The sequence below is a fragment of the Pseudomonas sp. PA-7-1E genome, assembly GCF_021605325.1.
Classification (GTDB): domain Bacteria; phylum Pseudomonadota; class Gammaproteobacteria; order Pseudomonadales; family Pseudomonadaceae; genus Aquipseudomonas; species Aquipseudomonas fluorescens_BV.
This window is the reverse complement of record NZ_WKFA01000014.1, coordinates 57,672-114,627: the sequence shown is the minus strand read 5'-3', so window position 1 is coordinate 114,627 and position 56,956 is coordinate 57,672. Positions and strand designations below refer to the sequence as shown.

55 protein-coding genes and 1 tRNA gene are annotated in these 56,956 nt (G+C 57.1%); 21 read left to right on the top strand and 35 right to left on the bottom strand.

What is annotated here, in order from left to right; all coding sequences use genetic code 11:
- Positions 1–120: 120 nt before the first annotated feature.
- The 8 genes from GIW79_RS12210 to GIW79_RS12175 form a co-directional block, all read right to left on the bottom strand.
- Positions 121–435, bottom strand: coding sequence for a RebB family R body protein (locus GIW79_RS12210; RefSeq protein ID WP_003187551.1), 315 nt, complete (start codon positions 433–435; stop codon positions 121–123).
- A 50-nt stretch (positions 436–485) separates the two neighbouring features.
- Entirely contained in the window at positions 486–800 is a 315-nt protein-coding gene (locus GIW79_RS12205; RefSeq protein ID WP_003187550.1) for a RebB family R body protein, read from the bottom strand.
- A gap of 80 nt (positions 801–880) precedes the next feature.
- The gene (locus GIW79_RS12200; protein WP_057978433.1) at positions 881–1,204 is read right to left on the bottom strand and encodes a hypothetical protein; all 324 of its coding nucleotides are present in this window, start codon (positions 1,202–1,204) and stop codon (positions 881–883) included.
- A 40-nt stretch (positions 1,205–1,244) separates the two neighbouring features.
- Positions 1,245–1,871, bottom strand: coding sequence for a hypothetical protein (locus GIW79_RS12195; RefSeq protein ID WP_034125445.1), 627 nt, complete (start codon positions 1,869–1,871; stop codon positions 1,245–1,247).
- An 82-nt stretch (positions 1,872–1,953) separates the two neighbouring features.
- The gene (locus GIW79_RS12190; protein WP_057978429.1) at positions 1,954–2,526 is read right to left on the bottom strand and encodes a hypothetical protein; all 573 of its coding nucleotides are present in this window, start codon (positions 2,524–2,526) and stop codon (positions 1,954–1,956) included.
- A gap of 18 nt (positions 2,527–2,544) precedes the next feature.
- A complete protein-coding gene (locus tag GIW79_RS12185; RefSeq protein ID WP_003187543.1) occupies positions 2,545–2,772 on the bottom strand; it encodes a RebB family R body protein in 228 nt (75 codons plus the stop codon).
- Positions 2,773–2,875: 103 nt separating this feature from the next.
- A complete protein-coding gene (locus tag GIW79_RS12180; RefSeq protein WP_175550956.1) occupies positions 2,876–3,418 on the bottom strand; it encodes an RNA polymerase sigma factor in 543 nt (180 codons plus the stop codon).
- An 87-nt stretch (positions 3,419–3,505) separates the two neighbouring features.
- Positions 3,506–4,222: a Crp/Fnr family transcriptional regulator gene (locus tag GIW79_RS12175; RefSeq protein WP_158068757.1), complete on the bottom strand. Its 717-nt coding sequence runs from the start codon at positions 4,220–4,222 to the stop codon at positions 3,506–3,508.
- Between the two features lie 195 nt (positions 4,223–4,417).
- Between GIW79_RS12175 and GIW79_RS12170 the strand changes: the two genes are divergently transcribed.
- The 17 genes from GIW79_RS12170 to GIW79_RS12090 all read left to right on the top strand — a co-directional run bounded on the left by GIW79_RS12170 (position 4,418) and on the right by GIW79_RS12090 (position 18,157).
- Positions 4,418–4,494: transfer RNA gene (locus GIW79_RS12170), tRNA-Arg, on the top strand.
- A gap of 168 nt (positions 4,495–4,662) precedes the next feature.
- A complete protein-coding gene (locus GIW79_RS12165; protein ID WP_169863850.1) occupies positions 4,663–5,898 on the top strand; it encodes a tyrosine-type recombinase/integrase in 1,236 nt (411 codons plus the stop codon).
- Between the two features lie 7 nt (positions 5,899–5,905).
- On the top strand, positions 5,906–6,796 hold the full coding sequence (locus tag GIW79_RS12160; RefSeq protein WP_236455238.1) for a hypothetical protein: 891 nt from the start codon (positions 5,906–5,908) through the stop codon (positions 6,794–6,796).
- A 96-nt stretch (positions 6,797–6,892) separates the two neighbouring features.
- A complete protein-coding gene (locus tag GIW79_RS12155; RefSeq protein WP_236455236.1) occupies positions 6,893–7,111 on the top strand; it encodes a helix-turn-helix domain-containing protein in 219 nt (72 codons plus the stop codon).
- Positions 7,111–7,587, top strand: coding sequence for an ogr/Delta-like zinc finger family protein (locus GIW79_RS29605; RefSeq protein ID WP_307848874.1), 477 nt, complete (start codon positions 7,111–7,113; stop codon positions 7,585–7,587). The genes GIW79_RS12155 and GIW79_RS29605 overlap by 1 nt, the downstream gene beginning before the upstream one ends.
- Positions 7,588–7,634: 47 nt before the next feature.
- Positions 7,635–7,826: a helix-turn-helix transcriptional regulator gene (locus GIW79_RS12145; RefSeq protein WP_065933459.1), complete on the top strand. Its 192-nt coding sequence runs from the start codon at positions 7,635–7,637 to the stop codon at positions 7,824–7,826.
- On the top strand, positions 7,823–8,122 hold the full coding sequence (locus GIW79_RS12140; RefSeq protein ID WP_169863856.1) for a helix-turn-helix transcriptional regulator: 300 nt from the start codon (positions 7,823–7,825) through the stop codon (positions 8,120–8,122). The genes GIW79_RS12145 and GIW79_RS12140 overlap by 4 nt, the downstream gene beginning before the upstream one ends.
- Entirely contained in the window at positions 8,119–8,376 is a 258-nt protein-coding gene (locus tag GIW79_RS12135) for a hypothetical protein (RefSeq protein ID WP_169863858.1), read from the top strand. The genes GIW79_RS12140 and GIW79_RS12135 overlap by 4 nt, the downstream gene beginning before the upstream one ends.
- Positions 8,377–8,839: 463 nt before the next feature.
- Positions 8,840–9,022, top strand: a complete 183-nt coding sequence (locus GIW79_RS12130) for a hypothetical protein (RefSeq protein ID WP_236455242.1) — start codon at positions 8,840–8,842, stop codon at positions 9,020–9,022.
- Positions 9,015–9,284, top strand: coding sequence for a DUF3077 domain-containing protein (locus tag GIW79_RS12125; RefSeq protein WP_236455234.1), 270 nt, complete (start codon positions 9,015–9,017; stop codon positions 9,282–9,284). Before GIW79_RS12130 ends, GIW79_RS12125 begins: the two co-directional genes overlap by 8 nt.
- Complete coding sequence (locus GIW79_RS12120) at positions 9,277–9,555, top strand: hypothetical protein (protein WP_169863860.1); 279 nt, start codon at positions 9,277–9,279, stop codon at positions 9,553–9,555. The genes GIW79_RS12125 and GIW79_RS12120 overlap by 8 nt, the downstream gene beginning before the upstream one ends.
- Positions 9,548–10,030, top strand: a complete 483-nt coding sequence (locus GIW79_RS12115; protein WP_236455232.1) for a LasR-specific antiactivator QslA — start codon at positions 9,548–9,550, stop codon at positions 10,028–10,030. The genes GIW79_RS12120 and GIW79_RS12115 overlap by 8 nt, the downstream gene beginning before the upstream one ends.
- Positions 10,023–11,039, top strand: a complete 1,017-nt coding sequence (locus tag GIW79_RS12110; RefSeq protein ID WP_236455230.1) for a toprim domain-containing protein — start codon at positions 10,023–10,025, stop codon at positions 11,037–11,039. Before GIW79_RS12115 ends, GIW79_RS12110 begins: the two co-directional genes overlap by 8 nt.
- On the top strand, positions 11,036–12,826 hold the full coding sequence (locus GIW79_RS12105) for a DUF927 domain-containing protein (protein ID WP_236455228.1): 1,791 nt from the start codon (positions 11,036–11,038) through the stop codon (positions 12,824–12,826). Before GIW79_RS12110 ends, GIW79_RS12105 begins: the two co-directional genes overlap by 4 nt.
- Positions 12,827–13,259: 433 nt before the next feature.
- Positions 13,260–14,036 (top strand): hypothetical protein, encoded by a 777-nt coding sequence (locus tag GIW79_RS12100; RefSeq protein ID WP_215517997.1) that lies wholly within the window; start codon positions 13,260–13,262, stop codon positions 14,034–14,036.
- A gap of 474 nt (positions 14,037–14,510) precedes the next feature.
- Positions 14,511–16,277: an ATP-dependent nuclease gene (locus GIW79_RS12095; protein ID WP_236455225.1), complete on the top strand. Its 1,767-nt coding sequence runs from the start codon at positions 14,511–14,513 to the stop codon at positions 16,275–16,277.
- Positions 16,274–18,157, top strand: coding sequence for an ATP-dependent helicase (locus GIW79_RS12090; protein WP_215517999.1), 1,884 nt, complete (start codon positions 16,274–16,276; stop codon positions 18,155–18,157). The genes GIW79_RS12095 and GIW79_RS12090 overlap by 4 nt, the downstream gene beginning before the upstream one ends.
- 408 nt (positions 18,158–18,565) lie before the next feature.
- Here GIW79_RS12090 and GIW79_RS12085 read toward each other — a convergent pair whose 3' ends face one another.
- Positions 18,566–19,741, bottom strand: coding sequence for a sensor histidine kinase (locus GIW79_RS12085; protein WP_072434685.1), 1,176 nt, complete (start codon positions 19,739–19,741; stop codon positions 18,566–18,568).
- Positions 19,742–19,746: 5 nt separating this feature from the next.
- Positions 19,747–20,436, bottom strand: coding sequence for a response regulator (locus tag GIW79_RS12080; protein WP_003187519.1), 690 nt, complete (start codon positions 20,434–20,436; stop codon positions 19,747–19,749).
- Between the two features lie 218 nt (positions 20,437–20,654).
- Here GIW79_RS12080 and GIW79_RS12075 point away from each other — a divergent pair, with 218 nt between their 5' ends.
- Positions 20,655–21,467 (top strand): MipA/OmpV family protein, encoded by an 813-nt coding sequence (locus tag GIW79_RS12075; RefSeq protein WP_054896826.1) that lies wholly within the window; start codon positions 20,655–20,657, stop codon positions 21,465–21,467.
- A gap of 113 nt (positions 21,468–21,580) precedes the next feature.
- Positions 21,581–22,801 carry an alginate lyase family protein gene (locus tag GIW79_RS12070; RefSeq protein WP_236455223.1) on the top strand — a complete coding sequence of 407 codons (1,221 nt, stop codon included), beginning with the start codon at positions 21,581–21,583 and terminating at the stop codon, positions 22,799–22,801.
- Between the two features lie 252 nt (positions 22,802–23,053).
- On the opposite strand, the gene GIW79_RS12065 is transcribed toward GIW79_RS12070, so the two are convergent.
- The gene (locus tag GIW79_RS12065; RefSeq protein ID WP_236477371.1) at positions 23,054–23,953 is read right to left on the bottom strand and encodes a LysR family transcriptional regulator; all 900 of its coding nucleotides are present in this window, start codon (positions 23,951–23,953) and stop codon (positions 23,054–23,056) included.
- A gap of 116 nt (positions 23,954–24,069) precedes the next feature.
- Between GIW79_RS12065 and GIW79_RS12060 the strand changes: the two genes are divergently transcribed.
- Positions 24,070–25,101, top strand: a complete 1,032-nt coding sequence (locus GIW79_RS12060) for an SDR family oxidoreductase (RefSeq protein ID WP_236456077.1) — start codon at positions 24,070–24,072, stop codon at positions 25,099–25,101.
- Positions 25,102–25,149: 48 nt separating this feature from the next.
- On the opposite strand, the gene GIW79_RS12055 is transcribed toward GIW79_RS12060, so the two are convergent.
- The 7 genes from GIW79_RS12055 to GIW79_RS12025 form a co-directional block, all read right to left on the bottom strand.
- Positions 25,150–25,737 carry a hypothetical protein gene (locus GIW79_RS12055; protein ID WP_054920378.1) on the bottom strand — a complete coding sequence of 196 codons (588 nt, stop codon included), beginning with the start codon at positions 25,735–25,737 and terminating at the stop codon, positions 25,150–25,152.
- Positions 25,734–26,306 (bottom strand): RNA polymerase sigma factor, encoded by a 573-nt coding sequence (locus tag GIW79_RS12050; protein ID WP_020302195.1) that lies wholly within the window; start codon positions 26,304–26,306, stop codon positions 25,734–25,736. The genes GIW79_RS12055 and GIW79_RS12050 overlap by 4 nt, the downstream gene beginning before the upstream one ends.
- Before the next feature lie 194 nt (positions 26,307–26,500).
- Positions 26,501–28,129 carry a vWA domain-containing protein gene (locus GIW79_RS12045; RefSeq protein ID WP_236456068.1) on the bottom strand — a complete coding sequence of 543 codons (1,629 nt, stop codon included), beginning with the start codon at positions 28,127–28,129 and terminating at the stop codon, positions 26,501–26,503.
- A 201-nt stretch (positions 28,130–28,330) separates the two neighbouring features.
- Positions 28,331–28,981, bottom strand: a complete 651-nt coding sequence (locus GIW79_RS12040; protein ID WP_005783625.1) for a DUF799 domain-containing protein — start codon at positions 28,979–28,981, stop codon at positions 28,331–28,333.
- A complete protein-coding gene (locus tag GIW79_RS12035) occupies positions 28,978–29,340 on the bottom strand; it encodes a DUF4810 domain-containing protein (RefSeq protein ID WP_005783622.1) in 363 nt (120 codons plus the stop codon). The genes GIW79_RS12040 and GIW79_RS12035 overlap by 4 nt, the downstream gene beginning before the upstream one ends.
- A 29-nt stretch (positions 29,341–29,369) precedes the next feature.
- On the bottom strand, positions 29,370–30,050 hold the full coding sequence (locus tag GIW79_RS12030; RefSeq protein WP_054920387.1) for a CsgG/HfaB family protein: 681 nt from the start codon (positions 30,048–30,050) through the stop codon (positions 29,370–29,372).
- 374 nt (positions 30,051–30,424) lie between these two features.
- The gene (locus GIW79_RS12025) at positions 30,425–31,117 is read right to left on the bottom strand and encodes a hypothetical protein (RefSeq protein WP_054920389.1); all 693 of its coding nucleotides are present in this window, start codon (positions 31,115–31,117) and stop codon (positions 30,425–30,427) included.
- Positions 31,118–31,371: 254 nt separating this feature from the next.
- Between GIW79_RS12025 and GIW79_RS12020 the strand changes: the two genes are divergently transcribed.
- Positions 31,372–31,629 carry a hypothetical protein gene (locus tag GIW79_RS12020; RefSeq protein ID WP_005783616.1) on the top strand — a complete coding sequence of 86 codons (258 nt, stop codon included), beginning with the start codon at positions 31,372–31,374 and terminating at the stop codon, positions 31,627–31,629.
- Between the two features lie 38 nt (positions 31,630–31,667).
- Here GIW79_RS12020 and GIW79_RS12015 read toward each other — a convergent pair whose 3' ends face one another.
- The 17 genes from GIW79_RS12015 to GIW79_RS11935 all read right to left on the bottom strand — a co-directional run bounded on the left by GIW79_RS12015 (position 31,668) and on the right by GIW79_RS11935 (position 56,924).
- Positions 31,668–31,925, bottom strand: coding sequence for a hypothetical protein (locus tag GIW79_RS12015; protein WP_236477370.1), 258 nt, complete (start codon positions 31,923–31,925; stop codon positions 31,668–31,670).
- Positions 31,926–31,960: 35 nt separating this feature from the next.
- Entirely contained in the window at positions 31,961–32,353 is a 393-nt protein-coding gene (locus GIW79_RS12010) for an SMI1/KNR4 family protein (protein ID WP_106117644.1), read from the bottom strand.
- A 210-nt stretch (positions 32,354–32,563) separates the two neighbouring features.
- Positions 32,564–32,935: a hypothetical protein gene (locus GIW79_RS12005; RefSeq protein WP_236456066.1), complete on the bottom strand. Its 372-nt coding sequence runs from the start codon at positions 32,933–32,935 to the stop codon at positions 32,564–32,566.
- Positions 32,936–33,798: 863 nt separating this feature from the next.
- Entirely contained in the window at positions 33,799–33,945 is a 147-nt protein-coding gene (locus tag GIW79_RS12000; RefSeq protein WP_157255537.1) for a hypothetical protein, read from the bottom strand.
- Between the two features lie 171 nt (positions 33,946–34,116).
- Positions 34,117–34,812, bottom strand: coding sequence for a hypothetical protein (locus GIW79_RS11995; RefSeq protein ID WP_236456064.1), 696 nt, complete (start codon positions 34,810–34,812; stop codon positions 34,117–34,119).
- Between the two features lie 18 nt (positions 34,813–34,830).
- A complete protein-coding gene (locus GIW79_RS11990; protein ID WP_127880565.1) occupies positions 34,831–35,310 on the bottom strand; it encodes a hypothetical protein in 480 nt (159 codons plus the stop codon).
- A gap of 402 nt (positions 35,311–35,712) precedes the next feature.
- Positions 35,713–36,381 (bottom strand): hypothetical protein, encoded by a 669-nt coding sequence (locus tag GIW79_RS11985; protein WP_233453529.1) that lies wholly within the window; start codon positions 36,379–36,381, stop codon positions 35,713–35,715.
- A 129-nt stretch (positions 36,382–36,510) separates the two neighbouring features.
- Positions 36,511–36,867, bottom strand: coding sequence for a hypothetical protein (locus GIW79_RS11980; RefSeq protein WP_034134579.1), 357 nt, complete (start codon positions 36,865–36,867; stop codon positions 36,511–36,513).
- A 398-nt stretch (positions 36,868–37,265) separates the two neighbouring features.
- Positions 37,266–37,697 carry a hypothetical protein gene (locus tag GIW79_RS11975; protein WP_003187491.1) on the bottom strand — a complete coding sequence of 144 codons (432 nt, stop codon included), beginning with the start codon at positions 37,695–37,697 and terminating at the stop codon, positions 37,266–37,268.
- A complete protein-coding gene (locus tag GIW79_RS11970; RefSeq protein WP_236454111.1) occupies positions 37,697–45,703 on the bottom strand; it encodes a two-partner secretion domain-containing protein in 8,007 nt (2,668 codons plus the stop codon). The genes GIW79_RS11975 and GIW79_RS11970 overlap by 1 nt, the downstream gene beginning before the upstream one ends.
- Positions 45,704–45,733: 30 nt before the next feature.
- A complete protein-coding gene (locus GIW79_RS11965) occupies positions 45,734–47,455 on the bottom strand; it encodes a ShlB/FhaC/HecB family hemolysin secretion/activation protein (protein ID WP_236454116.1) in 1,722 nt (573 codons plus the stop codon).
- Between the two features lie 455 nt (positions 47,456–47,910).
- Positions 47,911–48,387 (bottom strand): poly-beta-1,6-N-acetyl-D-glucosamine biosynthesis protein PgaD, encoded by a 477-nt coding sequence (gene pgaD, locus GIW79_RS11960; protein ID WP_034125431.1) that lies wholly within the window; start codon positions 48,385–48,387, stop codon positions 47,911–47,913.
- A gap of 2 nt (positions 48,388–48,389) precedes the next feature.
- Positions 48,390–49,730, bottom strand: a complete 1,341-nt coding sequence (gene pgaC, locus GIW79_RS11955) for a poly-beta-1,6-N-acetyl-D-glucosamine synthase (RefSeq protein WP_054896841.1) — start codon at positions 49,728–49,730, stop codon at positions 48,390–48,392.
- Between the two features lie 2 nt (positions 49,731–49,732).
- Positions 49,733–51,730 (bottom strand): poly-beta-1,6-N-acetyl-D-glucosamine N-deacetylase PgaB, encoded by a 1,998-nt coding sequence (gene pgaB / locus GIW79_RS11950; protein ID WP_236454119.1) that lies wholly within the window; start codon positions 51,728–51,730, stop codon positions 49,733–49,735.
- Between the two features lie 12 nt (positions 51,731–51,742).
- Positions 51,743–54,223 carry a poly-beta-1,6 N-acetyl-D-glucosamine export porin PgaA gene (gene pgaA / locus GIW79_RS11945; RefSeq protein WP_089042756.1) on the bottom strand — a complete coding sequence of 827 codons (2,481 nt, stop codon included), beginning with the start codon at positions 54,221–54,223 and terminating at the stop codon, positions 51,743–51,745.
- Positions 54,224–54,542: 319 nt separating this feature from the next.
- Positions 54,543–56,039, bottom strand: coding sequence for a YdgA family protein (locus GIW79_RS11940; RefSeq protein ID WP_236454123.1), 1,497 nt, complete (start codon positions 56,037–56,039; stop codon positions 54,543–54,545).
- 252 nt (positions 56,040–56,291) lie between these two features.
- Positions 56,292–56,924, bottom strand: a complete 633-nt coding sequence (locus GIW79_RS11935; RefSeq protein WP_236454126.1) for an NADH:ubiquinone oxidoreductase subunit N — start codon at positions 56,922–56,924, stop codon at positions 56,292–56,294.
- Positions 56,925–56,956 lie beyond the last annotated feature (32 nt).

The window sequence follows — 56,956 nt, the reverse complement described above, 5'->3', positions numbered from 1 at the left end:
AATAGGATGTTCGAAAAAAAGAACGAATATGGCGCATCCGGTTCATCTTTCGGATCAAACGCACACACGACAACAGCCCCGGAGCCTGGTGGGCGCCGGGGCTGCTGGGGGCTCTGCAGCTTAAGGTTGGAACGACTTGAGCACGGCCAACAGGCTGGTCAAATTGTCGGCCACGCCGCCCTGGGCGACTTTTTCGGTGGCGGCGGCGCCAGCGGTGGTGTCGACGCTGTAGATCTGCATCACGCCCTGGTTGGTGGCCGCCTGAGCCAGGGTGTTTTGTTGCTGTTGGGCCGAGACCGAGTTCTGGAACAGAATGGCCGTGGCCTGGCCCATGGACTGGTAGATGGTGCTCATGGCCATCGCGGGTGATTCGGCAACCACCTTGACGTTGGTCTGAGTGACGGCATCGGTGATTTGCGGGCTGACTGTACTCATGGTTGAAACTCCTGGGTTGAGAAAGAACAACATCCGTTATTGCTCAGTGCTTAAGGCTGGAACGACTTGAGCACGGTCAACAGGCTGGTGAGGTTATCCGACACGCCGCCCTGGGCGACTTTCTCGGTAGCCGCCGCACCTGCGGTGGTATCGACGCTGTAGATCTGCATCACGCCCTGGTTGGTGGCCGCCTGGGCCAGGGTGTTTTGCTGCTGCTGGGCCGACACGGCGTTCTGGAACAGAATCGCCGTGGCCTGCGCCATGGATTGATAGATAGTGCTCATCGCCATCGCAGGCGATTCGGCCACCACTTTGACGTTGGTCTGGGTGACCGCGTCGGTAATTTGCTCGTTGACTAATGGCATGATCAATTTCCTTATTTAGTACACGGTGCATTCCGTGTTCATCAATGAACGTTGCGGAACAGGCGCTGTGAAACGCAGGGTCAAGGTTTTGCAGTGGGGCCCAGCGCCGCTTCAATCTGGGCGATCAACCCCTGGATCAGTGCCTGCACTTCCTTGCGTTGCGCATCCTGGTCGGGAGCTGCGCCGTCCAACACCTGGCGCAGCGCCGCTTCACGTTGCAGGGCAGCGGTCTTGAGCGCTTGTTCGTTGGCCTTCGATTGCGCAAGCACTTCGGTAGCGCGCTTGAGGGTTTCGTCGACGGTGGCCTGGGGCGTTCCGGCGAAGATCTGCGGGTTGCGCAGCATCGCTTCGAGCCGCTGGCGGTCATCGGCAGACAGGACCGAGGGTGTGGAAGGGGGTGCCATGTCGATCTCCTTGGGTTTTACGTCGCCTGCAAAAGGGCCGCTAAAGCCGCACCTCTCTGCCGTCTTCCCAGAAACCGGCAAAGAAAAAACGCGGCGACGCAGCACAGAACGTCGCGAGCTCTGCCGGTGTCATCGCTGAGGGTTGCCGATTGAAGATGGCCGGCGGTGGCGGAACCAGATTGGCCGCGTTGTAGAGGTTGCCGACCTCATAAGCGTTGGCCGCGAATTGTGAGCAAAAGGAACCGCTGCCTATCGCTATCGACTCATTGATCCGAGCCTGCAGGGTGTCGTTGGCCTTCCAGTTCTTGAATGCAGAAAGCATCGCGTTCCACGCGCTATAACTGCCGTCGATTTCATCGCCGAGCTTGTCGAAATAAAACTGCTTGGCCGCCAGCGCCGCCGCAAACCCCAGCTCAGTGTCACGGCAGGAAAACACCATGGCGGTGCGAGGGGGTTTTTCCAGGCTCACGTCAGTCAACGCCAGGCCAGTGCCGACGCTTTCGATCACCATGGTCTTGCTCACCGCAATTGCCGGGTGGACCACATTCAGATACGTCGTGTCCTGTGAGAACACCTTGGCTTTGACCAACTGACCGGCTTTGATGAAAGCCCGCGTCGTACTGTCATCTTCTTGCTTCACCGAAAAAATAAGATCTCCAACGTCCATGATGTCGCTCCTCACTCAAGAAAAGTTGCTTTCAAGTTGCTGTTGCACCGCCCCAGCAGAACGCCGAAGCGCTGTGCTCGGTTCAGGCCGCTGGCGCGGCCCGGTTGGCCAAGGTGTCGGCGTACTTGGCGATGCTCTGGTCGATCTTGTCGATGGCCACGCTGGCGGCTTCGGCTTCCATCGCACCGGCAGCGGCAGCCACGGCGGCAGCGGCGCCTACCAGCAGGTCGGTGGCCAAGGCGCCCAAGGCGTCTTCGGCAGCGGCCGGCAGGTTGTCCTTGACGATGTTCTCGGTCATTTGCTGGAGCAGCACGGCCTGGGCCGCCAGGGCGATCTTGCTGACCCCATCGAAGTACCCCGCCGCCGCTTGCGCCACCAGCCCGGCCGCCTGGCTGATCATCATGTCGGCCGGCACCGCGATCTGCGCCGGCGCATAGGCAAAGTTCTGCGCGTTGGTGAACTGCACCGCCTGCACGATCTGGCTATTGAGCGCCGCCGTGCTGTCGGATGACGGCGTGCTCACCTGGTTGAGCAGGTGCTCGTTCATGCGCGCCATGATCGAGCGCGAGGCCGGTGCGGCGGGCGCCGACGCAGGTGGGTCGGCGGCGGGCGTTGCTTGGGAGGCGGCGGGTTTCTTTCTGCTGAACCACGACATAATCAATCTCCCGAGGGCTCAGCCCTTCTCGCCAATCTGCATGATCAGCGCCACGGCCTTGGAGATCACCGCGTTGGAAATCTGATTCATCGCCTGCTGGCTGTTGACCGCGTTCTGCAACGACAGGCCCGCCGCGCTGCTGGCCACCTGGTACAGGGACGCGATGGCCTGGGCTGGCGCCTCGGCCACCACCTTGACGTTGGTTTGAGTGACCGCGTCGGTGATCTGGCTGTTGACCTCTGTCATACATCTCTCCTTGATGGCATTCACCCAGGTTTGGGTGTGGATAGCGGCGGCGTGCTGCGCTCATACCACTAGAACGCCCCACGCCAACATGTGTGAATCACCTTCAGCGCAAGGCACTGCGCAGCAGTTGCACACGCTTGCGCACCAGCGGCAGCTTCACGTGCAGCTCGGCGGCAATTTGCGGGTAAGGCAGGTCGTCGACAAAACGCATCTCGAACAAGCGCTGCTGCAACAGCGGTAACCGTGCAACATGCGCCTCGATCTGCTCCAGGCGCTCATAACATTCCACCCGCTCCAGCACCGAAGCGCAGGGCGCGGCGAGCGCGGCCAGGTGATCGTGCTCAAGGTCCACCGAATCATCGAACAGCCGCCCCTCGCGCTTGCTGCGCCGCAGGCTGTCGAGAAACACATGATCGAGCACCAGAAACAGAAACCCCTGAGGGTCGCGAATGCGCTCCGGCGAACGCCGAAAAAACAGCAGGGCCTTGATCGCCGTGGCCGACAACCACTCCTGGCCCTGATCCAGATTGCCCTTGGCCCGCCGCAACGCCCGGCGCCTGAGCTCGCCGTGCACAGCGCGCCAACTCGCTTCGAACAAACGGTCATCGGCGGCCCATTGATCCTTGAACTGAACAGTCATCCCCATCGCCAGCACTCCTGTGCATCCTTGATGAAGGGCCAGTCTGCGAGGGCTCGACGGGGGTACGCTGTTACCTGGGGAACACCGCCACAACTAATTCAGCGCAAAAGCCTTGCGCCGTAACTGCTCAACATCGTTGATCACCATGCGCTCCAGATCGCCGCTGATCACCCCACTGCGCCGCCACACTTGCAGCTGTACATTCAGCTTGGGCCGGCTGGTATTCAGCATCGACGCCAACACCCCTTGGCTTGCGGGCAACGACACACTGGGCAAGGCCAACGCCAGGTCGATCTCACCCAGATTGGCCAACAGAAACCGCGCCAACCGCGACTCCAGCCGATGCAGGCACACCAACTCCAGCAACTCGATGGCGTGCAGTAACCTCAGCATCATCAGCATCAACAGGCGCCGCAGAAACACCGGCTCCTCAAACAACACAGCAAAATGCCGGCTACCCAACTGCAACAAACGCGTGGGCCCGCTGGCAAAGGTAGAAGACTCGCGCCCATGATCCTTGATCAACGCCGTCTCCCCCACCACCTGCCCGGCCCCGGTACTGCCGATAATCTGCTCGCGCCCATCGGGCCCATGCACCACCGAATAAATCCGCCCCTCCACCACCAGCGCAATGAATTCGAGGGTGTCGTCCTTGAAATACAACAGCTCACGATCATCCAGCGTGCGCTCCACCATATGGGTGGCAACGTAGCGCAAGAGATGCTCCGGCATACCTCGAAACAAATCGGAGCGAGCCAGCAGGGTTTGTCTGAGCGGGAGATCGAGCATCACGGTTCCTTTGGAATGCATGCGTTCACCTGAGGAATTGCGGCGTGGAAGCGGTGTAAAGCCACAAGAGCAAAGCAAACAAAGGGACGTGCGGCGCGGGGAGTTGTGAATGAGGGTGGCGATTAGCCATTTTTTGTCGGAAATGGACGACAGGGGGCGGGGCAAATGCCGGAATGGACGCATCAGGTCGACATGGGTATGATGTCGCCCGCACAAGCATCCGTAGCTCAGCTGGATAGAGTACTGCCCTCCGAAGGCAGGGGTCGTGGGTTCGAATCCCGCCGGGTGCACCAAAATGATGTTTCTGGTTGTCTCCTGATGACTACGAAACGCCCCGCAAAGCCCGCCCTGTGCGGGCTTTGTTGTTTCTGCTTGTCTACCTTTATCTTCCCTCATACTGTAGCTCTGTGTATCCCACGGTGTATCCTCAGGCATCTCTAGAACCGAGGGGATACAAGGGCGTGAAACGGTCAGAAATCAAACGCAGACCACTCAGTGACACCGCGCTGGCAAGCATCGAACCCGAGACCGGGGAATATCGCGAGCTCGATGGTAATGGCCTGTATCTGCGCGTGAAGCCAGACGGTCAGAAGTCCTGGCAGCTTCGATACAAAAACCAAGCAGCCAAATGGAGCTGGCTTGGCCTTGGCGGCTACCCCGAAGTCAGTGGCGCACTGGCCAGGAAAAAGGCAGCCGAGTATCGCAAGGAGATCGCCAACGGCGGCGACCCCATTGCTGCACGCAAGGCCCGTAAGGCAGCCGAACTCGAAGCAGCAACAAACACTTTCGAGATACTCGCTCGCGAATGGATCGAAATTCGCACTCCAGGCTGGGAAACCAGTACAGCAAAACGCACGGTCGGCGCTCTACAACTCCACGTCTTCCCTGTGTTCGGCAAAAGACCATATGCAGAGATAACCCCAAAGCAATGGATGGATTTTCTACAAACGCTTGAGCGAAAGGGCATCCTTGAGCAAATGAGCCGCGTTCGCCGCTCCTGCAAGGAAATTTACGATCTGGCGAGGGTGACAGGCAGAGCCATTCACAACCCGCTGGAAGGCCTTAGTCGTTTCCTGCAATCCAAGCCAGCCGAGAACTACGCCCACGTCACAGCGAAAGAGCTTCCTGAGCTACTACGCGCCATTCGGACCTACCCCCATGCTTTAGATCTGCGCCTTGGCCTGCACCTATTAACGCTGACTGGCGTCCGTCCGAGTGAGCTACGCGAGGCGCCCTGGTCGGAGTTTGACTTGGACAACGCACTTTGGAGCATTCCGGCTGCTCGCATGAAAAAGCGCCGCGACCACCTAGTACCGCTGTCAAAGCAGGCAGTTAAAGCGCTTCGAGAGCTACACACGCTAAATGGTCGTTACCCGCTGCTCTTTCCCGGACGCAGTGACCGAAAAAAACCGCGCAGCAATATGGCATTCAATATGGCGTTACGGCGACTGGGCTACGAGGGGCGCCAAACGGCCCACGGTTTCCGACATGTCGCCTCGACCATGCTGCGCGAAAACAACTTCCCGCGTGAACATGTAGAGGCTCAGCTAGCGCACGTTGAGGGCGGTGTCTCAGGGGTTTACAACAAAGCGATCTACCTGGAGCAACGCCGGCAAATGATGCAGTGGTATGCCGACCAGTTGGACACGCTCGAAAAGGGCAATGTCGTCTCAATAAAACTCCAAGCAACGAGCTAAATAATCGATGGCTGACTATCTACTCAAAGAATGGCTCACACTGGATGAAGCTGCTTGCTGGTTATCCGATCAAACGGGACAGACTTACACAGAGATCAGTATCCAGAGGGCGCTAAACACCTTTCGCCTACCTGCTCATTATTGGCCAACCGACAATGCAGAGATTGGCCTCTTTGCTCTGACCTTGAGACCTGGAAAGAGCGACTGGCGAACCTCTGGATTAACACCCCTGCCAGAATCCCCACTCCACCTGGATACAGACCAATGCTCACTGTCGTACGTGGTCGACGGCCCAGTTCCGCTACCAAATTACGAATTGTTCAGCGAAAACCAAGCACGCCACTTTTCCCGACCAATTGGGATATTCACACCTACAGGTGACGGCGAGTTGAACGGTTGCTATCGCATTGACGAAAACGAACGACCCGCCTGTATCACTACGGGGAGCTCTCAAGTGCTCATTCACTTAGCTGACCTTCAGGAGTTCAAGGAGGGATTACCGCTGCCACCTCAACGCCCTTCGCACAACCTGTACATAGAAACCAGCAGGCTAGCCGGAACAAACAGGACCATTATCAGAAGTCGAAGCTCGGTTAACTGGTTTAGCTATCCCGATGCGATCAAGCAGGCTGATATCTCAGATGAAAAAGGGACCTTGCCAGTCCTGCGGGCTCTCGGATTCGCCACACACGTCATTGCTGAAATAGGCGCCCACATAGACGCGAAAGAAACCATAGCCAGCAATCGCAAAAGCTTCATGCGCGGCGGAAAACCCAACGTATCCGCTATCGCGAGAACCCTAACAAAAGTGGCAAGTGACCTCCGACACACAGGACACGGCACGACGGGAGAAGGCTTTCAGAAGTTATTGAGCGCAGCACTTCGGGAGGTCGAATAACGGATTTACGAATTACGAATTCGGAAAATCCTCAATCGTAAAAACCTCGATGCCAATCTTCACCCCGTAGTCGCAGACAGTCCTACGGAGATGAAGATGCATACACACCGCACCACAGCGCAGAGCGCTGACCTCATGACACCAGAGCATGCCGCTCGCGCCCTGAGCGTTTCCATTCGCACGCTAGCGGCCTGGCGCAGTATAGGCCGCCACGCCCTCCCCTATGTGAAGGTCGGCCGCCTCGTGCGCTACAGGGAAAGCGATATCGCCGACTGGCTGCAGGCCAATCTTCATTGCGGGAAGGGGGTGGATTGATGGCCGCTTCAACTGCTAACCCGCAACCTGCCAGCAGCGAGAGCGATTGTGAGCGCGCCTCTTACAATCTACAGAGATTCAAGTCTTGGGCGGGATCAATGATGCTTGGGCCATCCAGATTCGGAGGCCTGTTGCCCGTGAGCGCCATCCCTAAAGTACGTCCACAAGTCCAAGCGAAACGCCGCTGCCCTGACTGCGGTGCGGCGTTGATTAAGCGCAGCTCCAACAGCGAGCACGCACTTATGTCCAAAACCCTGCTTGTATGCAAGAACGCAGTTTGTGGCGCCACTTTCACCGGCATCGACGAAATAACGCATCGTCTAAGCCCGCCCAGTCGACCGAATCCAGAGATACAACTGCCATATGCCCCGAGCGCAATTCGTCGCGGTGTACTCAAAGAGCTGGGCCTACTTACACACGACACACAATTATCGACCCTAAGCCACTCACAAAACAAAAGCGAGGTACGGCCGTGAGCAAGCAACTAGATAGGAGAGATAGCACGGTCGTCGCACTGGTGCGCATGCCTGAGCTACAGATGCTTACTGGCCTAGCGCGGCCCACTGTCTACAAAATGATCCATCGCGATCCTACGTTTCCTCGGCCGGTAAAGCTGAACGACAGCGGCGCCCGAAACGCACCTGTGGCGTTTGTGTTGAGCGAGGTTCAAGCCTGGATAAACGGGCGTATTGAGGCACGGGGGCAACGAGCATGAGCAAGGCGATGACAAAGCCATTCCAACCTGTGAAACGTTTGGATCTGGGAAACCGCCTGCTGCGTCGTCGCGACGTGGAGCAGAAGACAGGCAAGAGCAGAGCCGCAATCTATGCCGATATCCGGTCCGGCACCTTCCCGGAACCTATTCCAATTGGCATCAACAGCGTGGCCTGGCTGGAGGCTGAGATCGATCAGTGGATTGCTGACCGTCTGGAGGAACGTAGCCAAACACGAGAGAAAAAAGCGATGCGGGGGACGCATTCGGCTCAATTACTTTCGGAGATTCACTCATGACCACAATCACATTATCTGTCGACGGGCATTCGATCCGTTTTCCCCTAGACGACTTACGCAGCCTGGAGACGGTTCTCCTGAACGCAGCACGTCGCCCTGGTCAGGAGGCATTTTGCGCGACCGCCAGTGGACGCATGACAGCCATCCTCGAACTCAATACCGCCAAGTCCGGCATGACCAGTACAGCGAGCCCAAGCGGGCAACATCACTTCAATGAAAGTGGTAGCGGTGCGATTCAACTAACCGACTGCTAACCCCTAACTGCACTGAGTATTCAAGCTGCTGCCTAGCTTAACGCCGGGTGGTCTGGAGTTTTTCATGCCTAAAAAAAGACAAAACCCCGGCAAGCGCGCCAACGCTGCCAGGGCCACATACCACACCACACACAGGTCGAAGTTTATCACCACGAGCAACGGGATGAGCATTTTCCGCAGCCAGATCAACTTGCAATCTTCATGTGGTCGGGCCTATAGTTTGACCGTCGCTGCCAATTCAGCGACCGGGCTTGGTAACCCGATCAGCAAAAGGCGCAACAGCGCCCCCATTATGATTGCAGGCGCTTTTTTTGTGCCCGCAGTTACGTGTTATGGCGGCTGTGCGTGGGAGACCTTCGGGTCTGCCGGGTTCCTTTTGCCCCGGTTTACCAACCTGCGTACAGCTGCCACCCATTCGCTTGGTAACGAACGTGGCAGCTCCTCAGCAAAAGGAGCTCTACCCATGCACGCCCTCAATCCGTCCGCACGTTCTACCCGCGCCGCCGCGCATAAGGCCATGGCCTTCGCAGCCCTTCGCGCAAACTCCAGTCTTTCCACTCGCCTCAAACGCTACAACCACCATATGCACCTCGCCCACCTTGCCGTCTCAGAGCAAGCGATGGTTATGGAGGTGCGCCATGCTTAAGACCACCGTCAAAACCTTCAGCCACATTCCTCTCTCACGGTTACCGCTCTTCGCTGTTCAGCCTGATGTGCCTGTAACCGATGCCCTCGATCGCACCTACTGCCTGCTTGATCTTGCCCAGGAGATGGCCGAGCAAGCGGCTCTCACTGAAAACAGCCAACAGCTTTGTCATGTGATCGTCTACTTGATCGACATGGCGAAAGCCACTGTTGACGCTTGCTCAGAGGGCATTCTGACCTCTGTGGGGGTGAGTCATGAATAAGCTCATTCCGCTCACAACAAACCCCAGCCAAACCCCTGTGCTGCTGATTGATACAAGCGCCGCGTACGCCGACATTCAGGAGTACGCAGAGCAGCGACTTTGTGCGGCCAAAGCACTGCTTTTCAGCCTGTCCTGCATGGGCATCAACCGGGCAGACGCAAAGGATGTGAACGGCATTGCAGATGCCGCCTACTTGCTCCTAGAGGACGCCAGCGACCTCTTCAATGCAGCCCGCAAAGCAGCGGAACGTGAGGGGGTACAAAATGCCTGAATCACTCAACGCCGTGCTGCCATCTGCCGACGGCCAGCCCGCAATCGACACGCAGTGGTCCGCCAAATACCAAGAAGTAATCGACGGTGGCGTTGATGCTTTCGAACGATGGTTGGCCGACCAAAATGAACCGCTGGCCAGGTGCCTAGACAGTCACAAACAGCGCCTTCCCGGCCGGATCGTTGACGCGTTTGAACTTGGGTTCTTACACCGCCTAGAACAACGGCTCCGCAGCCAAAATCCGACACCTTGTAAAAACATCGAGCAGTTCACCGGAGCCCTCGCTCTGGGAAGCCGCGCCACTGCAATGATGCGCTTGAGTCTGGAAAGCACGCTGCAACTCGCCAACAAAGGGGAGCTTCGGGCCTGTACAGAAGAAGCCGCGCAGCACCTAGTAAAAACAGCGGATCTGGCCGCGGCTATCAGCTTGCCTGACGCTTCATTCGTATCGTCAGAGGGCCTGTTCCATGACTGATAACGACACTGTAGACCTGATTCGTTTGGTGGCACTTCGTGCCCTTCCTGCTGCCCCTACTCTGCTTAAAGAATGGCTGCCGGAGGGGCGCCCAAACGGGCGTGAATGGGTTGCTCGAAACGATGTCCGGGGAGACCGCCAAGCCGGATCGTTTGGTGTGTCCCTCGACTCTGGCCGGTGGAATGACTTTGCCGACGATCAAGCGCACGGTGGCGATCTAGTTTCACTTCTGGCGTACCTGCGCCAATGCCGCCAGGTCGAAGCTGCGCGGGAAATCGACCAACGCCTGGCACTCGGTTTGTTTGAGTCATCTGGAGCCCCGAGCACACCGAGCGCCCAGCAAGCAGAATCGCTCAAAGCTGCCCGCACCAAGGCGGAAGAAAACCGACGCCGGTCCGATGCGGTACAGCAGGAAAAGCAGCAAGCAGCGACTCGGCAGGCAGTGCAGTTGTGGCAGCACGCAAAGCCTGCTGATCGACTGCATCCGTATCTGGTGGCCAAGGGCATGAGCCCACTCAAACTGCGTCAAATGTCTCAGGGAAAATTGCTGGTCCCTCTATGCCTTGATGGTCGCTTGGTAAACCTGCAAGTCATCGACTGTGCCGGCACTAAACGTTTCCTCAGTGGTGGCCGTGTCCTGGGCTGTTACTCGCCATTGGGGCGGGTCATCGAGGGCAGCCGCCTGTACGTCTGTGAAGGTTGGGCGACGGGAGCAACGCTGCATATCCATACCGGCCAACCGGTGGTGTGCGCCATGAACGCCGGCAACTTGCGCGCCGTGGCACTAGCCATGCGAGCGCTTCATGGTCAGAGCGTCGAGCTGGTGATCGCTGGTGACGATGATCGCCAAACGCGGGGCAATCCCGGGCGCACTGCCGCCAACCGTGCAGCGTTCGATGCCGGCGCTCTGGTGGTATTTCCAGAGTGGCCCCAACAGGCACCGCCTGAGCTATCCGACTTCAACGACTTGCACCTTTGGCGCAACCAGCTATGGGAGGCACAGCCGTGAGCAAGCTCAAGGAAAAACACGCTGATTTGAGTCTTGTAGGAGACCCAAAGGCGCCGGAGCCCGACAAACTCGACCGGCCCCGTTTCGCTGTCTATGAACATGCCTGCACGGTTGAAGGGAAGGTCTACAAGGCCGGCACCTGGTATCACAGCGTGAAGCAAAGCGGGCCGGAAGAAAAAGCCATTCCAGTCGATCATTGGATCTGTGCGCCACTGAACGTCGAAGCCGAAACGGTCAACTCAGAAGACGGCAGCATTGGCCGTCTGCTGTCCTTTCACTACAGGGGTCGGCGTATTGAATGGGTGATGCCCATGGAATCCCTTGCGGGTAAAGCAGATGAGGTAATGAAGGCACTCATGCGCCAGGGACTCGCAATCGAATACCACCAGCGTCGTCATATCGCGCCGTACCTGGCGAGCCATCACGCTCCTGACGTGGTGATTGCCACCACCACGAAACCGGGCTGGCATGAATCAGGAGCATTTGTGCTGCCCTCACGGGTCATTGGCGGCGACAACGTTCGTTTTCAGGACTCAGGTCGTGCAGCAAACATCTTCACCTGCAAAGGCTCTCTCAGTGGGTGGCAGACCGAGATAGCCGCACGCTGCCTCGGCAATCCAGTACTGATTTTGTCGGTGTGCTGTGCATTGGCAGGACCGCTACTCGCCAAGGTAGGCGTCAACGGTGGCGGTATTCACTTGGTCGGCGACTCATCAAGCGGCAAGTCACTCGCGCAACTGTTGGCGGCATCGATCTGGGGCAATCCTGGCACCTTCGCAGCCTCTTGGGACGTGTCAAAAGGTGGGGTGGAGATTGAGGCAGCGTCTCGTAACGATACCGTGCTGATCCTTGATGAAATCAAGCGGGCAGACCCCAAGCGCGTGCAGGAAATGGCCTACGCAATCGCCAATGGCATGGGCAAAAGCACCATGACCCGCGAGCGTGAAGGGCGGGCTAAATTGACCTGGCGCGTGCTGGCCCTTTCCAGCGGCGAACGGTCGCTGTCAGAGCATGCCGCCATTGGAGGTAACGGCGCACATGCCGGCGCCGAGTTGCGCATGGTCGATGTGAATGCCGGCACTCGAACTCATCGCGCCTTTGATGATGTGCATGGCATGACAGGGCAGGAGTTCCACCGCGTCCTAAACGACGCGGTCACGCAACATTATGGGCATCTCGGCCCCACTTTCGTGGAGGCACTGATTGAGCAGCCAAAGGAGCTGTATAGCGCCTTTTCACAAGTCCGTGATGCCTTCGAAACCAAGAGTTCACAAGCTGGCCGAGTAGCTGATCGGTTCGCCATTATGGCGTTAGCCGGCGAATTAGCCATTGAACATAATCTGCTTGGCTGGCCCTCGGGTTCAGCCACTCAAGCTTGTCTGCTGCTGTTCAACGAATGGCTAGCTCGTATGGGAGATGGCAACGCAGAAGACCGCCAGATACTGCGCGGCATCGCTGACTTCATCGCATTACACGGTGACAGCCGTTTTTCTGATGTGCGCGCCGAACACGCCAACCTCACTGTCCGCGAGCGAGCAGGTTTTTATGAGGTGAATGACGATAAACGCCTGTACCTGTTCAACACACCGGCATTGCTTGAGGCGGCTTCAGGTTTCGGTAAAGAGCGGATCGTACGGACGCTGGTAGGCGCCGGCGCGCTAGCCAAGGTTGACGAAGAAACCAAGGGCAGCCGGCGGGCCAAAAAGTACCGCACGCCAGGCGGTGGTAGTTCCCGTTTTTACGTAATTGACCCCGACCTGCTCGAAAGTGAGGGAGAAAGTCAATGACGCTCAACCTGTGCAGCTATCGACATTCGACGTTTTTCAGCGGGAACACGGGAACAGCGGGAACGGCCCAGCAAAGCCGTGGCCTTCAGCGTTCCCTTATAAGACATGAGAGTGGGAACAAGGGAACACAACTCTGTTTAATAGAGAGCCTCCCCCCCTACCTTGTTCCCGCTCAAAAAACGCCGGGAACAGGTTGCCACGCTGAAAGGCCCGTTTTAGAGCCTTTGTACCCACGTTCCCGCGTTCCCACCGATTTTGAATTCAGTCGTGTGAACAAGGGGGGGTATGTGCTGTTTTTGTTGACAGAACTCGAAGCACTCGTTCCGAGTTTTTCACCCCGCCCTATCCCTACGAGCAATCAACTCTCACTGATTGCCGACTCGCACCATCAACCCTGGCCGGCGTCGGCCTGCAATCACCACCGGAGAAACCTATGAACGAGCATCACTTGTCTCTGCCCGATGAAATTCAGACGGCACTCAAAATCCACGACGAATACAAACAAACCTACTTGTCTATACGCGAGCGCTTTGAAGGCTTGAGAGCGCGAGAAGAAAAGCACCGCAAAACGGCCGGCGCGGCCGAACAGCAAGCGATGCTAGATGGAGCTACCTGGCGGAAGCTTTTCCGGGAAAGCGATGGCGTGCTGACCAAAGATATTCGCAACTTCAAGCGCCAGGAACTGGACAGCCGCGAATTGGCATTGGAGTACGCTTGCCTGGCCGGCGAACTGCAACCGGCAATGGAGTTGTGCCAGATAGATACCTATGAAGCCCGTGAGCGCTATCTGAGTAGTCGCGAGACGGCGTTTGCGCTCTATGGCGATCATTGCCTCAACACCTCTGCGACCGCTCTTTTCGCACTGCCCGAAGCAGAAGCGTTTCTTAAAGCATTACAGCGCAAAAAGCTCATCATCCAACGGGATATAGAGAAGGATGCGTTCTATCAAGAGGCGACGTTTAGCGACGAAAAAAAGGCCGTCAGCAGCGAGGAAGCACGACGCCTAGGAGAAGCCTTGTTCGGTTTTATTGATCGAGCCAGTGCTGCGTTATCCGTCGATGACAATGCCGTGTGGCAGGCGCTTTCTATCGTTCCGCGTGACGATTTCACCACCGGCGAGAAAGAGTTGAAGAGCCCGATCTATCGAGCGCGCCGCCGTTCGGAGTTGAATGCAATGATTGAGCAACACACTGAAACGCAAACGTCCTGAACTCGATCCCACACACAGCATGCAAGCCGCCTTAGGGCGGCTTTTTCGTTTTCGATGAGATTCCCCACTAGCTCAATGGAAGCGTTGGCCATGGCGCCAGGTGAGCTCCTGAGAGCCAATTTCTGGCTGGTCCCACTGGTCGAGCTCCCGGCGCTGGATGGCGAGCCTCCACCCCGGCGCGCGCTGTTGTCCCCCCACCACACCTGCGCTCTAAATGTACAAAATTCCCCGCACACCTTCAGGTATCCATAGCCCTTACCGCTACACGGCCCCAACACGATCTCAGAGAGATTATTTCCCTGCAAATCCCTGCGCATAGGCAATTATCCACGTAGCTGATTTACCGATTTATGGAAGATAAGATGTGCAAGGGCTTGCATAGCTTGATTGATGATTCCAAGCTGTGCTTGAAAAGGCTTCATAGAGCTTGACTTGGCCTTGACCGTAATTTTTGAGACTTACAAGGAAGTCCACATGATACTTGTCGACACCGTACGGATTTTTGGCTTCCGGGGTATTCACACCCTTGAGCTTTCTTTAAATAAAATTACGGTCATGATTGGCACCAATAATGCTGGCAAGACCTCTATCCTTAAGGCTTTACAGTTAGCACTAGGCGATTACGCAAGATATTTAACTGACGAAGATTTTTATATCTCTCCGGAGAAAGGAAAAACGGACACGATCCTGGTGGACGTAAGAATTGTTCCTGTCGAAGCAGGAGGAAATCGGGCAAAGGTTTTTAATGATCAATGGGCAACAGAATTTGGCGACAAAATTCGTTCAACGCCTGATGGCAATCAGTTTTTAGCTCTTAGAACCAAATCAAGCCAAAATCTTGTGAAGGGGGGCTTTGATACCGCAAGATCGTCATTAGAAAAATGGAGCGATAGTGAAGACTGGTATAAAGAACCAAATAAAGAATCAAAAATCACATCCAGACTTCTTTGTCTTCCAATGATCTCAATTGAAGCACAGCGTGATATACATCAGGAGTTAAGAGAACGCTCCTCCTTTGTAGGAAAAATTCTCGCCGGCGTGAGCTATGATAGAGATGACGTGCTTGAACTCGAAAAACTGATTAAGGCAGTTAACGCTCAAGCAATCGCTAAAAGTGAAGACCTATCTAGCCTCAAGGCTCAACTTAACAGTTTAACCCAGTCATTTGCGGGGAGTGGTAGTGCCGAACTAACTCCTTTCCCGAAAAAAGTAAGAGACCTCTCGAAAAACTTTACGGTTCATTTTGGTGATACCGAAGATCAGACATTCTCCATGGAATATCATGGAATGGGCACTCGAAGCTGGGCTTCGATGTTGACAGTAAAAGCGTTTACTGAAATCGCACAGAAGAAACACGAAATTGAGGCTGAACCTTTCTTTCCAATACTTGCCGCTGAAGAGCCTGAAGCTCATCTCCACCCCAACGCACAAAAGACTCTCTACAAACAATTGTCTACCATAAATGGACAAATTCTCGTCAGCACGCACTCGCCATATCTAGCAGGCATGACAGATGTGACGAACATTCGCTCTATCCGCAGAACTCCAAATGGTTGCGCGGCCAGCCAGCTTTTATATGAAATCACGACAGAAGAAAAAAACATACTCACGCGAGAAATTAACAATAAGCGTGCAGATATAATCTTTTCGCGAGCGATCATTCTTTGCGAAGGCGTTACAGAAGAACAAATATTGCCAGCCATGTTCCAAATTTACGCAAACACATCCCTTCATGAACTAGGCATTTCCTGTGTCAGTGTCGGCGGAAAAACATACTCCCCTTTTATAAAACTCGCGTGCAGCCTAGGCATACCAGTTTATATATTCAGCGACAACGACGGCTCCACTTTATCAGAAATCGAAGCGCAAATAAGAAGAATAAAAAAGGAAACTCAACTAAAACTGAACAATGACGTATTTGGAATTTCCTACTTAACCGCCACAAATGATTTTGAAGCCGAGCTATTAAACACGTTATCACTGCGACCGGAAGTCATTGACGCTTTAGTTTTATGCGAAACGAAGGGGTCCAGCAATGAACGTTTTTTGGAGGCTAAACATCGCGAAATTTCTGGTTTAGATGATGCCGCCCTAATTGATAAACTGCGGTCGTTAAAAGCATCGTATGCTGGTTATCTTGGGGAGATTTTGATCGAAAACAAACAACAAAGAAGCCCTGAGCAAATACTACCTAAGGCAGCTATTGAGACATTCGACAAACTTAAGGAATGGTTAAGATGATAAACTTATCTGAGGCCCAATCGAAGGTAGTATTTGCTCCTATAGGCGAGGCTATGCAAGTACTGGCATCGGCGGGATCTGGCAAAACACGAGTATTGACTGAAAGAATTCGCCACATACTTAATAGCACTAAAAAAGAAGGTGTTATCGGTCTAACTTTCACCAATAAAGCAGCCGAGGAAATGAATGAACGATTGGATGACCTACCAGACATCCAAGAGCGCTGCTGGATAGCTACGATACACTCTATTGCACAACGGATAGTAGATCAATACGGTCATGTGATAGGGCTACCCTCCGAACTGCATCTATATGAGCGGGATGAGGATAGAAAAACAGTATTTATCCAATCACTCATCGATGACGGTATCGATATTGATGAGATTTTTGACACGCACCAACGAACGGCAGATAGATCAAAAATAATCCAGAAATATATGGATGCTTTTTCAAGTATAAAGAGAAGCTTGCTGAGCGAAAGTGACATTATCTCCCGGCACGCGCAAAATCCAACATTTATCTCCATATACAGAAAGTATCAAGAAGCCCTACTCAACAGCGGCGGAATCGATTTTGACGACATTTTGGTATATGCTCACAAAATATTGATAGAGCAACCATGGTGCGGCGACATATATAGAGCAAAATACAAGCACATATGCGTAGACGAAGCACAGGACTTAAACAAGGCCCAGTATGAGTTCATTAAAGCTTTAGCAGGCGGCAAGCTTACAAGCGTGATGATGGTGGGCGATCCGAACCAAATGATTTACGGTTTCAATAGCTCGTCTCAAGAGTTTTTGTGCACAGCTTTTCTAGAAGATTTCCCCGCAGTAAAATATAGTCTTGTAGAAAACTACCGCAGTTCTATAGCAGTTGTAGAATGGGCTAACAAACTCAAACCAGGCTCACAACTCGGCATGACCGCCGCTCTACCTGGTTACAGTCAGATTCATGAATGCGCTGATGAAGAGCATGAAGCGGCTGTAATATGCGACGTGGTTAATAAAATTATTGACCTCAAACAACACGCCGAAATCGAAGGGGATATAACGCTTAACAATATTGTTGTTATCGGAAGAAACCGATTTGTATTTAAGACATTAGAAAGCAAGCTAAAAACCTTACAAATCCCCTACTTCTTGAAGAAAGGAGAGCTACGTCAACCTCCCTCCTCACGATTTGGCAAAGCGCTAGACTTAGCAATTCGCTTAAAATTAAATCCAAAAGACTGGATTGATGGCCAAAAACTATGCGCGCTACTTAATCTGAACACAGCTCAAGATTGGGGAGACCGTCTACTATTAGAAAAACTCGCCTCAGACATACCTTCTGCGCCACTATCAGACATATACTCAAAGCTTTTAATGTTCGTTTCAAGCTTGGACATTGAAGGACCAAACATACCAAAACTTGTTCTTGCATTTGAAAGCGAGCTAAAAAACCATCATACAAACAACTCAGATGACATAGGAATAGAGATAGAGCTTTCCTTGTTCGATCTAGTTGACTTTAGAGACTCCTGGACTACTTTTAGGCGAAAAGGTTTAGGCACTAGCTTAATTGCGTTCCGAAACGCGATGGCTTTGGGACAATTATCAGAGCCTGTGCAAAAAACCGGACTAACCCTAAGCACTGTACACACCATGAAGGGCCTTGAAAAAGACATAGTCTTTGTGATTGGGATGTGTGACGGAATCTTTCCCGATTACCGAGCGAAAAGCAAACAGGAAATTGATGAGGAACGGAACAACGCATTTGTGGCAATCACCAGGGCGCGACGTTGGATATATATAACGTACCCAATTCGAAGGATGATGCCGTGGGGTGATGTCAAGCTTCAAAGAAGATCTCGTTTCATCGACGAACTCACACGTTGAGCTCTTTTTGACATCGCAGTGAAGCAGCATCTCTATAAATCTGTACGTGCGTCACCTACTGCATAGCCTCTGCGTTGGCGTGGATTTGTCGTTGGTGACTGCCGAAGTGTATCCCCAGGTGTATCCCCCAAAAAAAATAAATAATTAATTCTATAAATATCAATAGCTTACTGATCGTGTAATAAGCACGCCGGGGCACCAGATATGAAATGAAAAAGCCTCAGGTCGGGAGATCTGGGGCTTTTTTGTGCGTTTGGTGGGTGGTGAGAGAGTGTTGAGTCGCGTCGGGATAGTAGAGGTGAAAATAAATCCCCTTTTCCCCTCCCTTTTTCCCAAGCAGTTTTCCAGCTCTACGATCATTACGATTTCACCGCCTTGAGCGCCGGTCTCAAGCAAAGAAGAAAACGCCTACACAGGAACCTCCGCCCTGATCAGCGTACCGCCTTCGGCCAGATTGCGGGCAGTAATGGTACCGCCATGGGCGTGGCAGATCGCACGGGCGATGGACAAGCCTAGCCCGCTCCCCCCCGAGTAACGTGCCCTGGAGCGCTCTGCACGCCAGAAGCGGTCGAACACGCTGTCCAGATGCTGGGCTTCGATACCTGGCCCTCGGTCACCGACTTCAATCACCACCGAACCGTGAACCCGGCGCGCCGTTACATTCAACTCGCCTCCCCCGGCCGCATAACGCAGCAAGTTATCGACCAGAATGTTGATCACCTGGCCCAGGCGATCACGATCGGCATGCATACGAAGCCCATCAGCAATACTGACCTGCGTCAGCACGCAAGCCTCATCCAACTGCGGCTGGAACCACGCCAACCGCTCCGCCACCAGAGCTGCCAGAGAAAACTCGCTGCGCTCCAGCACCAGCCGGCCAGCACGAGCCATCGACAACAGGTGCAAATCATCCACCAGCTTTCTGAGTTGATCGAGCTGACGCTTGACCATGCCCAACTGCATGGCATCGCTGGGGAATACCTCATCGAGCATACCCTGCACGCGCCCCATGGCGGCGTTCAAGGGTGTGCGCAGTTCGTGGGCAATGACCGCGCTGGATTCACGCACATCGCGCTCATAGCGCTCCAGTTGCGTGGTCATGCTGTTGAAGTCGCTGACAAGCCGTTGCAGCTCGTCGGGCGCGTCGCGGTGCACCGGCAGGCGAGTCAGGAAATCACCGCCGGCGACTCGCCGGGCGCCCTGGGCAATTGCCGAGAACTGGCTGGACAAGGGCCGCGAAAACCACAGGCCGAAGCCAATGATGATAGGGATCGCGGCCAGCACCAGGCCGATCAGTATCAGCCAGTCGCGATTGGCGATAGCCGGCTGGAAATAGTCCAGCGGATAGTACTGGGCAACCACTTGACGCAAGCGTGCCTCATTGAGCTCTGGCTCGGCGCGCAACGCCAGCAGCTCCTCACGCGGCCCAGGCGGCAGATGCTGCACAAAATACCAGTCCGACAGTGTGACGTTGATCCACATGCACACCGAGATCACCACCACCGCGCCGATCGCCAGCAGGCTCATGCGCAGGCCGATCCAGCGCCACATGGGTTTGTCGTTGACCCGCGGTTGCTCAAGCATGTGCGTTACCTGAATCGATAGCCAATGGAGCGCACCGTGACCAGAACGCCGGTGATGCCGTGGTTTTCCAGCTTGCGGCGCAGGTTGTGCACGTGGGTGTCGACGACGCGGGCCAGGGCTTCGCTTTCCGGTAGGCAGATTTCCAGCAACTCATCACGAGTGAAGGCCTTGGACGGCGTCTTGAGCAACGTCACCAGCAGCTTAAATTCCGTTGGGGTCAGGTCCAGCCATTGCGGTGGTGCTTCGCCCTGCTCAATGGCCGCGGTAAACGCAACAAGATCCACCCGCAGGTTTTCATGGCGCAGCAGGTGTTCGACCGGTTGGTTGCCGGTGGTGCGCCGCAACACCGCGTGCACCCGCGCCACCACTTCGCGCGGGCTGTAAGGCTTGACCACATAGTCGTCCGCGCCATAACGCAAGGCACCGAGTTTTTCCGGTTCGTCGCCCATGGCCGTGACCATGATGACCGGCGTGTCACTGCTACGGCGCACGGCGGATAACACCTCGGTGCCGCTCAAGCGCGGAAGCATCACGTCGAGCAGGATCAGGTCGGGCTGCCAGCTTTTGTACAGGTCCAGACCGCGCTGGCCGTCTTCGGCCAGGGCCACCTCATAGCCATCCCGGAGCAAGTAGGCTTCGAGAATGTTGGCGCTGTCGGCGTCGTCTTCGACGATGAGGATACGTTTTCCTGACACAAAGAAGCCTCTTGATGAAACCTTGATAATTTACGAACGGTTTATTGAAAGTGCGCTGCCAGTATTGCCCTACGCCCGCTTTCGCGAGCCGATCCTATGCCGACCACTGCATCGCTGTCCAAGCCTATCAACGGGCCTGAACAGCTCGATCAGAGGGAGGCGTTGTGTCGCGCGTCGGCGGGCGCACTGCTGTCTTCTTTTGCACATAGGGCTTGACCATGAACTTCACCACCTCCCCTACCCACAACGTTCTGTTGGGCGCCGTCACGCTGCTGTGCTGCGCGCTCGCGCCCCAGGCTCAGGCGACCGACGCCAGCCCGACAGCCGAAGAAACCACCGTTACCCTGGGCCTTGGCATGGGTGTCACGCCTCGCTACATGGGTGCTGACCGCTACCGTCCGCTCGTACTGCCGATGCTCAGCATCCAGCACGGAGCGTTGTTCGCCGACACCACTCGCGGCGTGGGCCTGCAATTTCAATCCGACAGTGGTTTTAGCGCCAGCGCAGCGATCAATTACGACCTGGGCCGCAAAGAGAAGGACAGCATCACCAGCCCGGGCGGCGACGAGCTCAGAGGTATGGGCGATATCAACGGCGCAACCGTCGCCGACTTTACCCTCAGCCAACAACTGCTTGACTGGCTGTCGGTCAACGGCGAAGCCGAACTGCGCATGGCCGGCGAGCACCGAGGCAACCGTTACCGCTTTGGCCTGGAAGGCATCTTGTTGCACACAGACCGCGACACCCTGAGCCTGGCCATCGACGCCCATGCCGGCGATAGCCGCTACAACCAGACGTTCTTCGGCGTCACCCAGGCTCAGAGCCAACGCTCGATCTACAGCAAGTACACCGCCGACGCCGGGATCTATGCCTACTCCGCTGCCTTGAACTGGCAGCACACCTTCGACGCGCACTGGTCAACGCTGGCCAGCCTGACGCTGACTCAATACGCTGACCAGGCCAGCGACAGCCCGCTGGTAAGGCGCGAAACCGCAGGCTTGGGCCTGTTTGCAATCAACTACACGTTCTGACAACAAGCCCCGGGTATGCAGGCTTCATCTGAACTATCCCTGGGGCAGATTCCAGTCCTGTGCGAATGGCTTTTCAGACCGCGCAAGGTTCTCCCCATCAGGGCGTACACACGATGATCCGTTTGAAGTACCTGTCCAAAAGAGCCGTGCTGCTCTATGCGCTATTGATGAGTATCGGCAGTCAAGCCTCCCCCACCCTGCATACCGAAGCGTTCGTGCATCCTGGCCTGCTCCAGACCCGGGAGGACTTCACGCGGATACGCGAGAAGCTGGCCAACTATAACCAGCCGTGGCTGGCCGGCTGGCAGAAGCTGATCGCCAACCCCCATGCCTCATTAGCCTGGCAGCCCAACCCGTTGCCGGTGGTGTACCCCACTTCAGGCGGCCCGAATAACGACAGTGTTCTGTTCAACGACGCAGCCGCCGCGTATGCACTGGCCCTGCGCTGGCAGATCTCCAACAACCCGGCGTATGCCGACAAGGCCGTGAGTATTTTGAACCAGTGGGCCTTGACCCTCACCGCGATCAAAGACAAGCCCGGCAGAGCTTTGGTGGCAGGCTTGTACGGCTACCAACTGGCCAACGCGGCCGAACTGCTGCGCAGCTACCCAAAGTGGCGGGCGGAAGATTTCCAGCGTTTTCAAGGCATGATGCTCACTGTGTTCTACCCCATCAATCATGACTTCCTGGTGAACCACGACGGCGCCCGGCCTGATCATCATGGGGCCAGCTGGGACCTAGCCAACATGAACTCGATGCTGGCCATCGGCGTACTGACCGACCGCCGCGATCTCTACAACGAGGCCGTCGACTACTTCAAGCACGGCACCGGTAACGGCGCCATCGCCCACGCGGTGTGGAAGCTCTACGGCGATGGCCTTGGTCAAGTCCAGGAAAGCGGACGTGATCAGTCACACGCAATGCTCGACATAGCCCTGCTCGGCAGTTTCTGCCAAATGGCCTGGAGCCAGGGCAACGACCTGTTCGGCTACCAGAACAACCGCGTGCTGCAGGGCGCCGAGTATGTGGCCAAGTACAACCTTGGCCAGGAGGTGCCGTTTACCCCCATCCCCAACAGCAGCTTCAAACAGACCGTCATCTCGGCCGATCATCGCGGCGAAACCCGTCCGATATGGGAACTGCTCTACAACCACTACGCCGTGCGAAAGGGCCTCAGCGCACCGAATGTGCAGGCCATGGCAAATAACGTCCAAGTGGAAGGTGGTGGCGGGGATTATGGTGCTGACAGGGTTGGCTACGTCCAGCTGGGGTATGGGACGTTGCTGTATTCGTTGGGGGAATACGGTTTGTCGGAGATGCAGTTAATGCCTTAGAGGTATATCACCGAAGCTGCGCTGCGCATTACAAATGCGTCCTTTCTACCTGTCAAATTCGAGGAATGGCAAGAACGCATTGGTGTGTTGGAAATGTCAAAGGACGCCAGCACCATCGCCGCAGAAGTGTGGAGCCAGATATGAATGAAACACCCGAGGTCTTTAGACCCGGGGCTTTTTTGTGAGCCACTTGCACGCGCAACTCGATGTTGCTACGAGTGGCTAAGCGCCTACATCCCGATGGGTTGAGTATTACGAAGGCCTTGATGAATTCCCGGAATGCTGCTTTTCCAGGCTTGAAATTTCACCGCGCAACACCCCCTCCAACACCCCAAAAAACCCCTGAATATGCCCCTGCTTCAACGCCTGCGGCCGCGTAACCAAATAAACCTCCATCGCCGGCAGTTCTATCTCCTGAAAAACCTCACTCAACCCCGTAGCCAAAATACGCGGCAACACCGCCACCCCCATCCCCCGCCTCACCGATTCAAGCTGCACCGCAAACGAACTCACCCTAATCGGCGCATGATCCAGCCCCGCAGCTTTCGCGGCGCGCATTTGCGGTAGCAGGTCCAGCGGTGGCAGCAAGGCGATACTTGCGGCAGTGGCGGGAGTTAGCGCGGGAAAACGTTGCAGGTATTCGGCGGTGGCGAACACGCCGTAGGCGAGTTTGCCGAGCCCTCGGTAGATCAGTGAAGGTTCGCCCAGGTGTGCGGTGCGTATGGCGATGTCGGCCACACCGCGTACGATTTTGTGGAAGTCGGTGGTGACCTGCAGCTCTACGGAGCAGCCTGGGTGCTGCGCGGTGAAGCGGCTGGCGGCTTCGAGCACGCTGGCAGAAAAGCCTTCGCCGGCGCTCACCAGCACGGTGCCGCTGAGGGATGCTGGCGTGCCGTCGGCGGGGGCCTGGCGTCGTAGGCCGGATTCGGCTGCCAGGGCGACGTCTACCAGGGCTTGGCCTCGGGAGGTGAGCCGGCAGCCTTCCACGCCGCGTTCCACCAGTGGTTCGCCCAGGGCGGTTTCCAGTTGGGTGAGGCGGCGGGAGACGGTAGAGGCCGCGATACCCAGTAATTGGCCTGCCTGTAAAAAGCTGCCGCGCCGTGAGACTGCCAGCAGCAGTCGAAGATCGTCCCAATTTGCCTGCAATGCCATATCTCCGCGCTTCCCTGGTGTGCAGATGTGCAAAGCCATTATGCCGCAGGCACTGTTTTTACGGCGCGGGCTGACCGGTATATCTACTGGCCTTCTCAACAAATGGAATGGCCTGTATGAACACGAACCCCAATCGCTTGCGCAGCACCTTTGTGACCGGTGCCACCGGCTTGCTGGGCAATAACCTGGTACGGGAGCTGGTCGCACGGGGTTATGCGGTGAAGGCGCTGGTGCGCTCGGCGGCCAAGGGTGCGCAGCAGTTCGGCGATTTGCCGGATGTGGAACAGGTGGTGGGAGACATGGCGGATGTGGATGCCTTCGCGGCGGCGTTGCAAGGCTGCGATACGGTGTTTCACTGCGCGGCGTTCTTTCGGGATAACTACAAGGGCGGCAGCCATTGGGAGGAACTGGAGAAGATCAATGTCGTCGGTACCCGAGCCCTGCTGCAACAGGCGTATGACGCCGGTGTGCGACGGTTTGTGCATACCTCGTCGATTGCCGTGCTCGACGGTGCCCCCGGTACGCCGATCGACGAGACGTGCCTACGGGCCGAAGCCGATGCGGACGACTACTACCGCAGCAAGATCCTGGCTGAGCGGGAGGTGTTGAGGTTTCTTGAAAGCCATCCGCAGATGTACGCCTGCATGGTTTTGCCCGGTTGGATGTGGGGGCCGGGTGACCGTGGGCCGACGTCTTCGGGGCAGTTGGTCCGGGACGTGATCAACGGCAAGTTGCCGGGGCTGATTCCTGGCACCTTTTCGCTGGTCGATGCCCGCGATGTGGCCTGGGCGCACATTGCTGCTGCCCAAAGCGGGCGACGGGGCGAGCGTTATCTCGCGGCCGGTCGCAACTTGACCATGCGCCAGCTGATTCCGGCGCTGGGGCGTATTGCCGGGGTCAAGGTGCCCTCCCGCCAACTGCCGCTGCCCGCGCTGTACCTGTTGGCAGCGATGCAAGAGGCCTACGCCTACCTGACCGGCAAGCCCATCTTGCTGAGCATGGCGACGTTGCGGCTGTTGATACGCGAGGAGCACCGTACCCGCTTTGACCACCGCAAAAGTGAAGAGGAACTGGGGTTGAGCTTTCGCGTCCTGGAGCAGACCCTCACGGACACGGTGGCGTGGTCCCGGGCCTACGGCGGGTTGTAATAAAAAGCCCCAGGTCGACAGGCCTGGGGCTGGTTCGTGGCGGCAGGTTCAATGCTGTTTCAACGCCTCTAGCCGTGCCGGCAAGTCCTCCTCGGGAAAGCGTTGGTACAGCGCCAGCAGTTTTTCATCCGCGGCCCTGGTTTCACCCGCTCGACGCAGGTTCACAATTTCCTGCAGACCTGCTTCCAACGTAGGCAGCGCCCGTTTGCTGAGTTTCAGCGCTGGCTGATCCGCCACTGCGCTTTCGGCTTGAGCAGGCGCACTTTCAACCCGTGGCGCTATCGCCATCCGGGCCATTGGCGCGGGGGCGGAGAAGGCTTGCGGCGCTGGCTGGGCGGCTTCTTCGTGGTGCGGCGCAGAGAATGTCGCGGTGGAGATTTCGGGTTGCGGCACGGGGGAGCGCATGACCACGCCGATCATCAGTGCCAACCCGGCGACGGTGGCAAATGCCATTTGCCAGCGCGGGCGTTGGCAGGCTTGCAGCCAGCGTTGCCACAAGCTGGGTTGCGGCTGCGGGGCTTCGCGACGGGCAGCGTTGAGGATGAAGGCGTCGAGGGACGCGGGCGGCTCGCCCGTGCTGTGTTGACGATAGTGCTGGAGCAGCGCGTCGTCTGGGGTGTGTCGGGAGTCAGTCATACGGGTACCTCCTCGGCCAGCAGGCGCCGCAATTTTTGCAGGGCGTAGCGCAAGCGGCTTTTTACGGTTTCCAGCGGGGCGCCGGTGAGGGTGGCGATTTGCGGTACTTCGAGCTCGCCGTGCAGGCGTAGCAGAAACACTTCGCGCTGGTCTTCGGGCAACGCTTGCAGGGCCGCGTCGAGGCGCGCCTGGTCGCGGCTGAGGGTCAGTTGTTGCTCGGGGCCGTCGCTGTCATCGGCCTGGGCGTGCAGCTGTTCATCGTAGCTGTCATGCAGGGGGTTGTGGATGCCGTGCTTGCGCCAGTGGTCGATCAGGCGGTTGCGGGCGATCTGGAACAACCAGGTACGAAAACTCGCCCGGCCTTGTGGCTGGGTGGTGCTGCGGATCAGGCTGAGCCAGGTGTCCTGGTAGATTTCTTCGGCCAGTTCGGCTTTGTTGCACAGGGACACGAGAAAGCGGTACAGGCCCTGGCGGTGGCGCGTGTACAAGGCTTCGAAGGCGGCAGCGTCACCGGTTCGGTAGCGGGCCAGCAGCGATTCGTCGCTGGGTGAGTCATCTGGAACGGCCATATAGTGGGCGAACTCCTTTCGGTCAGCCGAAGCAGGATTACTGTAGGAGCGAGCTTGCTCGCGAAGAACGTCAACGATAACGGGTGCTTCCTGGATAAACGCGGTGCCTGTGAGTTTTTCGCGAGCAAGCTCGCTCCTACAAAAAGCTTTAGCAGCAAGCCCCCTCCCACATTTGATCTCGGTTGTGAGCGAGGTCAGGGTTTGAGGCTTTGGGCCAGCTCCACCAGTTGCACGAATTCGTTGCGCAGCCCGAACGGGTCATCGCCGCGGGCCGAGCGCGCCAGTTTGGCGGTGTCTTGCACACTCATGATGCCAGTGTAGCGGCCATCGCCCTTGAGCTGTTGGGCGAAGGCGGCCACGGCAGACGCGAAGCGCAGGTCGTCGCTGGCTGGGGTGGCCTGGTTGGCGATAGGGCGTTCGATCAACTGGCTGTTACCGCCCGCAGCTGGTTTGTAGCGCACCCGCAGCATCGCCAGCTCATCGGACTTGCCTTCGGTCGCAGGCGCGTCGGCGTAACGCAGAGGTTCCAACCAGCCCTTCTCGCCCTTGGGCACGATTTCATACAGCGCCGTCACCGTGTGCCCTGCGCCAATCTCACCGGCATCGACCTTGTCGTTGTTGAAATCCTCACGCTTCAGGGCGCGGTTTTCATAGCCCAGCAGGCGGTATTCGCTGACCTGGGCCGGGTTGAACTCCACCTGCAGTTTCACATCCCGCGCCACCACGGCCAGGGTGGAACTGAGTTGCTCCACCAGCACTTTGCGCGCTTCGCGCAGGTTGTCGATGTAGGCGTAGTTGCCGTCGCCCGCGTCGGCCAGTTGTTCCATCAGGTGTTCGTTGTAGTTATCCACACCAAAGCCGAGGGTGGTCAGCGATACGCCGCTTTTGCGCTGGGCCACGGCCATCTGCTTGAGGCTGTCGAAGTCGCTGATGCCCACGTTGAAGTCGCCGTCGGTGGCCAGCAGGATGCGGTTGATGCCCTGGTCGATAAAGCCTTCGCGGGCCATCTGGTAGGCCAACTCGATGCCCGACGCGCCTGCGGTGGAGCCGCCGGCGGTGAGTTGGTCGATGGCGTTGCGGATCTTGGCTTTTTCACTGCCCAAGGTGGGCTTGAGCACCACCCGGGATTCACCGGCGTAGACCACCAGTGACACGCGGTCCTGATCACGCAGTTGATCCACCATTAACTTCAGCGTGCTTTTGACCAACGGCAAGCCTTCGCGGCGGTCCATGGAGCCGGACACGTCCACCAGGAAAACCAGATTGGCGGGCGCCAGTTCGGCCACGGTTTTATCGGAGGCCTTGATGCCAATGCGCAGCAGTTTTGTGCGCGGGTTCCACGATGTGGCGGCCACTTCGGTGGTGACGCCAAAGGGTGAGCCGTCGGTGGGCAGTGCGTAGTCATAGGGAAAGTAATTGACCATTTCCTCCAACCGAACCGCGCCTTCGGGCGGCAGGCGGCCTTGGTTGAGGAAGCGCCTTACGTTGGCGTAGCTGCCGGTGTCGACATCCACGCTGAAGGTGGAGACGGGGGTTTCGGTAACGCGGTGCACAGGGTTGTCGGGCAGGTTGGCGTATTGCTCTCGGGGTTCGCTGCGGTCATTCATCATCGCCATTTCACGCACCGCCATCGGTGCCGGCATGGCCATGCGTTTGACCACTGCATTCTGGATCGGCGCGCTGTGCAGCTCGGCGAGAGGCGCCGGTTCAACCGGTTTGGAGACTTCGGGGGACGATGACAGCCCACACCCAGCCAGCGCCACCAGCAGGGTAACGGTGAAGCCTTGGGCAGCGGGACGCAGGTAAAGCAGAGGGCGGGACATGGGGCTGAACCTCGTGAATGAATGAGCCGTTCACAAGGTCAGACGCGAGGTAGGTTGGGTTCGGGTTAAACCCTCGAAATTCACCTCGATCAATGTGGGAGCTGGCTTGCCTGCGATAGCGGTGTGTCAGGCAGCCTTTCCAGCACTGGCCCACCGCTATCGCAGGCAAGCCAGCTCCCACAGTTGTATGGCGGTGTTCTCTTAGTCCGTGCCGTATTTCGGGTTACGCGGGCCGTACAAAATCCCGGTGCGCTGCCCCGCCGACAGCAACCGTGCGCTGGTGATACCGGCAATCGGATGCGCCGCATCGGTAGAGCTGTTGATCACCTGCTTGACCGCAGCCGTGATCAACATGCCCACCAGGCCGCCACCGTTGTTGTTGCCCTCCTCGCTCGACGCACGCGCCGAACCGGTCCACAGGGTGGTGCCGGTGCGCAGGTCCACCAGTTTGGCCGAGGCCGTCACCGAGGTGTCGCTGGAGATCAGCATGTACTGAGTGCCGTACTCGCTGATGGTGATGTACAGCGCCGCGTCTGCACCAAAGATGTCATGCAGCTTGGCCGGTTGTACGGCCTGGATATCGTTGGCGGTGGTGAGGCCGTTCTGGCGGAAGGTTTCGTCCACCAGGGCAATCGGCAACACGTAGTAGCCGGCTTCGGCCAGCGGGTAGGTGACTTGCGACACCAGGCTGTAGGACGCCTGCACTTCCGGCGATTCGTTGATCGGCGGCAATACCAGGATCGACTTGGGCCGCGCCTGTTTGTACGCCGAATAATCAACCGTCTTGGGCGCGGCGCAACCGCCGAGCAACGCCAGGGCCAGCAAGGCGCCGGTGAGTTTTAACAGGCTCATTTGGTGGCGACTCCGGCTTTGGCGTTTTTCAACAGAAAGTCCATGTACGCAGCAGACTCAGGGAACAGCGCCTTCTCGGTGCGAAACTCCTGCACCATCTGGTCATCCTTGCCCATGTTCATGTACAGCATGCCCAGGTGCGCGTGGTAACCCGGCGGCGCCTTGCGGCCACTGGCGTTGATCTTCTGCAGATCGCGCTCCAGTGCTTCCACCTGCGCTTCCTTGGGCTCGCCCTTGAAGTACTCGTAAACCTGCGGCTGGTAGCTTTCCCATTGATACAGGGGCTGGGGCGCCGTTTGGCACCCGGCTACCGTCGCGATTGCTGCCAGCGTCAGCGCTAACTTCACTGCCTTGCTCATCCGTGTACTGCTCCTTGTGGTGTGGCTGATCAGTTACGCGGGTTCCAGGCGCCAGCGTTGATGCCGTCGACCAGGCGGTTGATCGCTTCGCGCATGGCCAGGTCCAGCACCTTGCCATTGAGGGTGGAGTCATAGCTGGCGGTGCCGCCGAAGCCGATCACTTCACGGTTGGACAGCGCGTACTCACCGGCGCCCTGGGTGGAATACACCACTTCGGAGGTATTGATGTTGACGATATTCAACGCAACTTTGGCGTAGGCCACTTGGGTCTTGCCACGGCCGAGGATGCCGAACAGCTGGCGGTCGCCGGTCTCTTTGCGGCCGAACTCGGTCACATCGCCAGTCACCACATAGTCAGCGCCCTTGAGCTTCTGCACGGTGCCTTTGATTTTGGCTTCCTGGGAGATCTCGCCCATGTTGTCGCGGTCCAGCACGCTGAAGCGGTTGGTCTGCTGCAAGTGGGTGATAAGGATGGTCTTGGCCTGGCCGCCGAGACGGTCAACGCCATCGGAGAAGATGCCGCGCATGTAGCTGGAGCGGTTATCGAACTTACCCACGGCAATCGGCACACGCACGCCGGAATAGGCCAGGTGGGCGCTGGCGACTTGCTCCACCGGCATCGCGCGGTTGCTCTCGGTGGCACAACCGGCCACGGTCAACAGCGCCGCGGCGGTGAGGCCCGACAGCAGGATTTTGGACAGTGTCTTCACAGGGTGCTCCTTGGGTGAGGAAATCAGCGTTGCTGGGTTTTCCAAGGAGAAAGGCAGCCTGAAAACGCACTGGCCTGGATTCTTCCCTGAAAGACGGTGATACAACGGCTGCGGCATTTTACGGGGTTGAGAGCGGTTCTCAAGTTGTTTCGGCCATAGGTGGGTGGCTTACCCTACTGCCGACCGCAATACTCAAAGCAACAACGATCAAATGTGGGAGCTGGCTTGCCTGCGAAAGCGATAGTGCAGCAACAGATGCAGCGACTGACACACCGCCTTCGCGGGCAAGCCCGCTCCCACAGGGGAACTGCGTTTAACCCTGACTGGTATTAGTCCAAGCCCGCCCACCAACAGCAGCCTGCCTTCGCACAGCCCTACTTGAGCTCCTTCACCAGGTACTGCGCAGAAATCTGCGTAATCCCGGTCAACGCCCGGCGCAAAGCTTCCGGGTCCGTGCGGTAGGTTAACGGCGTATAGCCATAAACGTTCTGACCATTAAACGGCGTGACCGCTTCAAAGGTGCGCCAGATCATCTCATCGCCGCGATCCATCTGCGCTAACACGTTAAGGGTCGGATAAATCACACTGCTGAAACCCTGGGTCAGGCGAAAGCCCCACTCGGACACGGTCAGCTGAATCTGCGCATCAGCCGGCTCATCGTCGCCGACCACCTTGAGCGTCGACGTCTTACCCAACTCATCGACAAAGCCCTGCTTGAGCAACACGCCAACATCGAGTTTTTCCGCCTCCATCACCGTCAGAATAGCCACCGGCGTCGGCATCTCGGCCAACTGCCCAAGCTTCATGCCGCCGGCAAACCCGGCACCACTCAACGCCGCAGTACCCACCTTGGACGCCCCGCTGGCCATGCCAACACCCGCGCCAACCCCGGCACCCAGGGCCGCGCCCCAGGCCTGTTCGCGGCCGAAGTACACCATGTTCTTTTCCCACTTCACGGGCAGGACTTTGACGGTCTTGATCTGCGCGCGGTTTTCGGGAGTGAGGGGGTGGCTGACGCAGCCGCCGAGGATGAGGGTGGTGAGGAGAATGAGGAGGAGGTTTTTCACATTGGTCCTTTAATGTTTGGGGTGAGGCTTTCAGATTTGCATAGTCGTAGTGCGTTTGTTCGTGAGCAGTATGTCGGCAATGGGTGGCAAGACGTTAGTAGCTGCGTACACGCTCCGAAGCAGCGGCATTTTGATGCCTTGCGCGGGCTTGGTGGTGCGGCTTATAGTCCGGCCGTCGCTCAAAAAGCGACCGGGTTTGGCGACCCGAAGAACGAGCCCTCAATAATCCAGAGAGCTTAATGATGAATCGATACATTCCCCTAACCGGCCACGACTGCACCGTCCCAGCCCTGATCATCGACACCCAGGCACCTCTCGACGTCCTTCACGACGCCGCCGTGCACCGCATTCGGGCCGTCACCCAACTGCTGGAAAACCTGGCCTTCCGCGAACAACTCAGCAGCGATGCCGTAGTACTTTCAGACTTCGCCCATTTGCTGGCCATTCCGCTGCGCGATGGGTGTGATTTGCTGGATGTCATCAGTCGCAGGCTTAATGCCGATCCGTCCTGAGTGAAAATCGGGCGGCCTTTGTGTCGCCCGCTTTGCGCTCAATTCCCTTGGCCACTCTCTTTACGATTTTTCAACCAGGACTGTATCCAAACGCCTACCCCAGTAGGTATTGCATAGGCAAAAACACCGGGTAACATATCTACGATTTCAGCCCAACTAAAGTCCCATACACCAATCTTTGAATAATTAACCAGCACCCCCATGAGCTTTGCGATAACCCCCACCAACAAAAACAATAAAAACAGATAAATCAACAATAACAAAAACGCCTGCCACCTTGATCTAGGCTTAATCACTTTCCCTTCCCATTTCCTTCCCTTTTCTCCCAGAGTCACCTCAACAAACTATAAACAAACAAAGAAAATGTTTCACATAACTTCTTAACACTCATATCTGCAGAGTCTATTTTCACTACAGCCCATTTATCATTTTTATCAAAACCGACGCATCGCCCCTGCATATCATCACCAAAAATCATAACACTTTCGAATTGCGCCGCAGTCTCATCATCAAAAATATCACTTGCCTCTAGGAGGCCGTTATAAAGCATAAATCCGGCTGTTTCAATTTCCCCACTTCCGAACTCCTGCAAAAACTCCAAGTAATCATCAGGAGCATTTTTCTGCCCTACCTTTATTGCATTAAGACTGACATCATCTACAGCAGCCAAGCCATCAAGCAAATGCTCTTCTTTCTTACTCTTCAAAAAAGTTTTAATATCCACCTTCACCCCCTAATTTTTATCTGAAAAAATCTCTCTGGGCACACCTCCAGCACGATGTATTCCACCCTGATGCTGATCCGGAAATCAGAAAAAGGGGACAGATTTTTTTTATAGATTTTTCAACCCTAATTCAAATAAATCTGCTCCCTTTTTTTCCGCTCCCTTTTTTCACTTCTCTAGCAAGATCAAACAAACCGCCTCCTTTTGTTCTCAATTATCTTTTGGAAAATTTATCGAAAAAGCCGAAAGTAAAGTCTCAATAATTTTTCGATCTGCATCATTCTTCGCAAAACACTTAAGCACTGGGACAAGATGATAAAACAATAACTCGAGCCTGCTAGGATCTTTGGGCAATGCATCGTTAATGCATGCAACCATTAACTTAACTGGCATAATTGACGCGAAGGTTTCATATCCTCTAGCGCTAGAGAACGGAATTTTCTTAAAATAATAATCCGCTAAACGTTTCTGCTCTGGTTTTTTCCAAGATCTATGAGGAAGGAGTAATAAATCTTCACCCCAATTATCTGAAGTAAGCGGGTACCGGCTCAATATCCAAGCTGCCGCCTGATCAGAAGTCATTTTCGCCAACTCTTTACAGAGTGATATCAATCTTGAATCCATACCAAACTATTTCCTTGGATTAAATGAGTTTTCCGGTAACCCAGAGTTAGCCTTTAGAGTAGCAGGTGGCTGATAATGACCGGAACTATTATCCCATCTTGTTATTTTTCCTCGCTCTGGACCGTCATTATTACCAAAGCGTATAGAGCCGGCATATTTAACTTCCCCCCCACGCTACCCCAGATGGGTTGAAAATTGCTCATTCACATTTGGGCGGCTTACCTTGATAGTCCCATCCGGCAATGTGACAAAATCGTAAGAACCTGAAGGGGTAATTTTCCCCCACCTTGCCCTTGCAACCAATACCGGCCTGATTCGTCCTGGATAAGAGTTCTCACGGGCCGTTGCGAACAAAAGAACAAAAGGAACAAAAGGAACAAAAGGGGACAGATTTATTTAATATGCTCTTCAACTCTAATTTAAATAAATCCGCCCCCTTTTCTCTTCCTTTTCTCTCGCCCCCTTTTCTCTCTTTTCTTTTCCCTTAAAACAACAGTTAAAAGACATAACATCCTTTTACGTTAGAAGTTTCGTATCTCCATGACTTTATTAGCCGATCCGCAGCGACAAAAACCGAATATCGGCAATCTCTAATCCAAGTTATGTAATACCGCCTGCCTCCGTTTTCATTAACAACCTTATCAAAGGTCTTATTTTTATTTACAGGCGACCAATATGAGTCGCCACATCCTCGAGTGCAGTCTTTGTAAAGGTGGGAATCGAAATGAGTACCTACCCATAGATTCATTCCATTTTCCCAATTGGAATGGGAAGGTGCGCAGCCAGCCAAGGCCGACAATAATACTACCAAAAGCCATTTATTAATTTTCACGCTTTTTCTGCGACTCAATTGCTGGGCGGTACTTATCGTACAGTGCTCCATAATTTACAAGCAGAGCAGGCGGCATGCTGCCCAAATTTTCAAAAAACGACATATCAGCTTGTTTGTGAGCTTTCAAGTTAATCATCCAACCATCGTGCAATGTAGCAAACCCATTAAACCCTGGAATTTGGTTTAATATATTGCTGACTGGAGTACCGTGACAAACAGCAGAACAAAGGGGACATATTTATTTAATATGCTTTTCAAGCCTCATTCAAATAAATCTGTACCCTTTTCTCCCTACGCCTTATAGCGCCTATTGTTTCAAATCAGCTATTAGTTTAGCTATCACTAACTCGAAAGCATTCTGCAAAGCGCTACGGAGAGCTTCAGGGTTTGTTGAGTACTCTTGAGGTGTATACGCCTGGACATTTCCATCACTGAACGCTGTGACAATTTCGAAATTCCTCCAAACTACTGCGTCGCCGAGCTTCATGGTCGCTACAATGCCCACTGTTGGATAAAGCTCTGCACTGTAGTTTTTCAAGGCAAAGCCCCATTCGGACACGACGAATTCTATATGCGCATCGGCCCGGCCGCCCTCCGGTTCAACTTTGAATAAATGCTCAGCACTGATCCGTGCCTCCAACAGTTGTTTGAACAACTGCCCTGGATCTATTTCGTTACGCTGCAAGTTCAACAAAATTGCCTGCCGTGGACTTGAAGCTCCACCATCAGCCACTTTCGCGCCCGCTACCACACCCACGCCAGCCATAGCACTGGTAGCGACTTTGGACGAATCCGATGCCATTCCCACAGCCGCCCCGGCACCGGCACCTAAGCCGGCCCCCCAGGCTTGATCCATGCTGGTGTACTTGAACTGCTGCTCCGGGAATGAGGCAAGCAACACACTGACAGTTTTGATTTGCTGGCGGTTTTCAACGCTCAGATCTTTGGTTACACAGCCACTTAACACAAACAAACCAAAATAATAAATTATTAAATTTTTCATATTTATTAGCCAGACCTTTCAGTCCTCCCCCTCCACGGCTATAAAAACAAGAAATTCACTTTCAACAACATCCGAGGGGATAGACCTGTAAACAAAAATCTCATCTCCCAAATTCAAAATAAAAAGACGTTCTTCACAATCAAATGAAAAACCAACACCCACAACCCTATCCTCCACTGAGGATTTCACCAGAACAGCTGAGGACAGCGTTTTGTTTATAACATTACTAAAGCATGCATCGTCGGACATCGACGCAATTACTTGCGCGCCATACTCTTGCATATCGCACTCGGTTAATGGCTCCACGGACAGTCCTATCGAAACCCCATCACTATCGCAAAATAAACGGCCAGGAATGCTTCCTTCAAAATGTAAACTAATTTCTTGCGGAAAACCATGCGCCACCGAGCCTAACTTATGAATCAGTGCGTCCACCGACAAAAGCCTTTTGCCAATGGCAAGTATAAGCCACGCCTTCAACGAAGACTCTTTCATCATCTAACCTTCCCTTCCAGCGCACTTTTTACTGATGGATTTTGGTTGACGCCATCTTTCAAAATCGTCACAAACGTACCATTCGGCTTGGTCACCACGACATCATTGCCTTTTAACAAAATGGGACAGATTTATTTAATGCGCCTTTAAACTCTAATTTAAATAAATCTGTCCCCTTTTCTGCTTGGCTATCCCGCTGAGGGACGGGTGTGATCTGCTGGATATTACTGGACGAAAATTAAACGCGAAGATCTAAAGCAGAATCTGGGCAGTTAACTCATAACTGCCCGACCGACTTACAAGAAACCATTTTGTTAAAGAACCACCAAAACAGAACCTTTACACCAACTCAACCAAGCCCAATCAAAACTGTAGTATATCAACCAATTTGACCAGACAAAAAAATCAAACCACTAAGCTCTTTAGTCGCTCACCCGCACTGAGTAGTTCGTCGGCAGAAAGCGGAGTATAACTAATTACAATCAAAACCCCCTCTTCAAACTCACACACTTCTTCTACATAACCATTCAACAAATCAACAAGTTCAAGCGGCCCTTTTCCGAAGGCGCGAAAACACAATTCCTTATCGAAATAATTCGCCGCATTTATACGGAAAACGCCATCCCTACCGTTAACGTCTTTTTTTGTAGCATCACAAGCTTCCAACACTAAAGGCCAATCGCTCCTCGTAACATTCCAATCATGTAAAGCTGAGCGATAGGAGCCAAACGCCTTTATATAAACAGGAAAAACAATCTTCAACAAATATGAATAGTCGACTTTGGAGGCTGTGAATTCAATAAATAGCGTATCATCAAACTGCGCATCATCCTGGAGATACTTCTGATCTCGCAGAGCATATGAAATTCGACCTTTAACGCCGACTGGAAGTAGCTTATCCAATGACACCGAGGTCACCAACTCGCTTCCAATAGGGGGGACTTCAAAGGCATCGTTCAAATTCCACGGAACGCCCAAATCGCCTATAGCTCTCAAAAAATCTTTATGCCTCTCTTCGATAGACTCTGAAACACTAGGCCTATGTCGAAATTCGAGTTTATATGTGGTAATCACCGTGCCACCCTTACAGAAATATTTCTGATATTTGGCTCATTAAGTATATCTATTAACAAAAGGAGGGCGATATATTTAGTACACCTTCAAATTTTAATTTAAATAAATCTGCCCCCTTTCCTTTTCAACTTATTCATCATCCCAAAACTGCCCCGGCGGCGCATAGTTGCCATCTTCCAAGATGCTGCACCATCCAAAAAGCCTATAAAACATTTCAAGATCCAATATTTGGTAGATATCAATATCAACTTTTTTTAACGTCACCCGACCGTGTGCATAGTGAGAGTATTGCCCACCTACCCCACCTATCGCTCTTTTTTCAAGTTCTGCACGATCCCACTCCAGAACGGTTCCTGCAGCTTCTGGCAAAGGGTCCAAAAATTCAATTTCAAACTCCGTTGCAATTTTGCAAATGCAAGGAATCCGCCTTTGCTCGAGCAGGCTGTGGGTTAACAAATTCTCGGGAAACTTAATGCTTAATTTCATTTCAGAGCATCCTTTGGAACAACAACATAACCTGAAAAATTCTTTTCAAAATTAGTCGCGGGGCTAAAGTACTGCTTACCATGAGGATCACTGCAAAAGGGGACAGATTTATTTAATGCGCCTTTAAACTCTAATTTAAATAAATCTGTCCCCTTTTCTCGTGAGATTAAAAGGTGGTACCTACCCATCCATCTTTACTGGATACCCACGCAGACCGTGACGGCGCGCAACCCACAATCAGAAATACAACTACCATTATTACGCTAATTTTTTTCACGTTTTCTCTCCGTGAAAATGTGAAAAATGGGACATATTTATTTAATACGTTTTTCAACTCTAATTCTAAATAAGCCTTTCCCTTTTCTCACTTTTTTATTCATCTCCGCTCTGGCACCGACTCAACTTTTTCCATTTATATGATTTCGCCACGGCACGAGCAGTCCCTCCAACAAGACTCGATCAACAACACCATCATCAATGGCGCCGACAAAAGTTGTATCCAACTGAAACTCAAAGGAAATATTTTCCTTTTCCGATAACTTTTTTACGGCACAGACTATTTCTTCCACTTCATCTAGATTTTTTGAATCCATATCAACAGACAGTATATTCGGTTGCAGTGCTGAATAAATCTCCAACATTCCACCCACCACTTCCGCGCCCCCTTCGTCTATCGCGTCAATAAAGGTTGGCGGGGCAATGCTCCATATTCTTGACGCAGCGAGCTCATTCACGAGCTGCTGCACATTAGATCTAATAGACTGATCTAAGTCTTGAGCCACGTAGAAAATCAACTTTTGCTTCTCATGTTCTAGCGGTACGGAATGCATTATTCAGCTCCTTTTTTTGGAGGGTATGCCGGGAGAGCCGACCCTGGACCGCCTGGATTATATCTAAACCCTCCTGGCATATGCGCATCCAAATGCCGTGTATCAGGCAGTGGCACAGTAAGTGGCGAACCCTGAACATGGTGCATAGGAATTCTCTCGCCCTTTAGCCCTGCATCTTCAGGAAAAACCTTAACCCATGCATCGTCGACTTTTGGAGTCCGTCCTTTAGCAATCGCGGCCCGATTTTCAGTACTTAAGATTTGACCATACCCAAGGTCATCCCAATTATTACGCAGTGCTCTCCAATCTGCGGCATTTGTACGAACAACACCTGTCCTAGTCGCACCAGAAGTCACAATAGGCGCGGGAGGCACTACTTCGCCTGTCGCCTTTGGACCCGCCGCCTCTTCAAGGGAACCCGCGCCGACTTGGCTTCCTTTCCCCTTACCAGAGCTTGAACGTGAAGGCAGTGTGATCCCAACTCCGGCCTTAATTGCCTCCGCACCGAGCTTAACTAATGGCCCACCGCCCGCAGAGCTGATATCTGCTGCAATTTGGCTGGACGCGTCTAGGTTGTTCCCTATCACAAAACCAACCGCAGAAGCAGCACCGCCCTGCCCTTGGGATCTCAACCTACCTACCAGATCAACGAGTTTCTGATCATCGTTCGCCAAGGAAGTGGCAATACCTCGGCAGCGTTGCGGATCGCGTGCGCAAAGCGCATCCAACTCGTCATTTCTCTGCTGATCAAGTTCCGCATAGCGCTGCCTGACCTCACGCTTCTCTTGCTCCGTAGTCTTGCTATCTACCTCCCGAAGCATTTCCTCGACTTCTTCGTGGTAAAGATAGTTGAACGTCGTCGCCTTCTGAGCAATCTGAGAGCCTTTTTCCAAATCTCCATCGACCGCCGCAGCTGCTAACAAGCCTGTCAGCTGTGAAAGCATCAGCGTGATGTCGTCATTGCCTTGAGCAGCCCACACCAACTGATTGATGAGTGCCTCATTCAGCCCGGCAGCGGCAGCCCCGGTTTTGAAATCGCTACCTGTGGCTTCAGCCAGCAATCCCCCCATCAAAGCGTGCGCAATAATCTTTTGAGGGCTGCTATTGGGGAACGTGACGTAGTCACCCACCCAATTAAAACCGGTAGCCATTGCAACGTTGCCAGCCTCTCCCAACAGGGCCGCATTGAAGTTGTCGCCGAAGCTTCCCCCTTGAATGGCCGTCGATATTCCGCTAGAGATTACCGCCCGGCCACCGGTACGCAGCGCGATATCGCCTGCTGACGTCCAGGTGAAAATATCTTTGGAGGAGTTCGTAACCGCCAAGGTTGAACCCGTACTCGGGGTAACACCTTGGACTGTGCTTGTACTTGTGCCTGCACCTGCACCTGCACCTGCACCGTCAGCACCAGCGAACCAATTGGTGTCGGCATACTCAAGAGCCCCCGCCGTGAACCCGGCGACTGCTGCGCTTTTCAGGCTATTGGCGCTGACCGTTTCCTTAAGCGCTGCACCCAAATTGCCTTTGTTGTTGATGGTGCTAGTGACTGCCGTCGTACTCAGGCTGGTGCTCACCGCAAGGGTGGCTCCCTGCAACCCGAATCCTACCGGCCCCATGATCGCCGCCATCATGATCGCAATCGCAATCTTGGCACCGGCGCCCAACCCTGAGTTGTCGTACTTGAAGCTCTCGTGAATCTCCTTTACCTGGCGCCAATCAATGTCGCCACGTGCCTCAGCTTGCTTGAGCCAGGCCAAATTAGGATCAGCCTTGACCATCGCATCAACGGTCTGGCTTACAGTCTGCTGATCGACCTGTTTGACGTCGATACGAATGCCTTCGGCGGCCTTGATGACAAGCTGTCCTTGGGCAACCAACTCGCTCTGACGCAAGGTTTCGTCTGTATTACCTTTGCCCTTAGCGCTGAACCACGAGAGGTCGCTTTTGCTCTTAGTGTGGCTCTCATCGTGCAGGTCCTTGACGCCTTCAAAGACAATTGCACCACCGCTATCAAGGATGATGTCCTTGCCGCTATTAAGCTTCGCAACTTGATACAGCTGGTCGCCGTCGCTTTTAAGGACTAGGTTGCCACCTGTCTTGATCTCGGTCCCTACCTGGGTGGTGCGGGTCACTTCATCCATCTGCGCCTTTTTAGCGCCCCAGCTTCCCTTCTCCTTCATGTCATACAACGTATGCGTACTGTTCTCAGCCGCCAACAAACTCAACTTATCCCCGCTATACAGATAAGCCTCATTCCCCGCACTGATCCTGCTCGCCACAATCGTGGTATCACGCCCCGCCTGGCTGACGAAATCCCCACCCGCAGTCAGCACGCTTGCCACTTGAGTAGTCTGGTCGTCCGAAGTCTTGATGCGTTTTTTGCCGTCCTTTTCCTTGCCCTCGACGTTGTGCATGTCGCTGACCGAGGCGACGTTGAGGTCGCGGCCGGCGGCGATGTTGAGGTCTTTGCCGGCGGTGGCGGTGCTGCCAATGATGTTGACGTCTTGCCCGGCCTGCATGTTGAGGTTGCCGCCCGCCGTGACGCTGGCGGCGAGGTTTTTGACGTCGGTGGTGATGCTGGATTTCTCGCCGCCGTCGCGGGTTTCGTGTTTGACGCGGGTGTCGCTGGCGGCGATGAGGTTGAGGTCGCGGCCGGCGGTGAGGTTGGCGTCGTTGCCAGCGGTGAGAGCGCCTCGGTTGGTGAGGTCGCGGCCGGCGTCGATGGCGAGGTTTTCGCGGGCGACGATGGTGCCGGCGCTGGTGTCGGTGAGGGTGCGCATGCCGGCGCCGTCACGTACCTGGATGGCGGTGGTCTCGTTGGTGATGTCGCCTTTGAGCGCCGTGAGGCTGACTTGTTTGCCGCGGATTTCGCCGGCCATGGCGTTGCGGATGCTGTCTTGGGCGAGCAGGTTGAGGTTGTTGCCGGCTTCGACCAGGCCGCCGGTGTAGATGCTGCCGCTGCTGATGGCGGAGAGGTTGTTGCTGGCGCGCAGGGTGCCGACGTTGATCAGGTCACCGCCGGTGACCAGGTTGAGGTCGCGGCCCTGGATAAGGCTGTTGCCGCGCACGTTGCGCGAGTCGGCCTGGGCCAGGTACAGCACCGGTACGAGCACGGTCTGGCCGTCGATGACGCGGTTTTCCATCCACACGATGTCGTGGGTCAGGGCGCCGACTTGCTGGTCGGTGAGGGCCACGCCCAGGCTCAGGCGCAGGGCGTCTTTGCTGGCAAGGCCGTTGTCCATCAGGTAGCGGAACTGGTCGGCGTCGCTGTACAGGCCGCCGGCGAGGAAGCGCTGGCCGGTTTGCGCGAGCACGGCGTCGCGGATCAAGCGGGTTTCGTACTGGCCGTCACCGAGGCGGCGCCAGGCGTTGTCGGCGTTGAAGCCGAGCTTGCCGAGCAGGTAGTCGGAGCTGAGGAAGCCCGATACGGAAGTGAACTCGGGGTTGGTTTCGATCAGGTAGTGGCTGGCGGGGTCGGCGTTTTTGACGAACAGGCCGTACTCGCCCTTGGGCAGTTGGAAGGTGGGCGAGGTGGTGGGGTCGACCGGGGCAAACGCGGTGCCGGTGTAGTCCACGGGCACGAAGCCGCCACCAGGGGCCACGCCTAACACGGGCAATACGCTGCCGGGCGCCTGGGCGCTCGGGTCGTTGACGTGTTTGCTCAGGTTGATATTGATGCCGCCGACGGGGATGCCGGTCTGGTCGTCGCCGAGGGTGCCGGTCAACTGGGCCAAGGTGTTGTTGTGCAGCGTGCCGTTTTGCAGGGTGCGGGCGACGTTGAGGTTGACCGTGCCGCCCGCTTGCAGGGTGGCGTCGTAGCCGGGGCCGCTGTTGTTGGTCCAGGTGGTCACGTCACTTGCGTAGGCGAACGGCAGGCTATTGGGTGAGCGGCTTTTCAGTTCTTCGAAGCGCGCCTTGTCGAAATTCCCGGCCGCCGTGGCCGCATTGAACGCGGGCACGTCGACGTATTGCATGCGTTCAAACAAATCGTCGGAGACGTGACCTGGCGTGCCGATGACAAGCTTGCGCTGGCCCGTGCGCGTGGCGGCGCCCTGGTTGAGCAGGTCACCGGCGGTGATGCTCAGGTCGCCATTGGCGGCCATCAGGCTGTAGCGGTTCTGCACGTTGTCGCCTTGCAGCAGCATGTTTTTGCCCGCCACCAGGCGTGCCGCTACCGAGTCCTTGGTCGCCGCCTCAAGGTACGTCTCGTAGATGGTGATCTCGCCGCGTTCCCAGTTGTCGCTCTCGCCGCAGTGCTGGCCACAGATCCAACTCAAGCTGCCGGTGGTCAGCGTTTGCCCGAGTTCGAATGCGTCTTTGGCGTTTTCGATAAAGCCCGCATTGATGCCGATCGAGCCTTCGCTTTCCACGGTGCCGGAGCGGTTGCTGAACAGCACGGCACGCCCGCCATCGCGGGCGGCGAAGCTCAGGTTGCCTTTGCTGTAGACATCGCCATAGCTGTTGCTGAAGCCATTGCTGCGCAAGGTCATGTCGCCGCCGCTGAACAGCAGCGTGTCGGCGGCATTGGTGATGCCGTTGACCGCGGTGAGGTTCACCGCGCCCTGGGCACCGAGGGTGCCACGGTTGTTGATTTGCGCGGCGGCGATGTCCAGTTGCTGGCGGGCGGTGAGGAAGCCGAGGTTGTCCAGGGTGCCGCCCAGGGTCAGGCGCGCATTGGTGGCTGCCAGGCGGCCGCCGTTCTGGCTGAGGTTGTTGGCGACGACGGTGAGTGTTTGCAGGGCCGAGACGCGGCCGCTGTTGGTGATATCGCCGGTGGTGATGCTGATGTCACCGTCGCTGAGCAGTTCGCCGCCGTTGTCCAGGCTGGCCACGCTGAGGATCAAGCCCTTGGCGCTGGCCATGCGGTCGCCGGCCTTGAGGGCCAGCCCTTGGTCGCTCTTGTAGGTGAGCACGTCGTTGAGTTGCACGCGGCCCAGGCCGTCGACCTTGCCGAATGCCCAGTCGGCGCTGCCCATGCCCTGGATATTGCCCTGGCCGCCTGCGAGGCTGGCGGTGTTGAGGTGGAACAGGCCGGTGCCGGCGTGTTGCAGCATGCCGTTCTGGTTGTTGAGGCTGGCGGCGTCAAGGCTGAAGGCCTGGCTGCCGAATTCGAGGGTGCCGTTCTGGTTGTTCAACGCACCGCTGAGGTTGAGTTTGCTGCTGGCGCCGCCCAGGGCACGCAGTTGCCCGCTGGCGCTGTTGTCCAGGTTGCCGCCGGTGAGGGTCAGGCCCTGGTTGGCTTCGATCAGGCCGCCCTGGTTGCTGAGGGTGCCACGTGAGGTCAGGTTGAGCTGGTTACCGCTGATCTGGCCGCCCGCGCTGTTGTCGAGGCTGGCGCCGTTGACGGTCACTTGTTCTTTGCCGAACAGCTTGCCGCCACGGTTGGCCAGGGCTTGGACGGTGAGTTGCAGGTTGCCGACCAGGCTGGCCATCAGGCCGCCGCTGGCGTTGTCGACGCTGTTGGCGGTAACGGTCAGGCTGTCGCCCTGCACGGTGCCGCCCTGGTTATCCAGGCGGGTGGTGTTCAGTTCGGTGAGGGCGCCGCCGCTGAGGATCAGGCCCTTGCGATTGCTCACATCCTGGCCGCTGTAGCTCAGGCCTTCGGCGCCGGCCAGCAGTTGGCCGTTGTCGTTGTTCAGGTGCTGGGCGGCGATGTCCAGGCGCTTGCCGCGCAGGGTGCCGCCGTCGTTGTTGAGGGTGGTGAGTTGCTTGACCAGCACGCTACGTTCGCCCGCGTCGATCTGGCTGCCGACGTTGGTGAGCAGGTCGCTGACCTTGAGCACCACATCACCGCCATCGCTGACCAACGCGCCTTTGTTGCTGTTGTTGAAGGTCTGCGCGGTGACGTCGACGGTCTGGCCCAGCAGGATGCCGGCGCTGTTGTCCAAGCGCTCGCCTTGCAGTTGCAGCAGGCCCTCGCTCTGGATGCGGCCCTGGGCGTTGAGCAACTGGCCCGGGCCCTTGAGCAGCAGGCTTACGCCCTGGGCGCCACCGGCCAGCAGGCCGGCGTTGCGGTTGTCGAGGCCCGAGGCGCGCACGTCGAGGTGGTCACCCAACACGCGCCCGGCGCGGTTGTCGATATCGCCGCCGGCCACGTCGAGCAGCAGTTGCTTGCCGACGATGGTGCCGCCCTGGTTATCCAGGTTGGCGGCGTGCAGTTCGATATCGCCCTGCCCGGCCTGCAAGCGGCCCTGGGCGTTGTTGAGCTGTTGCGCGGCGGTGAGGGTGAGCTTGCCGGTGTCGGCGCTCAGTACGCCGCCTGCGTTGCTGCTGAGGGTGCCGGCCTTCACGTTCAGGTCGGTGCTGGCCTGGGCGAAACCCTGGTTGTTATTGAAGGTGTTGGTAACGGCGAGGTTGAGCGCGCCGCCGTCAGCCTGGATCAGGCCCTTGAGGCTGTTGTCGAGGTTGCTGGCAGTGACGGTCGCGGTCTTGGCCACCAGTACGCCGTTCTGGTTGTTCAGGTTGCCGGCGTTGACGGTCAGGTCGTTGGCGATGACTTGCCCGCCGCTGTTGTTCAGGTCGGCGCTGGTGAGCACCAGGCTGCCACCGGCCATTTCGATACGGCCCTGGCGGTTGTCCAGGGAGGCGCTGTTGAGCGTGGCGGCCTGGCCTTCGCCGAAGCGGATCAAGCCGCCGAGGTTGACGATGGCCGGCGAGTTGATCGCCAGGCTCTGCTCGCCAAACAGGCGAGCGCTGGCGCCCTGGTTGGTGAGTTTGGCGCTGCTGACCTCGACGGTCTTGGCCTGGATGATCGCGCCCTGGTTGGTCAGCGCTTGCGCGGCGGTAATCGCCAGGGCGCGGCTGGCCAACAGGTTGCCGCTGGTGGTGACGGTTTGCGCGTTCACCACCAGATCGCCGGTGGTGTTGCGGCTGTTATCGGCGGCGACGCCGGCTTCGATGATGCCGGGGTTGTTCACGCTGGCCGCGTTGATCTCGACGCGCTGGCCGGCGGCGATGCTCTTGCGGTTGACCAGCGCCTGAGCGCTGGTGACCTGCACATTGCCGTTGGCGTAGACCTTGTCGGTGAGGTCGACGTTTTGCGCGGTGACCTTGACGTTACCGGTGGCCGCCGCCTGCGCCATGCTGAGGCGCCCATTGGCGTCGAGCTGAATATCGCCACCACTGGCCGCCAGCGTGCCGTCGAGCTTCACGCCCACACCGGCCTCGGTGCCCACCAGTTTGATCGCGCCGGCATACATGCCGCCCAGGGCCGAGGAGTCGATCGCCAGCTCGGGCTTGGCGCTGCCGTCATCGGCACGGGCGGTGGTTTTCAGGCTTTGCGCGTCGACGTCGTTGCGCCCGGCGATCACGTTGAGTTCGCGGGCGTTGATTTGTGCGTTGATCTTGGCCGAGCGGGTGATGATATCGAAGCGTTCGACATTGCTGGCGTTCAAGCCTTCGCCGTCGATGGTCACGGCGCCGCCATCCACTTCATAGCGCTGCAACTGGCCGCTTGCATCGAGTACCGGTTTGCCGGTGGTGAGGGTGACGTTGGGGGTGTTGATAAAGCCGCAACCGCTGCACGTCACGCCGTACGGGTTGGCGACGATGACCTTGGCCGACTGCCCCGCCACTTCGGTATAGCCGCGCAACTGGCTGGGGCTGCCGCCGTTGACTTCGTTGAGGATGACGTTCGCCGCGCCGCCCTTGAGGTTGGGGTTGCCGACAATGATCCCGCCCAGTTGGGTGTTGACCATGGCGGTGTTGCCGTTGTTGAGGATCACGCCGTTGGGGCCGACGTTGTAGTCCTTGAACTGGTTATGGGACAAGCCCGCGCCATTGGGGGTAGCGATGTTTACCACCGGCACGCCATTGCCCGCCGCGCCCACGGTGGTGCCCGGCGCACTGACCACAATGCCCTCGGCCTGGGCCAGCAGCGGCTGCCAGAACAGTGCGTTGGCAAGGATCAACGCCAGCCCGCGCTTGGGCAGGCCGAAGAACGCGTCCCGGCGCTTCAGGGCGGCAGAAGGTTGGCGGGCCAGGAAGGCGAATTGGCGAACATCCATTGTCAGGCTCTCATGCAGCGGGGCGTTGAATTACAGGAAAAAATCCATGCGGAAGTAGATCGGCGCTTCGCGCTCGGTCACCACACCGGGTCTTTCTAACGAATGAGCAAAGGTCACGCTGGTGCTGACGTGTTTGCCACGGGCGAACAGCTCCAGGGAGTTGCTGGACACCCGGCCATGAACGTTGTCGTTGTAGCGGTCGTTGCGGATCACGCCTTGGTCATAACCGACGCTGGCGCCGTATTCGGCGAAGGCCGGGCGCATCCAGTCGAGGGTCACCGGGCGTGCCCAGCGCACTTCGTTGCGCCAGTAGCCGCCGCTGTCGCCGGTCAGCAACTGGTCCTTGAAACCGCGCACCGACGCCGAGCCGCCGAGGCTCATGCGCTGGGGCGAAAACAGAATGTCTTCGCTGCGTTGGCCGGTGGCCAAACTGCTGAAGCTGAACGACTCGCCCCACAGGCTGAACGGTTGCAGGTAGCTGACGGTGGCGGTGTATTTGCGGTAGCGCGAATTGGGCTGACGCCGACCGAGCGGGTCACGCTCGTCTTGAGACTGGGCGTCGAGCAGGCCGATGCCGCTTTGCATGCCCAGGTCCAGGTTGACGAAGGCACTGCCGATGCGCCGACCGTGGTTGACGCCCAGTTGCAGTTCGCTGAGGCGGTTGCTGCTGGCCTCGGTGCGTGTGTCGAGGATGTAGTTGTTGGTACGCAGGTGCGCCAGGCCGACGTTGACCGAGGTCTTGCTCACGTCGTCGCGATGGATCACCCGCTCGGCGCGCAGTTGGTGGTTCTGGTTGTCGCCGTCCTGCTTGAATTTGAAGCCGTCGGTCACGCCGTAGGTGCGGTAGTCGCTCTCGCTGTAGGTGTAGCTGAAGTTCCACCAGCCCCAGGGCAGGTTGTAGTAGAGCATGGTGTTTTTCGAGGTTTTCTGGTGGTCGCTGATGGCGTCGTGGCCGCCGCGCAGCATCAGTTGGTCACCCAGGCCCAGTGGGCTGTCCCACTCAAGGCCAGCGCCCCATTGCTGTTCGCCGGTGCTTTTCTGCCCATCGTTGTTGCGCGACAGGCTGGCGCGCCAGGGCTTTTGCGCGGTGTTCTTGACCACCACGTCGCTGCCGCCGATTTGCTTGCCGGGGGTGAGTTCTATCTGCGCCTGTTTGGACGGCAGGCGGTTGAGCTGGTCCACCAGTTGCTCGATTTCACGCAGGTTAAGTGCTTCGCCGACCTTGCCGGGAAACGCCATGGCCAGTTCGCGGTCGGTCACCGTGCTGCCTTCGGCGCTGCGCAACGCTTCGAGCTTGCCTTCCACCACCAGCACTTGCAGATGGCCGGGGGAGAGGTCTTGCTGCGGCAGGTAGGCACGGCTGGTGACGCGGCCTTTGCCCAAGTAGTAGTCGGTGATGACCTTGAGCAACTCGTTAAGCTGGGATACGCCCAGACACTGGCCGATGTAGGGCTTGAGCAAGCGCTCGCGGTCGGGCGCCGGCAGGCTGTCGGCGCCTTTGAGTTCGATGGTTTTGATCGGGAAGCAACGGGTGTCGGCCGGGGTTGCCGGGGCTTGGGGCTTGTCCGCTTTGCCGGGCAGATCCTGAAGCTCCTGGAGGCGCCGCTGTTGCTCTTCAAGCAAGCGGTTCTGCCGGTCGCGGATCAAGTCTTGATCGCCAGGCGTGGGGGCGGCGGATGCACTGTTCAGGCCCATGCAGGTGAGCAGGAGGGTGCAGAGCAGTAACCGGGTCCGTGGCAATAACGAAGACATGTTCGATCCATCGAAAATCAAGGGCCGCGAAACTAACATCGAACTTCCAGCCCGCCTAGAAACGGGCGACGTGGGGCCGTTCGACTGATTAGTTTTCTAACCTGTTGATTATTAATGATAATTTTTCATCAAAAGAGTTTAAGTCGGGCACTTGCAGTGATTATTCCGACAAGTGGCAACTGTTTTGATGGCGATTCGACGAATGACTTTCCGACTGCCATTACTTAGCCATCAGATGTTCGCCGAGTTAGATTAGTACCGGAGAAGGGGGAAAAGTTCGCGGGGGTTTTGTGAATTGGATCCCATTTATCGGAATTGCGACACGTGCGTTGAATCAGGTGGGGAGCACTCGCGTCATTTTGTAGGAGCGAGCTCGCTCGCGAAAAACTCACAGGCGCCGCGTTTATTCAGAAAGCACGCGTTATCGCTGGCGTTTTTCGCGAGCAAGCTCGCTCCTACATAATGCCCTTGTCTTTGTCGGGTACCAGGGTCAGGCCGGGGCGTTCGACGTCTCGGGAGACGTGGGACTTCACTTCTTCGACGCCGCCCTCTTCATCGTTGTGAATCACCAGCACGCCGGGGCGGCGCAGTTGTTCGAGGTCGCCGTCGCCCAAGTTGAAACTTTCACTCAGGTGCTGGTCGCTCAGCGCATTGGCCTCGGCGCGGCGCTGGGCGAATTTGCGCCCGCGATGCTGCTGATAACGTGCCCAGCTGATCAGGATCACCGCATTGAACAGCGCGATCCACAGGTAAACCTGCAAGGTGTTGAGCGCAGCAAAGATAGGCGCCTCGATGCGTGGGCCGCCGTGGGTTTCAAGCATGGCGCTGATGCCTCGCGCCAGCAGCCAGATCAACCCACCCCAGGCCAGCAGTGTCAGCAGCACATCGACGATCCACATCAGTGTGTTTTGGCGAGTTCTGACCAGTTTCATGATCACGCCTCCTCTTGTGCAGGTTTGATACCGCGGTCCGGGCTGACCCAGCGTGCGCGTTTCTGATGCTGGTTGAACAACACCTTGGGAAAGCTGACCAGGGTGGTGAGCAGGCTGACCAGCCAGAACACCATCGGGTACCACACGGTCCAGAACAGGGTTTTCCACAGGTCTTTTTCGTAGCGCCGGTCGATCAGGATGCTCACCGCAAACTGCAACAGGCACACCATGGCGAGCACCAGCCCGGTGAACGCGGGCGGCACCAAAGAGCTCACGGTGATCGCCGCCGGCAGCGTGACGAATTTACCCACGGCCCAGAAGATCACCGACAGCAGGAAGGTGAAGGCCCAGCCGGTGGACAGGCAGTATTCGAACAACAGCGGCCACAGGTAGCGGTGGCGCCATTGCCAGATGCCACGGATGTTCTTGAACAGCACTTCGGCGCCGCCCTGGGCCCAACGCAGGCGTTGCTTCCACAGGCCGCCGACGGTTTCGGGCATGAGGATCCAGCATAGGGCGCGCGGCTCGTAGAAGATCGCCCAGTGATCGAGTTGCAGCTTCCAACTGACATCGATGTCCTCGGTGATCATGTCGGTGCTCCAGTAGTCGATGCGGTCCAGGGCCTTCTTGCGAAACGCCACCACCACACCGGAGACCGTGAAGATCCGACCGAATACCCGCTGGGTACGCTTGATCAAACCGATGATCGAGGAGAACTCGCCCACCTGCACCCGGCCGATCAGGGTCGAGCGGGTACGAATGCGCGGGTTGCCGGTGACGGCCCCCAGGCGCGGGTTGTCGAGCATCGGCGCGACCATGTAGGCGGCCGCGTTTTTGTCGAGCAAGGCATCGCCGTCGATGCACACTAGGTATTCGCTGCGGGCGGCCACGGCGCCCATGCGCAGGGCCACGGCTTTGCCCTGGTTCTGCGCCAGGTGCAGCACGCGCAAGCGCGGGTGTTGCAACGCCAGGGCATCGAGAACTGCGGCGGTGTTGTCGCTGGAGCCGTCGTTGACCGCGATCACTTCGATGTTCGGGTACAACTGGCCGAGGGCCGCGCCAATGGTGTCAGCGACGTTATCGCCCTCGTTGTAGCAAGGGATGATGATCGAGATCAGCGGCTCGCCGGCCAGGGTCGGCGCCGGCGTGTCTTCTTTCCACGGCCAGTGGCGTTCCCAATGCAGCCAGAAGTAAAGGCCACCGGCGATCCACAGCGCCGACATGAACAACGGGTAGAAGAACACGAAGTCCATCAGGAACTGCCCGGTCACCAGGAAGATCAGGCCCAGGGGCAAGCCCAGTACCAGTGCCAACACGAATAGAGCCAGGATTCTGTCAACCATGATCAAGGGTTCCATTGGTTGGAGAGAGCCGGACGAATAGTTTTCAAGTCCGGGGAGTTTTCCAGGAAGTTGTCCGGGTAGTAGCCGAAACTGGTGACGCCCTGGCGTTTGAGTACACCCATCCACTCTGCCAATTGCTCAGCGCTGATATCCGGTGCGGCCTGGGTGCGCCAGTCTTTGGCTTGCAATTCGAAGATGGTTTTTTCCATGGCGCCGGGGCGCGCCTTGACCGTGGCGATGAGTTTTTCCAGCCAGGCGTTGGAGGTCTTCACTTCCTGGCCTTCCATCAACGGCATCGCCATCGGCGCGGTCCAGTCGTAGGCCTGGAGGAAGTCATCAAGGTTCTGCGCGAACCAGGTTTCGCTGCCAGGGTTGAGCATCGGCTCGGCGAAGATATTGCGCGCGGTGAGTACCTGCGGCCCACGGATAGCGCGGACCTTGGCGGTGAGCTCATGGGTGAAGTCGATCAGGTAGCGGCTTTTGAAACGGGTCCAGCGCTGCATCACGGCCGGGTCGGCACGCAGGGCGGCGATGCTGTCCGGCAGGCCTTGGGCCGCATAGGCCTTGAGCGCTGCGGGGCTGGCGTCTTCGAAGTCGTTGAACACCGCATCATCGTGGTAAAGGATGCCGTCAATCGGCCCTACAAGCGCCAGGTCTTGGTAGATCTCACCGATGATCTGCCGCACCTTGGGATCAAACGGCGACAGGCGCTTGTATTGATCCGGGTCGGGGCCGACCTGGCCGGTTTTCGGGTCCCAGCGGGTGACACGCGGCAGCTTGGGGTCCAGGGCAAAACTCAGCACCGGCATCCAAGCGTACACACTGGCATGGGCACGGGTATGCAATTGCCAGGCAACCCGGTTGAACAGGTCGGCACGCATCGGCAGGTGACGGTTAGGGAAGTACAGCGAATGCACCAGGCCGTCGCCCTTGGGGTCGGCGAAGGCTTGCAGGAACACGGTGCCAGCACCCATGTCCACCACGCGCTGAACCAGCACGTCGAGGTTGCGTGCCTGCTGGGCCGGGTCGGGGTCGTACACGTTGTCCAGGTCTACGTGCAGCACGCGCATCGGCGCTTTGGTCTGCACGGCGACCATGCTGTTGGCAAAATGCTCGCCGTCCGGGTCTGAGGCCACCAGAAAGCGTGGGCTGTTCATCAGGTTGCCGAGGTCGTCGAGCCCGTCTTCCAGGGTCAGCGCCATCTCGTAGCCGTGCTCGCCGACCACCGCCAACGAGGTGCCATCGGCGGCCCCGTACGGCCACACCCATACACGGGGCGCCTTGCCGGTGACGGTTCGGATTTTGTTCGAAATCGCGGCGACGTCAGCCCGCATACGCGCCTGGAACTGCGCTTCGCTTTCGTAGCCGTTGGTTTTGGGGTCAAAGCTTCGCGTGGTGGCGGCCGGTTCCAGGTTGCCCTGGGGGTTGGCCAGGATGCCCTTGTGATTGGCGTCGGTGTGGGCGGCGATTTCCACCAGGCCAGACTGCGACACCTCGCGAATCTGCTGCCACGTCAGGAACTCTCCCCGTGGTCGTGGCGTACCGGCAAAATCCACCGGTTGGTTCAACGGCGTGTCGATCCAGGACCCCACCGGTGCCAGCAATGCAGGCCAGTGGTAGGCACGCAGAATCGGCATCACGCGGGTGTAGAAGCTGGAATAACCGTCATCGAAGCTGAGCATCACCGCCTTGGGCGGCAATGCCGGGCCGCCGCGCCTGGCCGCCAGAATCTGGTCGACGCTTACCGCCTGGTAGCCATTCTCCCGCAGCCACGCCAGTTGCTCGATCAAACGCTCGGTGCGCACCGCCACCACGGCTTGATCGGGGTCGCGATCTTCCACGTCGTGATAGGCAATGCCCAAAAAGTGGTTCTTCGGCCACGGCGCTTCGTTGGGCGCTATCGGCCGTTCGGCGGGTGGGGTGTAGGGCGCGGGTTGTTGGGCGCAGGCGGCGGCCAGCATTACACCCAGGACCAACAAGCAACGGCTGAGGACGGTCATGGTCAGGCTCTTTTAGAAACGGTAAGTGAGGTCGACGAGCAGGCGCAGATCGCGTTCGCGATCACCGTCATAAGGTCGGCTGATCAGGCTGAGGTTGGCGCCCATTTCCAGTACGTCATTCCAGCGATAGCGTTGGCCGTAGCCAATCAGGCCAATACCGCCGGTGGAGTAGTCACGCTGGCTGTAGGTACCCGCGCCGATTTGGAACTGCTGACTCCACTGGGTTTCGTAGCGGTGATAGAGCACGTGATTGACGTTGATCATGGGCAACACCGTGAAGTCCGACTTCGGGTTGAAGTACACGGTGTCTTCCTTGCTGTTGCGGCTGGCGCCCACTTCCAGGCCCAGGTCCACTTGCACATGGGGCGAGCTGTAGAGGCCCTCGCGGCCGGTGAGCAAGGCTTCGAAGCGGTCGTTGCCGTCGCTGAAATGGGACGGGCTGAGGGTCAGTTTCCACTCGCGGCTTTCGTTGGCGCGCCAGCGGATAAAACCGCTGCCGCCGTTGGCTGTGACACCGTCATTCAGGGCCCGCAACGGCGTGGTGCTGAGCAAATAACCAAGGCTGCCGCCGTATTGCCAGTGGTCGTTGATGTCGCGGGCAATCGACACGCTGGCGCCTTGCTTGGAACCGTCGCCATAGGAGTGGTTGGACACTTCGGCTTCGATGGTCATGTCACGGGTGCGACGCTCCACGCCCACGCGCTGCCAGCGATGTTGGCCAGTGCCCTCCTGGAAGTCGGCGGTGGCATAGCCGGCACCGGCGAACAGGCGCCAATCTTCGTCGATGGGAGGCGTGTAGATCACGCTTTCAATGCCCCAGTCTCGGCTGCCGGAGACGGCACCAGCGTCGTTGTTATTGCCACCACCGTAGCTCTTGCCGGTGTAGGCCTCGACACGCAACTCGGCCATGTCGTGCACATCGCGCAGGCGGCTCAGGCGCTGCACCTGACGGTTGTCCGGGTTACGGGCGAGCACGTCGTCGGTGAGCGCGTCCATCTGCCGCCATTCTTGCAAGTCCATGGCGGTATAGGCCTGGGAGACTTCCAGGCCGATATCGCGGGGAGCCTGGGTTTCGGTTTCCTTGAGCGTGCCTTCGGCGCGACGCGGCCAGTCGCGGGCGCGGTACATGTCGGCCTGGGCCAGACGCAGGCCCACATTGCCCGGTGCCTTGGCCACCAGGGCTTCCAGGCTGGCTTCGCTGCCGGGCAGGTCACCGCCATAGGTACCGGCCTGGGCGGATAATTGTTGGGCGTCCATCCAGTTGTCATTGGGGTTACCAATGGGCAAGCCCTTGAGCTCAACGCGGGGGTTTTGCTCCTTGGCCAGGTTGTTAGCGACCTGGCGAGCCTCTTCGACCTTGTCGCTTTCCAACAAGGCGTAGAACAGCGCCGTGCTGTCATCGACCCGATAGCTGGCATCGGTGTCGGGGGCGGTGAGTACCTGGCGGTACAACGGCTCGGCCTTTTCCGGCTGGCGCTGTTCCAGGTAAGAGCCGGCAACCCAACGCAACGCGTAGGTAGGTAGTTGCACGCCTTCGCCAGTGAGGGTCTGGTAATCGCGGATCACCTCGGCATGCCGTGCTCGCGCTTTGAGCGCGCCCAGGCGGTCAATGCGCCAGCGGATGACGTCGTCCTTGGCTGTGGCGTCCGGCGCCCAGCGACTGATCAGTTTGTCGTAGTCCTGCAGGGCACGGTCTGCGATGACGTAGCGTTCCTTCTCGCTGCGTGTGGCGAACTCAGCCATGCGCACACGCTCGGCGGCAAGGTCACCTTCGAGGCGGCGCTGGGTGACCGCGTCCACCAGCCCCGGGCGCTTGGCCGAGAGGCGCAGTGCCGGCTCCGGCAGCCGCGCCTTTTGCAGGGCAACGATGTATTCACGCGCCACTTCGGGTTTATCGCCCGCCCGGATAAAGGCTTGGTCGAATTCGAACAGCGCGTCGTAGTTCAGGCCGGCACGTGTCAGCGCATATCCCAGGGCCATGCGGCGATTGGGGTCATTGGGTTGCGCCGCCACCAGCGTGCGCAGGCGTTGTACCGCTTCGTTGGCTTTGCCGCCATCGGCCTGGGTGAGGGCCTGGCCCAGTTGCAGGTCGACGTTATTGGGTTCACGCAGCAGCGCCTGGCGATAGACCGCTTCGGCCTGAGCCCACTGCTTTTGATTGCGATAAGTGCGCGCCACCGTGGCGAGTGCCTGGGTGGTGAGGTTGCGATGCTTGCCTTGCGCCTCGTAAACCTTGAGCACTTCAGCATCTTGCCCGGCCCAGCCGGCGATCACCAGGTGGTCACTGACCTGGCCTGGGGTCTGGCGTTCGGCGGAGAGTTGGCGAAGCTGGGTCAGCGCCGGCGTGAAGTGACCGTTGCGGGCCTGAATGATCAAGGCATCGTAGGCGGGGTCGGCAAACGCAAGGCCTGGGACCAGCAATTGGCTGCACAGTGCGGCTCCGATAAGCAGACGCAACCGGCCTGAGGCACTGTAGGGGTGGTTTCGCAGCATGTCGTGAGCTTCCTTACACACGGAAAGCTCTAACGATAGATGGTCCTGAGCGAAACGCTTCAGGGTGTCGGCGTCTCGGGACCCGACCTAGCTTTCCTGTAGGAACTATCCCTTAGGGAAGTAGGGGGAAGCACAATTCAGAACAATTGTTCAGAATTGTACGATCGCGATTTTTTGCCCTCACACAAAACAAAAGTGGGAGCCGGGTTTGTGTGGGAGCCGGGCTTGCCCGCGATGCAGGCACCTCGGTCGTTCAGCCAGACCGGGGCGATGCTATCGCAGGCAAGCCAGCTCCCACATTTTTTACTGCATTTCAGGTTTATTGGGCGCCGCTGACCGCACCGGCTTTGGACATCACAAAGCTGAGGAACTGCTCAACGGTCATCTTCTGGCCGTTGAAGGTCACCTCGTTGTTGGCGTAGTGCAGCTTGGAAACCACGTCGGTGCCCACCAGGGTCGCCATTTGAGTACCGACCGCCATGCTGCTGACCATCTCGGCCGCCATCTGCGATTGCTGTTCGATGGCTTGCGGGTCGGTCACGCCGCCCACCTGGGCTTGCAGGGCCGCCACGTCGCTGATCATCGGCTTGGACAGGGTCAGGTTGGCATCCAGCAGCGAGACCATTTGCTTGCCCAGTTCAACCGGCGGCAGCTCCATGGACGTTGGCTTGGCCAGGTCCACCACCAGGTTGAACTTGCTTTCGCCACGGGTTGTTTTGAGCGACAGGTTTTCCACGGCCAGTTGCGGCTTGGCGGCCAGCACCTGGTTGACGTTGGCTTCCGCCAGGGCTTGCTCGGCTTCGGTCATTTGCAGCTCCGGCACCGGTTGACCGGCAGCAGCGGCAGCTTGCACCGGTTGCATCTTGTCCTGGTAGAGCTTGGTCAGCACCAGCATCGCCGGAATGTCGACGTTCTTCATGCTCACGGCCATGGCGGCCGAACCGACTGCTTTGCCCTGGTAGCCGATCTCGTCGATCTTGTAGTCGACGCGGCCAGCCAGGTTGTTGTCCTTGGTTTCGCTGGAGTCTTTCTGCTCGAAACCCTTGAGGGTCAGCACGGCTTTCTGCGGGCCGAAGGTGACCTTGGTGTCGGTCAGCTCCACGGTGTTCTGGCCGGTGTAGAAACCGAAGGTGGTTTTTTCCAGGTTGCTGGCGACGGTCAGGCCGGCCAGCTCCGCTTCGAACGGTGCGCCTTCGGCGTCCACTGCGGCAACCTTGAGGCTGTTCATGAAGCCTTCGGCCTTGACCTTCTGGCCTTCGGCGCTGCTGTCGAAGTTGAGGTTGGCGCCGGAGAAGCTCACCGAGGAAGTGGCGTCCTTGAACTCCAGGGGCAGCAATTCGATGTTGCCGCTCACCGAACGGCTATAGCCGATATTCGCCACGCCTTTGAGCGGCGACACGTCTTTGCTGGCGGCGAACCATTTTTCGGTGGTGGGGTTCTTTTCCAGTTCGTAGTGACTGGTGGCCATGACCGGCAACCACTTGAGGGTCACCAGGCGCGAGAACGGCAGCGGGCCGTGTTCGATGTGGTCGACGAACAGCAATTCGGGGTTCGGGTTGTCTTCGCCGAACACGCTGCCTTGGCCCTTGAGGCGATAGTGCGCGGTGCTGCTGAACACGCCACGGTCCAGGGACACCAGCTCCAGGGTCACGCTGCCATCGACGCCGGCCATGGAGGTCTGCAGTTCTTTATTGGCGCTCTGGATAGCGGTTTGCAGGACCGGCTCCAGTTGTTTACCGGTGTACCAGGCACCGCCCGCACTGACGGCGCCGACGGCGACAACAAAACCCAAGAAAACAACGGCTGGCTTATTCATGAAGTGACCTGATCAAATCCTGTGAGAAGTGGGCTGTCTTCCTTGAACCCTGTAGGGGTTCCTGTAGGAGCGAGCGTGCTCGCGAACAACGCATGGGCACCGCGTTCATTCAGAATGCCCGCGTTATCGTTGGCGTCTTTCGCGAGCAAGCTCGCTCCTACAGTCGTGGCCCGTGTGGCCAAAGGCTGGGGAAGATTAGCACTGGCGGGCGTAAACGGCCCAACCTTTCAGAGGGATCAGTTCAGCAGGAGTTCAGGAGTACTCCTGTTCGACTTCATCCAGTTGGTGATCAAAACTCTTCAAGCGTGCGGTCCAGGTGTACACCAGCACCTCGAACTCGCGATGTATCACGGCATTGCCGGGGGTGTCGGCCTTGGGGTCGCAAAAGTCCAGCTGGTAGCGCTCCCGGGCCATTTGCGTGGCCACGTCGGACAATTCCCGCGCGTTATCCAGCCAGTGCCTACCGTCGGCAACCTGCCGATCCAGCAGCACACATTGTTTTTTCAAGACTTCGAGGCTTTTTTCCAGCGGCGTGCCGGTGAGGTCGCCCATGACTTCCTGGAACGTGCGCCCCGGCTGCCAGTAACTGCCCCAGAAATAGCGATCGAACACGGTTTCGACACGGCGCAGGGCGACCTTGGTGTCCCAGATCGTCACGCGGGTCTTGCCCTGTTCGAGGAGTTTTTTCTTCACCCGCTGGTTTTGATACGACGCCCAGGCCACCACGCCGATGGACAAGGTGCCGATCACCAGGCAGGCGCTGTCGAGGAACACCATGGCCTTGTCGAGTTGATGGGCGAGCATGACGCCGTAAAAATACGCGGCCGATAACAAAACCAGTGCGAAGAGCACGCACCAGAAAGCGGGAGCATAAGGGTTTTTCATTCTTGGAATCCCCATGAGCAAACGCGAGCTTT

What these genes read in the sequence shown, in the direction of transcription:
- pgaB (WP_236454119.1), bottom strand. Translation starts at nt 51,730, where the DNA reads ATGACCGTCCTCAGCCGTTGCTTGTTGGTCCTGGGTGTAATGCTGGCC.
- GIW79_RS11970 (WP_236454111.1), bottom strand. Translation starts at nt 45,703, where the DNA reads ATGGATGTTCGCCAATTCGCCTTCCTGGCCCGCCAACCTTCTGCCGCC.
- GIW79_RS12055 (WP_054920378.1), bottom strand. Translation starts at nt 25,737, where the DNA reads ATGACTGACTCCCGACACACCCCAGACGACGCGCTGCTCCAGCACTAT.
- GIW79_RS12100 (WP_215517997.1), top strand. Translation starts at nt 13,260, where the DNA reads ATGAACGAGCATCACTTGTCTCTGCCCGATGAAATTCAGACGGCACTC.
- GIW79_RS12045 (WP_236456068.1), bottom strand. Translation starts at nt 28,129, where the DNA reads ATGTCCCGCCCTCTGCTTTACCTGCGTCCCGCTGCCCAAGGCTTCACC.
- GIW79_RS12210 (WP_003187551.1), bottom strand. Translation starts at nt 435, where the DNA reads ATGAGTACAGTCAGCCCGCAAATCACCGATGCCGTCACTCAGACCAAC.
- GIW79_RS12085 (WP_072434685.1), bottom strand. Translation starts at nt 19,741, where the DNA reads ATGCTTGAGCAACCGCGGGTCAACGACAAACCCATGTGGCGCTGGATC.
- GIW79_RS12035 (WP_005783622.1), bottom strand. Translation starts at nt 29,340, where the DNA reads ATGAGCAAGGCAGTGAAGTTAGCGCTGACGCTGGCAGCAATCGCGACG.
- GIW79_RS12200 (WP_057978433.1), bottom strand. Translation starts at nt 1,204, where the DNA reads ATGGCACCCCCTTCCACACCCTCGGTCCTGTCTGCCGATGACCGCCAG.
- GIW79_RS11990 (WP_127880565.1), bottom strand. Translation starts at nt 35,310, where the DNA reads ATGATGAAAGAGTCTTCGTTGAAGGCGTGGCTTATACTTGCCATTGGC.
- GIW79_RS12090 (WP_215517999.1), top strand. Translation starts at nt 16,274, where the DNA reads ATGATAAACTTATCTGAGGCCCAATCGAAGGTAGTATTTGCTCCTATA.
- GIW79_RS11980 (WP_034134579.1), bottom strand. Translation starts at nt 36,867, where the DNA reads ATGAAATTAAGCATTAAGTTTCCCGAGAATTTGTTAACCCACAGCCTG.
- GIW79_RS12195 (WP_034125445.1), bottom strand. Translation starts at nt 1,871, where the DNA reads ATGGACGTTGGAGATCTTATTTTTTCGGTGAAGCAAGAAGATGACAGT.
- GIW79_RS12185 (WP_003187543.1), bottom strand. Translation starts at nt 2,772, where the DNA reads ATGACAGAGGTCAACAGCCAGATCACCGACGCGGTCACTCAAACCAAC.
- GIW79_RS11935 (WP_236454126.1), bottom strand. Translation starts at nt 56,924, where the DNA reads ATGAAAAACCCTTATGCTCCCGCTTTCTGGTGCGTGCTCTTCGCACTG.
- GIW79_RS12075 (WP_054896826.1), top strand. Translation starts at nt 20,655, where the DNA reads ATGAACTTCACCACCTCCCCTACCCACAACGTTCTGTTGGGCGCCGTC.
- GIW79_RS12125 (WP_236455234.1), top strand. Translation starts at nt 9,015, where the DNA reads ATGCTTAAGACCACCGTCAAAACCTTCAGCCACATTCCTCTCTCACGG.
- pgaA (WP_089042756.1), bottom strand. Translation starts at nt 54,223, where the DNA reads ATGCTGCGAAACCACCCCTACAGTGCCTCAGGCCGGTTGCGTCTGCTT.
- GIW79_RS12155 (WP_236455236.1), top strand. Translation starts at nt 6,893, where the DNA reads ATGCATACACACCGCACCACAGCGCAGAGCGCTGACCTCATGACACCA.
- GIW79_RS12145 (WP_065933459.1), top strand. Translation starts at nt 7,635, where the DNA reads ATGCCTGAGCTACAGATGCTTACTGGCCTAGCGCGGCCCACTGTCTAC.
- GIW79_RS12190 (WP_057978429.1), bottom strand. Translation starts at nt 2,526, where the DNA reads ATGTCGTGGTTCAGCAGAAAGAAACCCGCCGCCTCCCAAGCAACGCCC.
- GIW79_RS12130 (WP_236455242.1), top strand. Translation starts at nt 8,840, where the DNA reads ATGCACGCCCTCAATCCGTCCGCACGTTCTACCCGCGCCGCCGCGCAT.
- GIW79_RS12095 (WP_236455225.1), top strand. Translation starts at nt 14,511, where the DNA reads ATGATACTTGTCGACACCGTACGGATTTTTGGCTTCCGGGGTATTCAC.
- GIW79_RS12120 (WP_169863860.1), top strand. Translation starts at nt 9,277, where the DNA reads ATGAATAAGCTCATTCCGCTCACAACAAACCCCAGCCAAACCCCTGTG.
- pgaD (WP_034125431.1), bottom strand. Translation starts at nt 48,387, where the DNA reads ATGAAACTGGTCAGAACTCGCCAAAACACACTGATGTGGATCGTCGAT.
- GIW79_RS12065 (WP_236477371.1), bottom strand. Translation starts at nt 23,953, where the DNA reads ATGGCATTGCAGGCAAATTGGGACGATCTTCGACTGCTGCTGGCAGTC.
- GIW79_RS29605 (WP_307848874.1), top strand. Translation starts at nt 7,111, where the DNA reads ATGGCCGCTTCAACTGCTAACCCGCAACCTGCCAGCAGCGAGAGCGAT.
- GIW79_RS12000 (WP_157255537.1), bottom strand. Translation starts at nt 33,945, where the DNA reads ATGATTAACTTGAAAGCTCACAAACAAGCTGATATGTCGTTTTTTGAA.
- GIW79_RS11975 (WP_003187491.1), bottom strand. Translation starts at nt 37,697, where the DNA reads ATGCATTCCGTACCGCTAGAACATGAGAAGCAAAAGTTGATTTTCTAC.
- GIW79_RS12070 (WP_236455223.1), top strand. Translation starts at nt 21,581, where the DNA reads ATGATCCGTTTGAAGTACCTGTCCAAAAGAGCCGTGCTGCTCTATGCG.
- GIW79_RS11965 (WP_236454116.1), bottom strand. Translation starts at nt 47,455, where the DNA reads ATGTCTTCGTTATTGCCACGGACCCGGTTACTGCTCTGCACCCTCCTG.
- GIW79_RS12005 (WP_236456066.1), bottom strand. Translation starts at nt 32,935, where the DNA reads ATGACTTCTGATCAGGCGGCAGCTTGGATATTGAGCCGGTACCCGCTT.
- GIW79_RS12060 (WP_236456077.1), top strand. Translation starts at nt 24,070, where the DNA reads ATGAACACGAACCCCAATCGCTTGCGCAGCACCTTTGTGACCGGTGCC.
- GIW79_RS12140 (WP_169863856.1), top strand. Translation starts at nt 7,823, where the DNA reads ATGAGCAAGGCGATGACAAAGCCATTCCAACCTGTGAAACGTTTGGAT.
- GIW79_RS11995 (WP_236456064.1), bottom strand. Translation starts at nt 34,812, where the DNA reads ATGAAAAATTTAATAATTTATTATTTTGGTTTGTTTGTGTTAAGTGGC.
- GIW79_RS12175 (WP_158068757.1), bottom strand. Translation starts at nt 4,222, where the DNA reads ATGCATTCCAAAGGAACCGTGATGCTCGATCTCCCGCTCAGACAAACC.
- GIW79_RS12040 (WP_005783625.1), bottom strand. Translation starts at nt 28,981, where the DNA reads ATGAGCCTGTTAAAACTCACCGGCGCCTTGCTGGCCCTGGCGTTGCTC.
- GIW79_RS12160 (WP_236455238.1), top strand. Translation starts at nt 5,906, where the DNA reads ATGGCTGACTATCTACTCAAAGAATGGCTCACACTGGATGAAGCTGCT.
- GIW79_RS12050 (WP_020302195.1), bottom strand. Translation starts at nt 26,306, where the DNA reads ATGGCCGTTCCAGATGACTCACCCAGCGACGAATCGCTGCTGGCCCGC.
- GIW79_RS12205 (WP_003187550.1), bottom strand. Translation starts at nt 800, where the DNA reads ATGCCATTAGTCAACGAGCAAATTACCGACGCGGTCACCCAGACCAAC.
- GIW79_RS11940 (WP_236454123.1), bottom strand. Translation starts at nt 56,039, where the DNA reads ATGAATAAGCCAGCCGTTGTTTTCTTGGGTTTTGTTGTCGCCGTCGGC.
- GIW79_RS12180 (WP_175550956.1), bottom strand. Translation starts at nt 3,418, where the DNA reads ATGGGGATGACTGTTCAGTTCAAGGATCAATGGGCCGCCGATGACCGT.
- GIW79_RS12115 (WP_236455232.1), top strand. Translation starts at nt 9,548, where the DNA reads ATGCCTGAATCACTCAACGCCGTGCTGCCATCTGCCGACGGCCAGCCC.
- GIW79_RS12135 (WP_169863858.1), top strand. Translation starts at nt 8,119, where the DNA reads ATGACCACAATCACATTATCTGTCGACGGGCATTCGATCCGTTTTCCC.
- pgaC (WP_054896841.1), bottom strand. Translation starts at nt 49,730, where the DNA reads ATGGTTGACAGAATCCTGGCTCTATTCGTGTTGGCACTGGTACTGGGC.
- GIW79_RS12110 (WP_236455230.1), top strand. Translation starts at nt 10,023, where the DNA reads ATGACTGATAACGACACTGTAGACCTGATTCGTTTGGTGGCACTTCGT.